The organism is Janthinobacterium algoris (genome assembly GCF_051380935.1).
Lineage (GTDB): Bacteria > Pseudomonadota > Gammaproteobacteria > Burkholderiales > Burkholderiaceae_D > Janthinobacterium.
Genome location: NZ_JBNYXZ010000003.1, coordinates 393,921 through 440,181 on the forward strand (window position 1 = coordinate 393,921; position 46,261 = coordinate 440,181).

Genomic DNA, 46,261 nt, shown 5'->3' on the forward strand with positions numbered 1-46,261 from the left:
GGTGCATTTTCCATGCGTCCATGAAAAAAGCGGCATGGTTGCCCATGCCGCCTTGCATTTTCTGGTCAGCTGTCACCCGTGGAGGGTGACAGGCGGGCCATTAGAAGTTGTGGTGTACGCCCAGACCGATGTAGTTGACCGAGGTGGTGTTGTTGTAGTTGGCGACGCTGGCCGATTTCTTGTTCGAAATATCTGCGTACAGGTAGGTACGTTTCGACAGATTGTAGTCGTAGCCCAGCGATGCCTGCTTGGTCTTGGCGACGCCGTCCGGCGTTTTCTGACCGTAGCCAGCGCGGATCTTGCCTGGGCCGACGTCATAGTTTGCGCCTATGAGCCAAGCTTTGGTATCGGTATTGATGATCTTGAAGTTGCCATCATCCTGATGTTGGTACGATGCCATAAGTTTCAGTTCCGTTACCGGATTGAACGATGCGGCAACCGACCACAGCTTGGCTTGCACGCCATTGCGCTCGTAGGCGGCCATGGCGGCGAACTGAGCGTTGTTGTACGTTGCCGATACCGAGTATGGATTCGACGCTGGTGCAGCGTTTGCCGCCACGGCGTAGTTGCCGCTTGGATTGGTACGTACTGGTAAGTTAGCAGCCGTTGGTGCATTGAAGCCGATGCCGCCGAAGTTATTGGCTTCTTTAGCAGCGACAGTGGCGTTGAACTGGAAGCCGCTGATGACTGGCGAGTTGTAGAACACGGCGTTCGAGAAGCGGTTACGCGAGTTGCCCGTTGCGCTCAGCGGATCGCTGGTGTAACCGGCGACCGTGATGTCGGTCTGGAAACCGGCTTGCGTAGGCATGCCTGACCATGGTTCGAACGCGGTGCTTGCTTCCTGAAAGGCAGTCAGGCCACGGCCCAGGCGCACGGTACCGAAGTCGCCTTGCAGGCCGACGCGGCTTTGACCCTGGAACAGCGGACGGGAGTTGCTTTCCAGCGTACCCGTATCGGATTCATAGCGAATTTCCAGTTGGAAAATAGCTTTCAAGCCATTGCCCAGATCTTCCGTGCCCTTGAAACCCAGCTTGTTGTTGTCGCGCTTGGTGACGGCAGTGGTCGAACCTGTCGCTTTACCCAGGCCAGCATCGATCGTGCCGTAGATTTGGACGGACGACTGCGCTTGTGCGGTGGCGGCAAAAGCGCCGAAGAGTGCGAGGGCAACGAGTGATTTTTTCATGTCTTATTCCCTATTAAAAGTGAGTTCCGTCCGAGATCCGAGCAGATTGAAATGCGCTAACTGTCGCGTTTCGATGAATGAACCTTAATTCGTCGGCACGCAAGACGTGCGGGATTGGTCAAATATGCGTGAAAAAATTGGTGAAAAGCGTCATAAATCGATGGTCTTGTTGTATTTTTGTAACGCGCGGTTTCTGCCGATCCTGCGCCGATGGCCAGCGTTCTCCCATCGCCACGGTGGCGGCGCCTTGCCATCTTGGCGTGTTCCGGCCAGGAGATTGTTGCGTTGAATCAAGTTCTTAAGCCGGCTTTGGCGGATTTATGACACAAGAACGTTACACTAAGGGACGGCCTGCACTGATGGGCCCTGAGACGACGCACTATTATGAGAATCATTGACTCAATATCGAGAATCGATGGCAAATCGCGAAACATTAGGATTGATCAAGGGCGCACGTGCGGGCAATGTGGCTTGCCAGCTGGCGTTGGGACGGCTGTATCTGTTCGGGCAGGGTGTGCCGCAGAGCTTGCCCACCGCCTTGCACTGGCTGGCGCGGGCGGCCCAGGAAGATAGCCAGGAAGCATGCTTGCTGATTGGTATGCATGTACCTTTCGCAGTGGCGCAACCGGCAGCCAAGACGCTGATTCCGTATTACGCGCAGGCGTTCGATGCGGGCCAGGTGCAGGCGGGCTTGGTGCTGGCGCAATTGGTGCTGGGCAACGCCGCCAGCAGTTGTGAAACCTTGCGCGCCAAGGCGCGCGTGGCGCTGGACGCCGCCGTGCGCGCCGGCTTGCCCGATGCGCAATGGTTGTTATCCATGCAAGAAGGATCGTCCGAAGCCTCCGTACCGGCTACCAGCCTTGTTGCCGAGCATGCCCTCGATGGCGATACGCCGCTGTACGCCGGTCTGGAGCAGGCCTGGAGCCAGGGCGACCATGCAGGATTCCTGTCGCAAGGTTTGCCGCTGGCGCGCCAGCTGTTACAGCGCCAGGCAGCGGCCGGTGCGCGTGCCATCGCCCTCGACGCGCAGCAGTTACTGTTGTTGTCGCGTTGCGCCCAGGCACTGGCGCCTGTCGGCGATGCCGAGGGCTGGCAGTGTTGCGAGTTGGCCGCGCATGGCGGCGACCGCACGGCGCAGCTTGAGCTGGGGCTCGGCTATGCGCGCATGGATGCGCATGGCCAGCGCCTGGCCACGCGCAACGGCGCGGCCAATTTCAAGCGGGCCGTGCGCTGGCTGACGCAGGCGGGTGAGCAGGGCCTGGCAGAAGCCTGGTTCGTGCTGTCGCGCATCTATACAAAACCGGAATTTTCCCAGCGCAATGTGATCGAAGCCCATTCCTGCCTGGAGCGTGCCGCCGACCTGGGGCATGGCCCGGCTCAGCTCGAGTGCGGCATGCATGCCTGGCGCAATCGCCGCGATGGGCTCAACAATGATGTGCGTGCTGCCTATTGGTTGCTGCAGGCGCAGGCGCAAGGCAGCAGTGAAGCGGAGGCGGCGCTGGCGAAGATCGCGCCGCACGGCGAGCCCGGCGACTGGGGCCAGTACGCCGCCTTGCAAGCCGATGGGCACTTGCGGCAATTGGGCCAGCTCCACCCTCTGCTGGCGGCGCGGCTGGAGCTGGCGCGCCGCTTTCATCTGTCGCGTGCCGAGGCACTGCTGCTCGATCTCCATGCGGCCGACCAGGGGCATTGTTTATTGATCGATATTAGCGCCACGCATGGGCGCGGCAAGCGGCGCCTGGTATTGATCCGCACGGCGCAGGAGCGCCAGCTGCTCGATCAGGTGGTGCGCCTGTTCGACCGCGTCGATTGCGGCGTGACGGGGCCGGAAGGCAATTACCGGCAACGCCTGTACCGCCTGAAGTGCTACCTGGCCGAGCTGGGTGTTGCGCAGGAACAGCAGTTCCTGGTGGCATGATGTGCGGCGGCTTGCCGCTTTGACTACAGGTCGATCGTGCCTTCGTACACGGTCACGGCCGGGCCCGTCATTAACACTGGATGGCCCGGGCCTTGCCAGGCGATCGACAGTTCCCCGCCACGCGCGCTGATGCGCACGGGCGAGTCGAGCCGGCCGCGCAGGATGCCGGCCACGGCAGCGGCGCAGGCGCCCGTGCCGCAAGCGAGCGTTTCGCCCGCGCCCCGTTCAAACACGCGTAGTTTCACGTGATGGCGATCGATGATCTGCAGGTAGCCGGCGTTGACGCGGCGGGGAAAGCGCGGATGGTGCTCGATCAGCGGACCCGATTGTTCCAGGTCTTGCGCGTCGACATCCTCGACCACTTGCACGGCATGTGGATTGCCCATCGAGACGACGGACAGCAGCACGGTTGTATCGTTGCCCGGCAGCGCCAGGTCCAGCGGCCACAAGGTGTCGTTGCCTTGCGCTACACCGTCCAGGCCGTTTGCATCGAATGGCACCAGCTTTGGCTCCAGCACGGGCGCCCCCATGTCGACCGTGATGCTGCCATCGCGCTCCAGGCGCGGCGCAATGATGCCGGCCATGGTTTCCACGCGGATGCTGTCCTTGCTTGACAAGCCTTTTTCGCTGACGAACTTGACGAAGGCGCGCGCGCCGTTGCCGCATTGTTCGACTTCGCCGCCATCGTTGTTATAGATGCGGTAGCGGAAGTCGCAGCCAGGCAGGCGCGGCTTTTCCACCACCAGGATCTGGTCGGCGCCAATGCCGAAACGGCGGTCGGCCAGACGCTGCCACTGGGCCGGCGTGAAGGCTATGTCTTGATTGATTGCATCGATGACGATGAAGTCATTGCCGGCGCCATGCATTTTGGTAAATTGGAGTTTCATGGTCTGCCGTATCACTTGTGCTGGTTATAGAACGAGGCTTCGCCTTCCGGACGCGTCTTGAAGCGTTTATGGGTCCAGAAATACTCGGCCGGCGCTTCGCGCACGCGCTCTTCGATGAATTCGTTCATGCGGCGCGTGGCGGCAGTGATGTCGTCGCCCGGATAATCGTCCCAGGCCGGGTAATAGGTCACTTTCCAGCCCTGGTAATTGGGCAGGAAGGTGGCGATGACGGGAATCACTTGCGCCTTGGCGGCCAGCGCCAGGCGCGCCGTGGCCGTCAGGGTGGCGGCGGGCACGCCGAAGAATGGCACGAATTCCGCATCCTTCTCGCCGAAATCCATGTCCGGCAGCATGAAGTACGGCAAGCCGTCGCGCAGGGCGCGCAGAATCGTCTTGATGCCGTCCTGGCGCGTAAACAGCTTGGGCGGCTTGAAGCGCGAACGGCCATTGCGCAAGGCCTGGTCGAAGGCGGCATTCTTTTGCTGCACATACATCGACGAAGCGGAAATTTCCATGGCCGTGGCGGCGCCGGCCACGTCGAGGCAGACAAAGTGCGGACACAGCAAGATGGTGGGCTTGGCCGCGATCTGCTGGCCCGGGAAGGCGGGCACCTTCTTGATCAGGCGGTTCAGGCGTGTTTCTGACGACCACCACAGGATGCTGCGCTCCCACACGCTGCGCGAATACGCCTGGAAATGCTGGCGCGCCAGGGCCACGCGTTGCTGTTCCGTCAATTCCGGCATGCACAGGCGCAGATTCGTCAGGGCGATCTTGCGCCGCGTGGGCATGGCGATGAATAGTACATTGCCGACGGCCACGCCGAAGCGGCCGAGGATGGGCAAGGGCAGCCAGTGCAGCAGCCACATGAAGGCGATCAGCAGTCTCATGCCTGCTCCTTGGCGGCATCCGACGCCGCTGGCGTGGGTGGCGGCGCGCCGCGCGGTACCTTGTAGCGATTGTAGCTCCACAGGTATTGCGCGGGACTGCGCGCGATCAATTGTTCCATGGCCGCATTGATGGTGCGCGCCTGTTCGGCCGAGGTGCTGGCTAGCGACTCGGTGAAAGGCACGAAATGCACTACATAGCCGCGTCCGCCCGGCAGGCGCTCGGCGTAGGTGATGATGACTTCGGCGCCGCCCATCTGCGCCAGCTTGGCCGGCAGGGTCATGGTGTAGGCGGGGCGGCCGAAGAAATCGGCCCACACGCCTTCGCCCTCTTGCGGAACCTGGTCGGGCAGCAGGCCGATGGGCTGGCCTTTTTTCAGGCATTTGGCAAAGATGCGCACGCCCGACATATTGGCCGGCGCCAGCATCAGGTTTTCGCGCGCACGCGCCCCTTCGATCAGCGGTTTCAGTGCGGCGCGCTTGGGCGGGCGGTACATCACGGTGAGCGGCGTGCGCAGGGCGATCTGCTGGGCGACGATTTCAAAGCAGCCCAGGTGTGGTGTCAGGAAGACGATGCCGCGGCCGTGCTGCAACGCTTTTTCCACCAGCTCCCAGTTTTCCACCGTCGCGTGGCGCGCCACGCGTTCGGCTGGCGCGCACCAGATGAAGGGCAATTCCAGCACGCTCTTGCCCGCTTCGGCCACGGCCGTGTGCAAGTGTTGCGTAAACCCCGCACCCTGCATGTTCTCGCGCATGCGGCGCCGGTAGGACGGGGAAATGGCGTAAATCACCCAGCCGAGTGCAGCGCCCAGGCCATGCAGGACGGGCAAGGGAAAGAGGGATAAGAAGCGGAAAATTGGGACTAACATGAATAAGCTGTTTCCAGGAATGGCGTGTTGCTGTGCCAAAATTTTTTAAGAAGCGTAAAATACCACGTATGCAGTAACCGCTGAGTTAATAGACAACTTGCGAAGCGGAATATAAATATCGCTAAAGCGTCGCAGGCAACATCCTCTTTACTGCGACAGAACATTCACATAGTAATCAGGAGCTTGCAATGTCAAACGACTATCTCTTCACTTCCGAATCCGTTTCGGAAGGCCATCCCGACAAGGTTGCCGATCAAATTTCCGACGCCATCCTTGACGCCATCCTGACCCAGGATCCGACCGCCCGCGTGGCTGCCGAAACCCTGTGCAACACGGGTCTGGTGGTGCTGGCTGGCGAGATTACCACTTACGCCAATGTGGATTATATTCAAGTTGCGCGCGAAACCATCAAACGCATCGGCTACGACAATACGGAATACGGCATCGACTACAAGGGTTGCGCCGTGCTGGTGGCCTACGATAAGCAGTCGCCGGACATTGCGCAAGGCGTCGATGAAGGTGCGGGGATTGACCTGGATCAAGGCGCTGGCGATCAGGGCTTGATGTTTGGCTACGCCTGCGATGAAACGGCCGAGCTGATGCCTGCCGCCATCCACTACGCGCACCGCCTGGTCGAGCGCCAGTCGCAGCTGCGCAAGGATGGCCGCTTGCCATGGCTGCGTCCGGATGCAAAATCGCAAGTAACCCTGCGCTACGTCGATGGCCGTCCCGTCGGCGTGCACACGGTCGTGCTGTCTACCCAGCATGCGCCGGAAATCTCGCACAAGCAGATCGAAGAAGCCGTCATCGAAGAAATCATCAAGCCCATTCTGCCGCGCGAATGGCTGACGGAGACCAAATTCCTCGTCAACCCGACGGGCCGTTTCGTCATCGGCGGTCCGCAAGGTGATTGCGGCTTGACCGGGCGCAAGATCATCGTCGACACCTACGGTGGCGCAGCCCCGCACGGCGGCGGCGCGTTCTCGGGTAAGGATCCATCGAAAGTCGACCGTTCGGCAGCGTATGCGGCCCGCTACGTGGCGAAAAACATTGTCGCCGCCGGTCTGGCGCGCCAATGCCAGGTGCAGGTCAGCTACGCCATCGGCGTGGCCAAGCCGATCAACATCACCGTCTACACGGAAGGCACGGGCGTGATTCCTGACGCGGAAATCGCCAAGCTGGTGCTGGCGCACTTCGACCTGCGTCCAAAAGGCATCGTGCAAATGCTCGACCTGCTGCGCCCGATCTACCAGAAGAGCGCCGCCTACGGCCACTTTGGCCGCGAAGAGCCAGAATTCACGTGGGAGCGCACCGACAAGGTCGCCCTGCTGCGCGACGCTGCCGGCCTGAAATAAGCTAGTCCGCTTGCAAGAAAAGCGCCCCGGCCATCTGGCCGCGGGCGCTTTTTTTATGGGTGCGCCCGCGACGGCGCGTACCGAACGGCGCTGCCATGGGGATACACTACAGTTTATTGCAAATAAACTAATTGGGGAATTGCATGACCTTGTTGCGCGTACGCTCGTTGGCTGTTGTCCTGCTGGCCACATGGGGCCTGTCCGCTGTCGCGGCCGCGTCAGTCACGCCGCCGGCCACGCTGACGGTGGGGCAATGGCTGGACAAGGCGGAGGCTGGCGATGGCCATGCCGTGCTGATCCTGGCGGCGGCCGGCAAATTTGTTTTTCCCGACGGCTCGCTGGCAACGCCGGTCCAGATGCGGCCCGAACTCACCGAGTTGATGGGGCAGATGTCGGCACGCCAGGCCTTGCATGTGCTCACTATTTATGCGGACAGTGGTTTTCTCGCCACGGATCCCGATGCCTGGCGCTCGAATATCAAGCCCGATCCCGTGCTCACCTGCAAATGGGCCATGCGCGCCGCGAATTACCCGACCGACGGCAGCAAGGCTGATAAAGACATGCTGCCCATCCTGCGCGACCTGGCCGATGAAATAGCGCGGCGCCTGGACGCTGACGAGCGCGCCAGTTGTATCAGTCAGGGCAAGAACTGGCCGCCGCAGAAACCATAGCGCGCCAGCGCGCGTCGCGGACCTGCCAGGCGGCCGGCCCGCTTGACTAATGGTTGCCGTCGGCACAAGGCCGATGTTATGATGCAGGGTCCGAGGAGCGTTGCGACGAAGAAATTCGCCAGGCTCGGAATTTCCTGCAACTGCGCTCACGTACCTTTTTCAACTGAAAGGAGGGCGTGATGAACGCCGTACTCAAATCGCAACACGACTACACCATCGCCGATATCACTTTGGCCGCATGGGGCGACAAAGAAATCAAGATTGCTGAAACGGAAATGCCTGGCCTGATGGCCATCCGCGAGGAATTCGCGGCAGCGCAGCCCCTGAAAGGCGCGCGCATCACCGGTTCCATCCACATGACCATCCAGACCGCCGTGCTGATCCATACCCTGGAAGCACTGGGTGCGCAAGTGCGTTGGGCATCGTGCAACATTTACTCGACGCAAGATCACGCTGCCGCCGCCATCGCTGCCGCCGGCACGCCGGTCTTCGCCGTCAAGGGCGAGTCGCTCGATGACTACTGGGAATACACGCACCGCATCTTCGAATGGCCGAACGTGGACGGCAAGGCTGTCTACTCGAACATGATCCTCGACGATGGCGGCGATGCTACCTTGCTGCTGCACCTGGGCGTGCGCGCGGAAGCCGATCAGTCGGTGCTGGCCAACCCGGGTTCGGAAGAAGAAATTTGCCTGTTCAACTCGATCAAGAAACACTTGCTGGTCGACCCGACCTGGTACTCGAAGCGTCTGCCGGAAATCCTCGGCGTGACGGAAGAAACCACCACCGGCGTGCACCGCTTGTATCAAATGCACAAGGAAGGCAAGCTGGCTTTCCCTGCGATCAACGTGAACGATTCCGTCACGAAATCGAAATTCGATAACTTGTATGGTTGCCGTGAGTCCTTGGTCGATGGCATCAAGCGCGCCACCGATGTGATGATCGCCGGTAAAGTGGCCGTCATCGCCGGTTACGGTGACGTCGGCAAGGGTTCGGCCCAAGCCATGCGCGCCCTGTCGGCGCAAGTATGGGTGACGGAAGTCGATCCGATCTGCGCACTGCAGGCGGCGATGGAAGGCTACCGCGTGGTGACCATGGATTACGCCTGCGAACACGGCGACATCTTCGTGACCTGCACGGGCAACTATCACATCCTCACGCACGATCACCTGACGCGCATGAAAGACCAGGCCATCGTCTGCAACATTGGTCACTTCGACAATGAAATCGACGTCGCTTCGTTGAAGCAATACGAGTGGGAAAACATCAAGCCGCAAGTCGACCACATCATCTTCCCGTCGGGCCGCCGCATCATCCTGCTGGCCGAAGGCCGCCTGGTCAACCTCGGTTGCGGCACGGGCCACCCGTCGTACGTGATGAGCTCGTCGTTCGCCAACCAGACGATCGCCCAGATCGAGCTGTACGCAAACACGGCCAACTACCCGGTCGGCGTGTACACCCTGCCGAAACACCTGGATGAAAAAGTCGCCCGTTTGCAACTCAAAAAGTTGAATGCGCAGCTGACGGAACTGACGCAAGAGCAAGCCGACTACATCGGCGTGCGCACGGAAGGTCCATACAAACCCGAACATTACCGTTATTAATCGGTAGTCCGGGGCTGTAACTCACCCTCTGAGGGCCGGCGCCCGCCGCCGGCCTGACCCTACTTTTGACAGGCTAGAGAAATGCGCTTGCTACTGATTTGGTTTATCAATGCGGCAGCCCTGTTTGCCGTCCCTTATTTGATGCACTCGGTGACGATGAGCAGCGGCTGGACCGCGCTGCTGGCCGCTGCCGTGCTGGGACTGGTTAATGCGCTGATCCGTCCTTTGCTGATCTTGCTGACCCTGCCCGTGACGTTCTTGTCGCTGGGCCTGTTCATTTTGATCATCAATGGCTTCATGTTCTGGCTGGTGGCGCAAGTGATCGACGGTTTCCATGTCGCCAGTTTCTGGTCTGCCGTGGGCGGTGCCATTTTGTACAGCATCATTTCCTGGGCCCTGTCGACCTTACTGTTGAGTAATGACGATGGAAAAGCATAATTTCAGTATTGAGTTTTTCCCGCCGAAAACCCCGGAAGGGGCGGAAAAGCTGCGCGCCACGCGTATCAAGTTGTCTGAATTGCATCCGAAGTATTTCTCGGTGACGTTTGGCGCCGGTGGCACCACGCAGCAGGGTACCCTGGACACCGTGCGCGAAATCCTGGCGGCCGGGGAACAAGCCGCGCCCCATCTGTCTTGCGTCGGCGGTTCGCGCGCATCGATCCGCACCGTGCTGGCCGACTTCAAGGCGGCCGGCGTGAGCCGTATCGTGGCCTTGCGGGGCGACTTGCCGAGTGGCTACGGCGCCTCGGGCGAGTTCCGCTACGCCAACGAGCTGGTGGAATTCATCCGCGCCGAGACGGGCGACCATTTTCATATCGAAGTGGCCGCCTATCCGGAAGTGCACCCGCAAGCCCGTTCGCCGCAGGATGACTTGAACGCGTTTGCGCGCAAGGTGCAAGCCGGCGCCGATGCGGCCATCACCCAGTACTTCTACAATGCCGACGCGTATTTCCAGTTTGTCGAGCAGACGCAGAAGATGGGCATCAACGTGCCCGTCGTGGCCGGCATCATGCCGATCACGAATTACACGCAGCTGATGCGCTTTTCGGACATGTGCGGCGCGGAAATTCCACGCTGGGTGCGTCTGAAACTGGCCAGCTTCGGCGACGACAGCGCCTCCATCAAGGCCTTTGGCCTGGACGTGGTGACGGGCTTGTGCGAGCGTTTGCTGGAAGGCGGCGCACCAGGCTTGCATTTCTATAGCATGAACCAGGCGGCTGCCACGACGGCTTTGTGGCAGCGCCTGGTGAAGTAATATCGTTCTGATTCGTCAGAACAGATCGCCCTCGGTCATGATGTGATCGAGGGCGATGTCGTATTCGCCGTTGGGAAAGCTGGCCGCCTGGCAAACATAGGCGATGCCGAGCGTGCGCGGACGCGGCGTTTGCGCCAGGGTACGGTCGTAGTAGCCGCCGCCATAGCCGAGGCGATACCGTTCTCCATTGAATCCCAGGCAAGGCACCAGCAGGGTGGCGGGCGCCGGGCGCAGGCGCAATTGTGCCGGCACGGCCACGCCCATGCCATCCTTCACCATGGGCTCGCCCGGCGTCCAGGCGGAAAAGGCCAGCGGCGCATGCTTTTCCAGCACCACCGGCAAGCTTAATTGCACGCCGCGAGCGGCCAGCTGCGCATACGCGCCGTGCAAGTCCGGCTCGCCATGCAGGGGCCAGTACACGCCCAGCTCCTTGACGTTTTCCTGCGCGCACCAGTCCAGCAGGCGCTGCGCGATGGCCGTATCCCACCCTGCGCGCGTGGTCTCGGGCAGGGCGCGGCGGGCCGCCAGCAGGGCCTTGCGCAAGCCGGCCTTGTCCTGTGGCGCAATGGGTGGCCGTGTAGCCGGATCGCATGTTATTCTAGGGTCGCTATTCATATCACCATCAAGTTAAGATTGAGAGTCGTACATTGATTTCCCCACTGAAATGGATTGCCGGCACGATGCTGTGTGTTGCATCGGCCTTGTCTCCCCTGGCCGCCCTGGCCCAGGTATCCGCCACCGTCTCTCCTGCCGCCCCCGACACGCGCAGCGAGGATGATGCCTTCCTGCTGCTGCGCGACGCCGCGCGCAAGGATGACGCCGAAAAAGCCGACTTTTATGCGGGACGCCTGACGAATTACCAGATTCCATCGTATGTTGACTATTATCGGCTGAAACCGCGCATCAAACAGTTGACCGAGGCGCAATTTCGCGATTACCTGAATCGCTACAAGGGCAGCGCCATCGCCGACCGTTTCCGCAACGACTGGCTGCTGGAGCTGGGCCGCAAGCGCGACTGGGTCGTGTTTGACGAGCAATATCCGCAATTCGCCCTCGATGACGACACCCAGCTCAAGTGCTACGCGCTGATGTCGCGTGCCGCCAAAGGCCAGAACGTGGCACCCGAGGCGCGCAACCTGCTGGTGTCGCCACCCGGCTATGGCGAAGCGTGCGGCAGCCTGATTGCCGCCTTGGCGCAAAATGGCCAGTTCGACACGAATGACCTGTGGGCGCAGATCCGCCTGGCGGGCCAGACGAATGCCACGGGCCCGGCGCGCCGCATCGCGCTGCTGCTGGGTGCGTCCGATGCGAAGATGGCGCAAGCCATCGATTTGCCCGCGTTGATGCTGGCCAAAGGACCGGGGCCAAGTCGCGCCGACCATGAGATGTACCTGGTGGCCGTGGGGCGCATGGCGAAAAGCACCCTGAAGCTGGGCGTGGTGGCGTTGCAAAAGGCCAGCGGACAACTGACGGCGCAGGAGCAAGCCATCGGCTGGGCCAGCCTGGCCTTGCAGGCATCGTATTCGCTGGCGCCGGAAGCGTTTGAATATTGGCAAAAAACCAATGGCGCACCGTTGACCCAGGAGCAGATGCAGTGGAAAACGCGCATTGCCTTGCGCGAAGGCAACTGGCCCATGGTGAAGTCGTCCATCCAGGCCATGCCGGCCTCCCTGCGCACGGACCCCACCTGGGTCTATTGGCTGGCGCGCGCGCAGCAGGCGGAAACGCCGGGCCGCCCGAATGCGCAAGCCGATACCCTGTATCGCACGATTTCCGAGCAATCGAATTTCTACGGCTTGCTGGCCAATGAAGAGCTGGGCAACCATTTGGTGCTGCCGCCGCCGGGCCAGCCCGTCACGCCGGCGGAAATCGCCGCCATGGCCGCCAATCCGGGCTTGCAGCGGGCCTTGAAATTCTTCAACATGCGCTTGCGCTTTGAAGGCACGCGCGAGTGGAACTGGGAATTGCGTTCGATGACGGATCGCCAGCATCTGGCGGCCGCAGAATTTGCGCGCCAGAAGAATGTGCTCGACCGCATGGTCAACACCTCCGACCGCACGCGCCTGGAAGTCGATTACACGCAGCGCTATCCGACGCCGCACGACGACGTCATGCACCCGGCCACGCAAACCCTGGGCCTGGACAAAGCCTGGGTGTATGGCTTGATCCGCCAGGAATCGCGCTTCATCATGGATGCGCAGTCGCATGTGGGCGCCTCCGGTTTGATGCAGGTGATGCCGTCGACGGCCCGTTATGTCGCCAAGAAGATCGGCCTGACCGATTTCGTGACGGAAACCTTGAGCGATGTACGCACCAACGTCATGCTGGGCACGAATTACCTGAACATGGTGCTGGGCGGCCTCGATGGTTCGCAAGTGCTGGCCAGCGCCGCCTACAACGCGGGGCCGGGGCGCTTGCGCATCTGGCGCGCCACCATGACGCGTCCGCTGGAAGGCGCCGTCTTCGCCGAGATCATTCCGTACACAGAAACGCGCGGCTATGTGAAAAACGTGATGGCCAACGCCACCTATTACGCGGCCCTGTTCGAGAAGCGCCCGCAATCGCTGAAAGCGCGCCTGGGTACCGTGGGACCGAAAAACAGCGCCATCGCGGCCGATTTGCCTTGAACCATACCTTTGATACCCGACCATGCAAACGACCATCCTTGACCCCAGCCTGACGCAAACCCTGGCCGCCGCGCGCGAGCCGGGCCTGACCCTCATCATCGGCAACAAGAATTACTCTTCGTGGTCGATGCGCCCGTGGGTGGCCATGACGGCTTTCGGCATCCCGTTCCAGGAAGTGCGCGTGCTGCTCGACCAGAGCGACACGGCCACCAACATCGCCGAGTATTCCGCCTGCGGCCGGGTCCCCGTGCTGCTGGCGGGCGAGATCACGATCTGGGACAGCCTGGCCATTTGCGAATACCTGGCCGAGCAGTTTCCCGATAAACACATGTGGCCGCAAGATGTGGCCGCGCGCGCCATGGCGCGCTGTGTCTGCGCGGAAATGCATTCCGGTTTCTCCGGCTTGCGCACGGATATGTCGATGAATATCAAGGCCAAGTTGCCGGGACGGGGCCGCACGGCCGCCGCGCAGGCCGACATTGGCCGCATCAGCGAAATCTGGGAAGAGTGTCTGTCGCGCTTTGGCCACCACCAGTTCCTGTTTGGCGAGTTTTCCATCGCCGACGCGTATTTCGCCCCCGTCGTCATGCGTTTCCGCACCTATGGCGTAAGCCTGGCGCCGGCGCTGAACGCGTATTGCGAGCGCGTGCAGGCGCACCCGGCCGTGGCCCGCTGGATCACGGAAGCGCTGGCGGAGACGGAAGTTGCGGCCAAGCACGACGCGGAATTGCCCGATTAAAGAGAAGTTCACCATGAAGATTTACACGGTCGGTGGCGCGGTGCGCGACCAACTGCTGGGCTTGCCCGTGAAAGACCACGACCACGTCGTCGTCGGCGCTACGCCGGAAGACATGCTGCGCCAGGGCTTCCGGCCCGTGGGCAAGGATTTCCCCGTGTTTTTGCACCCGAAGACGCAGGAAGAATATGCCTTGGCCCGCACGGAGCGCAAGACGGCGCCCGGCTACCGGGGCTTTGTCTTCCATACGGCGCCCGATGTCACCCTGGAAGATGACTTGGTGCGGCGCGATCTCACCATCAACGCCATCGCGCAAGCCGAGGACGGCAGCCTGACCGACCCGTTCGGCGGCATCGAGGATATCCAGAATAAAATCTTCCGCCACGTTTCCGACGCGTTCGGCGAAGACCCCGTGCGCATCTTGCGCCTGGCCCGCTTTGCCGCCCGTTTCGACGCTTTTACGGTTGCGCCCGCCACCATGGCGCTGATGCGCCAGATGGTGGCCGACGGCGAAGTCGACGCCCTGGTGGCTGAGCGCGTGTGGCAGGAAGTGGCCAAGGGGCTGATGGAAAGCCACCCTTCGCGCATGCTGACGGTGCTGCACGAATGCGGCGCGCTGGCGCGCATCATGGGAGAAATCCAGCTGAGCGAGCACTTGCTGCAGGTCATCGATCATGCCGCCGCGCAAGGTCATGACTTGCCCGTGCGCTTCGCCGCCTTGATGCTACATATAAGCAAGGATGCCATCGAGCAGCTGAGCGAGCGCCTGCGCGTGCCCAACGAGTGCCGCGCGCTGGCCGTCATGGCAGCGCGCGAGCTGGACCATATCAATGGCGCGCTGGAGTTGAGCGCTGAAGCCATCGTTGCCTTGTGCGAACGCTGCGACGGCTTGCGCAAGCCGCAGCGCTTTGCGCAACTGCTGCAGGCCGTGGCTTGCGATGGGCTGGTCAGCGGCGACTTTGCGCCGGCGGCACGGCTGCAGGGTGGCCTGGACGCGGCGCGCGCCGTCAACGCAGGGGCGCTGGCGCAAGGTTGCGCGGAGCCGAAACGCATCCCTGAAGTCATCCATGCGGCGCGGGTGGCGGCCGTGCAAGCATTCCTGGCCCAGGCTTGAATGGCGGGAATAGGCTACAATGGCGCCACAATGTTGCGCTGCACAATGCCGGCCTGACGTGCCGAAGCACCGCCCCCAGGAGTCGTCGTGACCTTACCCAAGCTGTTTCAAAACCCGTTTCGCCGTTGGCTCAGCCGTAGCGGCGGTGGGCGTCCGACCGTGCTGGTCAAGCAGTTGCATGAGCGCGACCGGCGCCGCATGATGAAGCATTTCCTGTCGCTCGAGAAAAGCGACCGGCTGCTGCGCTTCGGCAGCGCCTTGCCCGATGAACTGGTGGCGCAGTACGTACAGAAGATGGATTTCTCGCGTGACATGATTTATGGCGTCTACAACAGTCTGTTCAAGCTGGTGGGCGTGGGGCATCTGGCGTTCGCGCCGAAAGGCAAGTCGCCGGCGAAAAGTGTCGTCACGGACAAGGAGCAGGTGGCCGAGTTTGGCGTGTCCGTGTCGAAATCCATGCGCGGCATGGGCGTCGGTTCGAAACTGTTCGAGCGGGCGGCGATTCACTGCCGTAACAATGATGTCGATACCCTGTACATGCATTGTTTGTCGTCGAACAAGACGATGATGCATATCGCCAAGAAGGCGGGCATGGAAATCCAGCGCGACTATGGCGAAGCCGATGCATATTTGAAACTGTTGCCGCCGAATCCATCCAGCATGCTGCAGGAAGCCGTGCAGGAGCAGTTTGCCATGTTCGACTACACGCTCAAGGCGAACGCGCGCGCCGCGTATAAACTGTTCGAACGCTTGCCGGGGCGCAAGAGACCAGCGCCGCCCCCGCCATCCCCGCCAGCAGAGTAATTACAGCAGCGGCAGGGCCGTCGTATCCTTGATGCGCTGCAAGGCAAAGCTCGATTTGACGTCCAGCACGGCCGGGTGGCGCAGCAGGGTCGCCATCATGAAGCGCGAAAAGTGCTCCATGTCTTCCACGTGCACGCGCAACAGATAATCCATTTCGCCCGTCATCGCATAGCAAGCCACCACTTCCGGCCAATGCGCCACGGCCACGGCGAAGTCGGCGCGCGGCGAGGTATTCGTCACCAGGTTGGGCGCCAGCACGCGCGCCGTGCTGTGGGCGGTGGCGTCGCTGTGCTTTTCCAGCCGCACATTCACGTAAGCGAGCAAGCCCAGGCCGATCTTTTCCGGGTCCAGCAAGGCCACGTACTGGCGGATGACGCCCGCTTCTTCCAGCCGTTTGACGCGGCGCAAGCATGGCGACGGCGACAGGCTGACTTGCTCGGCCACGTCCTGATTCGACAATCGGCCATCGGCCTGCAGGACGGCAAGGATCTTGCGGTCCGTTTTATCCAGCGTAATTTTGCTCATGCTCCCTCCGGTGGTTCTCGTTTCACGCAATATTATTGCGCAAATCATGATTGTTCGGGAGATCTTTGGCATTTAATGCCCGTGACCCACGCCTATACTGTGCGCTACTTCTTGGAGGAGACATCATGCAATTTCAGCCTTGGGATAACCCGATGGGTACCGATGGTTTCGAGTTCGTCGAGTATGCAGCACCAGACCCAAAAGCATTGGGCAAGCTGTTCGAGAACATGGGCTTCACGGCCATCGCGCGCCACCGTCACAAGGATGTGACCCTGTACCGTCAGGGCGACATCAATTTCATCATCAATGCCGAACAAGATTCGTTCGCGCAGCGTTTTGCCCGCCATCATGGCCCGTCCGTGTGCGCCATCGCCATCCGTGTCGACGACGCGGCCTTTGTGTATCGCCGCGCGCTGGAACTGGGCGCCTGGGGTTTCGACAATAAAACGGGGCCGATGGAGCTGAATATCCCCGCCATCAAGGGCGTGGGCGATTCCCTGCTGTACTTCGTCGACCGCTGGCGCGGCAAGGGCGCCGACAAGCCGGACGCGGCCGCTCCTGGCGGCATCGGCGACATCAGCATCTATGACGTCGACTTCGTCGCCATTCCCGGCGCCGTCGCCAACCCGGTCGGCCATGGCCTGACCTATATCGACCACCTGACGCACAATGTGCACCGTGGCCGCATGAAGGAATGGGCGACGTTCTATGAAAGCCTGTTCAATTTCCGCGAGGTGCGCTATTTCGACATCGAAGGCAAGCTGACGGGCCTCAAATCCAAGGCCATGACTTCGCCGTGCGGCAAGATCCGCATTCCGATCAATGAATCGTCGGACGACAAGTCGCAGATCGCCGAATACCTGGACCAGTACCATGGCGAAGGCATCCAGCACATCGCCCTGGGCACGGACAATATCTACGCGTCGGTGCAAGGCATGCGCGATACGGGTATCAATTTCCAGGACACGATTGAAACTTACTATGAACTGGTCAACCGCCGCCTGCCGAATCACGGCGAACAGCTGGAAGAACTGCGCCGTTTGCGCATCCTGATCGATGGCCACAGCACGGAAACGGAACGCGAACTGTTGCTGCAAATCTTCACGCAGACGGTGATCGGCCCGATCTTCTTCGAGATCATCCAGCGCAAGGGCGACCAGGGCTTCGGCGAAGGCAATTTCCGCGCCCTGTTCGAATCGATCGAGCTGGACCAGATCAAGCGCGGCGTGCTGAAAGATACGAATGCGGCGTAATGTTGCTTTGTAACAAGCAGTAGTGAAAATAGCAGCAAAAAGGTAACAACGCAGGAGTGCAGCGCAGCAAAGAACTGCGCGCATTCCTGTGGTAGTCTACGACAAACAAGTCATTTTTCCGCACCGGCATGCTCACAAAGCGCGGCCGGTACGTGTGAGTTCAACCGACTTTGCACGCGTAGCACAGAGAATAATGGAGACAAGTAATGAATGCACCAATCAAGGGCTCGAGTCTTGAGCCGGGCGCGCACGCGTCTGAAATTTCCCTGAACGACAAATACACGCTAGAGCGTGGCCGCGCCTTCATGACGGGCACACAAGCGCTGATCCGCCTGCCCATGTTGCAGCGCGAGCGCGATCTCAAGGCTGGCCTGAATACGGCTGGCTACATCACCGGTTACCGCGGTTCGCCTGTGACGTCTGTCGACATGACGGCGATCAAGGCCAAGAAATACCTCGATGAACACCACGTCAAATTCCACCCGGGCCTGAACGAAGACCTGGCCGCCACGGCTGTCTGGGGCACGCAGCAAACGAATCTGTTCGAAGACGCGAAATACGACGGCGTGTTCGGCATGTGGTACGGCAAGGGTCCCGGCGTCGACCGCTGCGGCGACGTCTTCAAGCACGCGAATAACGCCGGCTCCGCCAAGCACGGCGGCGTGCTGGTGCTGGCCGGCGACGACCATGCGGCGAAATCCTCGTCCACGGCGCACCAGTCCGACCATATCCTGAACGCTTGCGGCATCCCCGTGCTGTACCCGTCGTCGGTGCAGGAGTACATCGATTACGGCTTGCACGCCTGGGCCATGAGCCGCTACACGGGCCTGTGGGTCTCGATGAAATGCGTGACCGATATCATCGAGTCGGGCGCCGCCGTCGATTTCGACCCGGACCGCGTGCAGATCACCTTGCCGACCGACTTCGAGATGCCGGCTGGTGGCTTGAACATCCGCTGGCCCGACACGGTGCTGGAACAAGAAGTGCGCATGAACAGCTACAAATGGTATGCGGCGCTGGCCTATGCGCGTGCCAACAAACTCAATAAAATCATCTGGGACAGCCCGAAGGCGCGCATCGGCATCATCACGGCCGGCAAATCCTACCTGGACACGCGCCAGGCGCTGGCCGACCTGGGCATCGACGAGCAGACGGCGTCCGACATCGGCATCCGCCTGTACAAGATCGGCATGACCTGGCCGCTGGAAGCGGACGGCGTGCACGAATTTGCCAAGGGCCTCGATGAAATCCTCGTGGTGGAAGAAAAGCGTCAAATCCTCGAATACGCGCTGAAGGAAGAACTGTATAACCTGAAGGATGGCGAGCGTCCGCGCGTGGTCGGCAAGTTCGACGACACGGGCGAATGGAGCAACCAGAAGGGCACGGGTCACGGCGACTGGCTGCTGCCTGCCACGTATGAGCTGAACCCGGCCATGATCGCGCGCGCGATTGCCAGCCGCATTTCGCGCTACTATGCGGGTCATCCGGTCGAGCAGCGCGTGAAGGAACGCATCGCCTACCTGGAAGCCAAAGAGAATGTGCTGAAAGCGATCAGCGTGAAACCCGATCCGCAAAAAGACCGCACGCCGTTCTTCTGCTCCGGCTGTCCGCACAATAGCTCGACCAAGGTGCCGGAAGGCTCGCGCGCGCTGGCCGGCATCGGCTGTCACTACATGGTGCTGTGGATGGACCGCGAGACGTCGACGTTTACCCACATGGGCGCCGAAGGCGTCACGTGGGTGGGGCAGGCGCCGTTCACGAATGAAAAGCACGTGTTTACCAACCTCGGTGACGGCACGTATTTCCACTCGGGCATCCTGGCGATCCGCGCCGCCGTCTCGGCCAAGGTGAACATCACTTACAAAATCCTGTTCAACGATGCGGTGGCCATGACGGGCGGCCAGGAATTCGACGGCCCCCTGTCGCCGGCCATCATTTCGCGCCAGATCGCCGCCGAAGGCGTGGGCCCCATCATCGTCGTCACTGACGAACCGGAAAAATACCCGGACGATTACGCCTGGGCCGAAGGCGTCACCGTGCGCCACCGTTCGGAACTGATGGACGTGCAGCGCGAATTGCGCGACATGCCCGGCGTGTCGGCCATGATTTACGACCAGACCTGCGCCTCGGAAAAACGCCGCCGCCGGAAACGCAATGAGTATCCGGACCCGGCCAAGCGCGCCGTCATCAACGAAGCCGTCTGCGAAGGCTGCGGCGACTGCTCCGTGCAATCGAACTGCCTGTCGGTGGAACCGCTGGAAACGGACCTGGGGCGCAAGCGCCAGATCAACCAGTCGTCCTGCAACAAGGATTTCTCGTGCACGACGGGTTTCTGCCCCAGCTTCGTGACAGTGGAAGGCGGCGGATTGAAAAAGCCGAAGAAAGCGGCGAGCGCCGACAAGGATGCGCCAGCCGCACCGGCCTTGCCGACGCCAGTCATTCCTTCGACGGCGGAGCCGTTCGGCATTTTAGTCACCGGCATCGGCGGCACGGGCGTGGTCACTGTCGGCCAGATCCTGGCCATGGCGGCGCACGTGGAAGGCAAGGGGTGTTCCGTGCTCGACATGAGCGGCCTGGCGCAAAAGGGCGGCCCCGTGATGTCGCATGTGCGCCTGGCGGACCGCCAGGAAGATATCCACTCGACGCGCGTCGGCACCGGTGCGGCCGATCTCGTCATCGGCTGCGATTTGATCGTCACGGCCAGCCGCGACGCCCTGTCGCGCATGGGTGAAGGACGCAGTTGGGCCATGATCAACTCGACCAGCTCGTCGACGGCCGCCTTCGTGAAAAACCCGGACTGGCAATTCCCCGGTGCTTCCGCGCGCATGGAAATTGAAAAGGCGTGCGGCAGCGACCATGTGGACTTCATCGACGCGGGCCAGATCGCCACGGCGCTGATGGGCGACTCGATCGCGACGAATATGTTCATGCTCGGTTATGCCTGGCAAAAGGGCAAAGTGCCGCTCACCGAAGCGTCCATCATGAAAGCCATCGACTTGAACAACGTCTCGGTGGCGTTCAACAAGGCCGCCTTCAACTGGGGCCGCACGGGCGCCCACGATACGGCCAGCCTGGTGCGCATGACGACGCCGGCGAAAGTGGTGGAATTCAAGCGCATCGACACGCTCGACGACATCATCGAAAAAAGAGTCGCCTTGCTGACGGCCTACCAGGACCGCGCGTATGCGCAGCAGTACCTGGACTTCGTCGGTCAGGTGCGCGCGGCCGAAAGCGCCCTGAATGGCCCGCAGCTGCGCCTGACGGAAGCCGTGGCCCGCTATTTCTACAAGCTGATGGCTTACAAGGACGAATACGAGGTGGCGCGCCTGTACACGGACGGCGTCTTCCAGGCGAAGATCGCCGCCATGTTCGAAGGCGACATCAAGCTCAAATTCCACCTGGCGCCGCCGATCATGGCAAAAACGGATGCCCAGGGCCATCTGATCAAGAAGGAATATGGCCCGTGGATGCTGAAGGCCTTCGGCGTGCTGGCCAAGTTCAAGGGCTTGCGTGGCACGGCCTTCGACGTGTTCGGCCACACGGCCGAGCGCAAGATGGAACGCGCGCTGATCGCCGAATACCGCGCGACGGTGGGCGGCTTGCTGCCGAAACTGACGACGGCCAAGCTGGCGCAAGCCTTGGCCATTGCCAGCATCCCGGAAGACATCCGCGGCTATGGTCACGTGAAGGAGCGTCATTTGAAGGCGGCGAAAGAGAAGGAAGCCAGTTTGCTGATCGCCTTCAACGCGCCGACGCCGCTGCCGCCCATCGTGGCAGCACCCGTGGCGGCCACCGTGGCGTGATGGTGAGCGAGACACTCTAGCAATGGCGCCTGCGGGCGCCATTGTGTTAAAGAAAACAACGCCTGTTGGTAAAACGCCTTATAATTTTTCGATAATTTCTTTTCGGAAAGTTTGCTATGTCTTCCCTGCGCCTCTCTTCCCTGGCCGTTCCTCTCGTATTGTTGTTGAGCGCCTGCGGCGGTGGTGGCGGCAGCAGCGACAGTGCGGCCGTCGTGCCGCCCTTGACGCCGACGGGTCCCACGGCGCTGGTCGCTTCCTCCACGGTCGCGAACCGCTGCGAGGCACCGCGCAGCGGCAGCAGCATCGACAAGCAGGGTAGCTTGCTCGATGAACTGACGTGGGTGCGCAGCTGGATCGATGAAACCTATCTGTGGTACCGCGAAGTGCCGACCACCTACCAGCCGCAAAGCTTCACCACGCCCATCGCGTATTTCGACGTGCTGAAAACAACGGCCACGACGGCGTCCGGCAAGCCGAAGGACCAGTTCCATTTCACGTACACGACGGCGGAATGGGAAGCCTCGCTCAATGGCGTGGAGTTGGGCTACGGCATGTTGCTGGCGCTGACGCGCACCACGCCGCCGCGCAAGGCGGTGATCTCGATCGTCGAGCCGGGCTCGCCGGCGGCACTGGCGGGTTTGCAGCGCGGCGACCTGCTGCAAACCATCGATGGCGTCGATTTCGTCTATGCCCCCGATACGGCCAGCGTGAAGATCATCAACGCGGGACTGTTCCCCAAGGCGCAGGGCACGCACACGCTGGGATTCAGCCGCAACGGGGCACCCATGTCCGTGAGCCTGACGGCGGTGGACGTGAACACCAACGCCGTGCAGAACGAGCGCATCATCGACACCCCCACGGGCAAGGTGGGCTATCTGACCTTCAACACCCACAATAATGTCGCCGAGCGCCAGCTGGTCGAGACCATGCGCCGCTTCCAGGCGGCCGGCATCAGCGACCTGGTGCTTGACGTGCGCTACAACGGCGGCGGCTACCTGGATGTCGCCAGCGAACTTGCTTACATGATTGCCGGCCCGCAAGTCACCACCGGCAAGACCTTCGAGCAGGTGCTCTTCAACGACAAGACGCGTCCGGAAGCGCCCGTGCCATTCCATGCGCAAAGCCAGGGCTTTGCCGGGCCGAACCCTCTGCCCAAGGGGACGGCGCTGCCCTCCCTGGGGCTCAAGCGGGTGACCTTGCTGACAACGGGCAATACCTGCTCGGCCAGTGAAGCCATCATCAATGGCTTGCGCGGCGTGGACGTGCAAGTCAACCTGATCGGCGGCACGACGTGCGGCAAGCCCTACGGCTTCTATCCCACGCCCAATTGCGGCACCACGTATTTTGCCGTGCAGTTCCAGGGCGTCAACGCCAAGGGCTTTGGCGACTTTGCCGATGGCATGGCGCCGACCTGCGACGTGGCGGACGATTACCAGCACCAGTTGGGCGACGCGGCCGAAGGCATGCTGGCGGCGGCGCTGCGCTACCGCAGCAGTGGCAGTTGCACGCCGGCCACGGGCGCGACCAGGCTATTGAGTTCGATGCAGAATCCGGCCGATACGTCCATGCGCCTGCTGCGGCCGGCCTACAAGGAAATTGCGATAAGGCAACGATAGCGCGTGCCTTTTCTCTCGAAAATATTTCTATATAGCAATTGTGATATATGGAAAGACGAATCCATTCGTTTTATAAACACTGGCATTTTGATATCTTTCACTTTCTCCCTAACCTTGAGAAGCGCAAAGATGCCTATACAATTCAAGTTGCCACCGCTCACCATCGCCGTACTGGCCATCCTGGGCGGCTCCGCATGGCAGGCGCATGCGCAAACACAAGCGCCCGCAGCGGACAAGCAGCCGGCGGCCACCCCGCCAGCCGTCGTGGTCACCGGTTCGCGCATTCCCCGCGCCAGCCTGGAAGGCCCGTCCTCGGTCACCATCCTGACCGGCGATGAAATCACCAAGCAGGGCTACAAGAACGTCTTCGATGCGCTGACCAACCAGGTGCAGAACAGCGGCTTCACGCAAGGCGAGGACTTTGGCAATACCTTCACGCCATCGGCCAATACCATCAGCTTGCGCGGCCTGGGTCCGAACCATACGCTGATCCTCTTGAACGGTCGCCGCCTGGCCGATTTCCCCGTCGCCTATGAAGGCACGGTCAACTTCACCAACCTGGCCAATATTCCGTCTAGCATCGTCGATCGCATCGAGATCCTCAACGGCGGCGCCTCGGCCATCTATGGCTCGGACGCGATCGCCGGCGTGGTCAACGTGATCCTGAAAAAACAGACGGAAGGTTTTGACATCAACGTCAAGGCGGGCGGCACCACGCGCGGCGGCGGCGGCAACCAGCGCGTGCAACTGACGGGCGGCGGCAATTTCGACAAGCTGCACACCCTGTTCAGCGTGGAGCTGAGCCAGCGCGATCCGCTGTCCAGCCTGGACCGCGACTTCATGTCCAGCAAATCGGGCACGCCGACGAATATCGTTTCGCGCCGCGTGGTGCAAGCCGGCACGTCCGGTACTTACGTGGACCTGGGCGACACGTGCAGCCAGTTTGGCGACATGTACGGCGGCAGCGTCATCAAGTACCAGGCCAAGAACGGCAGCTATTGCGCCAGCCCGAAAGTGGGACCGACCTACTGGACCACGCAGACCAAGAACCGCAGCCAGAATGTCTTCGGCAGCGCCAACTACGAGCTGTCGTCGGAAACGACCCTGTTTGCCGACTTCCTGATCGGCAAGAACTCGACGGAAAACAATACGCGCGGCCCCACGTGGACCTCGTCGTCGACGGGCAGCAGTTATTTCCGCAACCAGAATACGGGCAAGTATGAAGCGTGGACGCGCTATATTTCGCCTGAGGAAATAGGCGGCGTATCGCGCTACAACCGCAAGTGGGACGACTTGGCCACGGCCATCTCGCTGGGCGCCAAGGGCCGCATTCCAGGCACGGCATGGCAGTACGAAGCCAATTACAATGCCTCGATGTACAAGAGCGAAAGCCATACGCCGCGCGCGCTGGCCAATATCGACAGCTTCTTCCTGGGTCCGAAACTGGGCGTGGACGCGAGCGGCGTGCCGATCTACGCACCCGATCCGGCCCGTTTGTCGCGCCGCGTGACGGCGTCCGAGTTCGACAGCATCACCGGCAATTCCGACAGTGACGACAAGGCCTGGACGAATACCCTGAGCCTGGCCACGAATGGCGACCTGTTCCAGCTGCCGGCCGGCGTGGCAAAGATCGCCACCATCGCCGAAGTGGGCAAGCAAGGCTTCAGCAATGTGCCCGACGCGCGCCTCAACGACGGTTATTTCAACGTCGCCACCAAGTCCGATATCACGGCCGGCACGCGTACCCGCTATGCGCTGGGGGCGGAATTGAATCTGCCGCTGCATGAAAAGCTGATCGGCACACTAGCAGGCCGTTATGACCGCTACAGCTTTGCCGGCCGCCACGAAGGCAAGTTCACCTATAACGGCGGCCTGGAGCTGCGTCCGGCACCGGACCTGCTGTTCCGCGCCAACTACGCCACCAGCTTCCGCGCGCCGGACATGAACTACATTTACAAGGCGCGCGGCACGGGCTATTACTCAAGCACCACCGACTACTACCGCTGCAACGCGGCCGGTCAGGCCATCGACAAGTGCGAGTTCGCCAGCAAGTCGCCGGGCGCCGACTATGTGCAGAATGGCAGCAAGGATCTGCAGTCGGAAAAAGGCAAGTCCTTCGGCGTGGGCGCCGTCTGGTCGCCAAGCTCCAATTTCGACGTCTCGATCGACTACTGGAACATCCAGATTGACGACCTGGTGACCAACCTGAGTTCCGACAAGATCTTGCGCGATGAATCCGATTGCCGCCTGGGCAAGCTCGATATCGCTTCGCCGACCTGCGTCGACACCCTGGGCCGCGTGGAGCGCTTTGCGGCCAATGCCTTGAACCGCGCCGGCGAGATCAAGACCATCACCGTCAATCCCATCAATGCGGCGAAACAAAGCAGCAGCGGCATCGACGTCAGCCTGAAGTATTTGCTGCGCACGACGGACTATGGCCGCTTTGCCTTCAAGGCCAATTACGCCAAGGTGCTGAGCAACAAATCGCAGCAATTTGCCGGCGACGAGGAGATCGACGAGCTCAAGTCGCTGAACAATTCGGATTGGCGCGACAAGCTGAACCTGAGCGTGAACTGGAGCGCTGGCGACTGGTCGAACACCTTGCTGGTCAGCCGCTACAGCAAGATCCCGAACGCTGCCGGTAAGGGCTATTTGACGCCGACGGCCCTGGCCAATATCAGCACGGTCTACCGCATCAATGACCGCGCCACCCTGTCGCTGATCGTCAACAATGTGTTCGACAAGATCAAGCGCGACGACAGCGGCGGCTGGCCGTACTATCCTGTGGGCAGCTACAGCCCGCAAGGTCGCCAGGGCTGGGTTGAATTCAACTATCATTTCGGCTCATAATGCGATCTGCCAGTAGCTAGGCACATCAAGCCGGGACAGCAATCGCTGTTCCGGCTTTTTTGCTTTTCGGCGCGTTTTTCCCCGGCCCGCCATCCTATAATTGCCCGCTTGTCCCTCTTGATGGAGCTAGCCCGATGCTACGCCATGTCCTGCTGTCCGCCGCCGTATTTTCCCTGTTTTCCGTCAACGCGCATGCCGCGCGCGATATGCGGCAGTTTTCCCTGAAGACGGTGGCCGAGTACTCGGGTTTCCAGAATACGGGCCGCTACGAGGAGGTGGAAGCCTTGTGCCAGCGTTTCGAGGACCACCATCCGAAACAGGTGCGCTGCTTTGAGTATGGCCGCACGCCGGAAGGACGGCGCATGCTGGCGCTGGCCGTTTCCAACACGGGCGCGCTGACGCCGGAGGCGGCCAAGCTGCGCAAGATACCGGTACTGCTGGTGCAGGGTGGCATCCATGCGGGCGAAATCGATGGCAAGGATGCGGGCTTCCTGGCCCTGCGCGAAGTTTTGGAAGGCAAGGCAGCCGCCGGCGCGCTTGACAAACAGGTGCTGCTGTTCGTGCCTGTCTTTAATGTCGACGGCCATGAGCGCTTTGGCGCGTGGAACCGCCCGAACCAGCGGGGGCCGCAGGAAATGGGCTGGCGCAGCACGGCGCAGAATTTCAATTTGAACCGCGACTATATGAAGGCCGACTCTCCCGAGATGCAGCACATGCTGGCGCTGGTCAATGCCTGGGATCCGCTGGCTTACGTGGACTTGCACGTGACGGATGGCGCCCAGTTCGAACCCGATATCTCGATTCAGGTTGAACCCGTGCATGCGGGTGATGCGGCCTTGCGCGTGGCGGGGAAGGCGCTGCGTGATGGTGTGCTGGCCGACCTGGCAAAGCAGGGTTCCGATCCGAAGCCGTTCTACATGTCGTTTGCCGAAGAAGACAATCCGCAGTCGGGTTTTGTCGATTCGACGCCGAACCCGCGCTTTTCGCACGGCTATTTCCTGTTGCGTAACCGTTTCGGCGTGCTGGTGGAAACTCATTCGTGGAAGGACTACCCGACCCGTGTGCGCATCACGCGCAACACCATCGTTTCCCTGCTGTCGCACATGGCGCAGCACGGCGCCGCATGGCGACAAACCGCAGTGGAGGCTGACCTGCGCGCGATGCGGCTGGCCGGTAGCCAGCTTCCCCTCAGCTACAAGACCACGGAGACAAGCCGCATGATCGCGTTTCGCGGCTATGCCTATACGCGCACGCCGTCCGAAGTGTCGGGCGCGCTGATGACGCGCTATGACGAAAAGACGCCGCAAATCTGGAACGTGCCGCTACGCGACGAGATCGTGCCCGACCTGCAGGCGACCGCGCCGAAGGCCGGCTACCTGGTGCCATGCGCGCAGGCGAAGATGGTGGGCGCCAAATTGCGCCAGCACGGCATCGCTTACAAGGAAATGACCGGCTTCTTCTCCAGGCAGAATGTGGAAATCTTCCGCGCCACGCAGGTGAAGTTCGGCGCGCAGTCGTTCGAAGGACGCCAGACGGTGGCGGTACAGGGCGAATGGCAGAAGGCAGTGCGCCTGGTCGATCGCTGCGTGCTGTACGTGCCCGTTAACCAGCCGAAGGCGCGCCTGGTGATGGCGCTGTTCGAGCCGCGCGCGCCCGATTCGCTGCTGGCCTGGGGCAGCTTCAACACGGCGTTCGAGCGCAAGGAATACATGGAGGACTATGTGGCCGAGGATGTGGCGCGCGCGCAGCTGGCGGCCGACCCGGTGCTGGCGGCACAATTCCGGCAGAAGCTGGCCGATGAGCCCGCGTTTGCAAAGAATCCGCACGCGCGCCTGGAGTTTTTCGCCCGCCGCCACGCCTCGTGGGATGAGCGGCTGAACCTGTATCCGGTCATGCGCGTCGACGTGGAGCCTGTCAGTTTCATGGATTTACAAGGCCCAACATGAGCGCGCCCGATGCACGCTGCCGCCGGGCGCGCACGGAAGTTGCCGGCGCATGCAGATTCACTTGAAGAAATGCTATCCTGCGCCCGATCATGGCGCCGCCACGACGAGCAAAGGCCAGCGATGGGCAACAAGACACTGTACAACCAGCACCGGGAGGCATTTTTTCGCCTCTGCGACGCCGTGGGCGAGAATCAGGTGGAACAGGTGCGCAGCCTGCTCCAGGCCACGCCGCTGCTGTTGACCTTGCGCCGCTACAACATGGATGACGGCGAATCGCTGCTGCATCTGGCCGCGGCCGGCGGCAGCCGCGACGTCTGCGCCCTGCTCGTATCGCTGGGCATGGACATCGATCTGCCCTTGCCCGGTTATCGCAACCATACGCCGCTGGACGCGGCGGCAGGCGATGGCCATCTCGATACCTGCCGCTGGCTGCTCGAGCATGGCGCTGCCGTCGATGGCCTGCCGGACAATATCCTGTCGCCGCTGGACAGCGCCTGCGTTGGCGGCCACCAGGACGTCGTCGCATTGCTGCTGCAGCGGGGCGCCAATCCGAACCGCCTGCATACGCGCTGGAACCAGGCGCCAGTCGATATCGCCACTGGCTGGGGCTTTCCCGCTATTGCCCAATTGCTCGCTGCCGCCGGCGGCATCAGCATACTGGACGTGCCGCAGCAAGCGTCCGCCTCGCCGCCGGATCTGATCCGCACCTTCATGCACAATAGCGCCGGCTGGGTACTGCCTGCCGTGTTCAGCCCGGACAGCGGCGACCCGCGCTTTTCGCTGGGGATCAGCTGCATTGCCGGCAAGGGCGATTTCAAGCTGCTGTTTACGGTCGGCCTGTTCCAGCAATCCCCGATGACCGAACTGGCCATTTGCCTGCCGGCCCGCTGGCCGCTGACCGTGCACGGCTTCACGGAACACAGCCCATGGCGCTTTCCGGTGGCGCTGCTGGCACGCCTGGGACGGCGCACGCTCGACCAGGCCAGCCTGGCGGCGGGCGAGCTGCTGCGGCGCGACGATCCGCGCCTGACGGACCTGGCCTGGCCGGACGGTGTCGATGCGCTGCTGGCCATCGACAAGCGGTGGAATCCGGCGCCAGAGGAAGAAGACATGGCCGACGATGACAAGGTCACCATCTATATGCTGATGCCGGTGAAATTCACCAAGAAAGGCGCGCCCGACGCCAGCACCATGCCGGCTTTGATGGAGCGCAAGCTCAATGGCAGCTGGAAAGTGTCGGCCTTGCCCGTTCCCGTCATTGCTTAGCGCCGACATGCACGCGCGCGTGGCCATATCAATCCGGCCGGCTTGCGGCAATGTTATCCTGCCAATTCCTCTTCCGCGTCCGCGCTAAGCTGTTTCACGCATCGGTTTTTCATGACAAAAAAAATACTTCTTTTGAGCGTCTCGGCCGGCGCAGGCCACCTGCGCGCGGCGCAAGCCATCGAGGCGTATGCGGCGCGCGATGGCGGCGCCGGCCCTGCGGCGCAAGCCCTGCATCTAGACGTAATGGATTTCGTCACGCCCGCATTTCGCAAGCTGTACACGGATTTCTATATCAAGCTGGTCAACAAGGCGCCCGCGCTGTGGGGCTATCTGTACCATGCCACCCACGATGCGCCGCGCGACAGCTCGATGCAGCGCCTGCGCCGCGCCGTCGAACGCCTCAACACGCGTGCGCTGATGGCGCAGATTGCAGCCTTCCAGCCCGACGCCATCATCTGCACGCATTTCCTGCCGGCCGAACTGCTGTCGCGCGCACTGCGCCAGGGACAGCTGGCTTGTCACGTGTGGGTGCAGGTCACCGATTTCGACTTGCATCGCATGTGGGTGCACGAACAGATGCAGGGCTATTTCGCCGCCACCGACGAAGTGGCATTCCGCATGCGCCACGAAGGCATCCCCGCCGACCGCATCCACGTGACGGGCATCCCCATCATGCCCGCGTTTGCGCAGTTGCCCGAGCGCGTGCAGTGCGCGCACGCATTTGGCCTCGACCCGCAGCGCACGACGATACTGCTGATGGGTGGCGGGGCGGGATTGGGTAGGCTTGAAACCGTCGCCGCGCGCCTGCTGGCCTTGCCCGGTGACTTCCAGCTGATCGTGCTGGCGGGGAAAAACGCCGCCGCGCTGGAGGCGCTGCAGGCACTGGCCGGCCAGTATCCGGGCCGCCTGCTGGCGCAGGGATTTACCAGCGAAGTCGAGCGCCTGATGGCGTGCGCCGACCTGGTGATCACCAAGCCGGGCGGGCTGACCACCTCGGAATGCCTGGCCTTGGGCTTGCCCATGATCGTCAACTCGCCGATTCCAGGGCAGGAAGAGCGCAATGCCGATTATCTGCTGGAGCAGGGCGTGGCATTGAAGGCGTTTGACGCCGTGACCCTGGAGTACCGCGTGCGCCTGTTGCTCGATCATCCTGAGCAGTTACAATCGATGCGCGCAAAAGCGCTGGCCCTGGGCCGCCCGCGCGCCGCTTGTGACGTGCTGGCGCAAGTGCTGGCGTGATGGGCGCCGTGGCAAAACCCTGGCAGATCGCCCTCACCCTGGCCTGGGTGGCGCTGCTGGGATTATTTTTTGCGCAGGTGGAAATCCAGATCGAAGGGGCGGCCGGCTGGGCCGCGAACCTACCCACCTGGCGCATCGAAAGCCATTGGCTGCTCGATATCTTCTGGGGCGGACGGCCCATGACCGGCTACCATGCCTGGGTCTTTCCCTTTATCGCCCTGTTCTTCCATTTCCCCATGATCTTCCTGGCGCAATGGTCGCTGCGCCTCGAGTGCCGCGCCATCGGCTGCATCATGCTGTTCTGGATCATCGAGGATTACCTGTGGTTCGTGCTCAATCCCGCCTATGGCGTGGCGCACTTCAATCCGGCCCACATCGCCTGGCATAAGCACTGGCTGTGGTGGGCGCCGACCGATTACTGGGTATCGCTGTTGCTGGCCGGCGTACTGCTGTGGTTTTCATACAAGAGGAAGTCATGACCTTGTCGCATCTCCTGCTGTTCTCGCTGGCCATGGCTGCCAGTTCCGCCGACGCGCAGGCGCCCCTGTCACCGGAGCGCAATGCCGCGTGGGCCACACCGCTGCCGCAGGTGTCGAATCTGCACCAGGTCACGCCCGTCCTGTACCGCAGCGCAAAGCTGGACAGTACCGACGTGGCCCAACTGCAGGCACTGGGCGTGAAGACGGTGATCAGTCTGCGCTCTTTCCACTCCGATACGCGGGTTCTGGAAGGCAGCGGTATCCGCGCTGTCCGCATTCCCATCAATACCTGGGCCATCCGCGATCGCCATGTGATCGAAACCATGCGCAGTATCCGTAGCGCCGAACAGCAAGGTCCCGTGCTGCTGCACTGCCTGCATGGCGCCGACCGCACGGGCATGATGGCCGCCATATACCGCATGCTGTACCAGGGCTGGCCGCGCGAGAAGGCGATCGATGAGCTGAAACATGGCGGTTACGGCTACCACGCCGTGTGGAAAAATATCGAAAGCTACCTCAAGCGCGTCGATGTGGCAGCACTGCGCGCGCAGATCGACGGGGAAAAACCATGAAGACCTTGCTGTTCGCATTGGCCGCCTGTTCCGCTTGTTATCCGCTGACCACACGCCTGCGCTGGATTTGCGCGATGTCAGCAAAGCTGGCATGCCCGGCAAGACCTTTGCCGCCACGACCAGCATGCCGGCCAGCGTGGCCACCGTCTGCGCGGCCATCCAGGATTTCGCCGGCTATCCGCAATTCATGCCCAACGTGGACAAGATCAAGGTGACGGCAGCGGGCGGCGGCGCCTCGCTGGATCGTCGACAGCATGAGCCGTGACAGCATCCCGAAAAATGTTCGACGCGCTGCGGCTGCGGGTGGCCGCGCGTAAATAGCCGGCCTGGCGCGGCAGCAAATTCATGCTGGTGCGTCACTTCAGGCATGATGTCGTTTCATCCACATATCTGCCCTGAATCCGCATGGAACACCACAGCTTTCTCATCAACATACTGTTTTACCTGGTGGCCGCCATCATCATGGTGCCGCTGGCCAAGCGCCTGGGCATGGGCGCCGTGCTGGGCTACCTGGTGGCTGGCGTCGTCATCGGCCCCTGGGGCCTGGGCCTGATCAAGAATGTCGAGGTGATCCTCAGCTTTTCCGAATTCGGCGTGGTGCTGCTGTTGTTCCTGATCGGCCTGGAGCTCGAACCCAAACGATTGTGGCTGTTGCGCCGCCCCATTTTCGGCTGGGGCGGGGCGCAGGTGGGCGTCGTCAGCGCGGGGCTGTACGCCGTGGCCATGGCCTTTGGCGTGGACTGGCGCACGGCGCTGGTGGGCGCGCTGGGGCTATCGCTGTCATCGACGGCCATCGTGCTGGCCACCCTGGGTGAACGAAAACTGATGAGCACGCCGGCCGGTTCCGCCGGCTTTTCGATTTTGCTATTCCAGGATATCGCCGCCATTCCCATGATCGCGCTGGTGCCGCTGCTGGGCGGGTTGGTCACGCATAGCGGTGAGCCGGGTTGGCTGCGCGTGGCCAAGCTGGCCGCCGTGCTGGCGGCGCTGGTGATCGGCGGGCGCTTTCTGGTGAACCCCATCCTGCGCTTCATCGCCAAGACGGACTTGCGCGAAATCTTTACGGCCTTTGCTCTGCTGCTGGTAATCGCCATTTGCGTGCTGATGGAATCGGTGGGCTTGTCGATGGCGCTGGGAACCTTCATGGCGGGCGTGCTGCTGGCCGATTCCGAATACCGGCATGAGTTGATCAGCGACCTGGAACCGTTCAAGGGGCTGCTCTTGGGTCTGTTCTTCATCGCCGTGGGCATGTCCGTCGATTTCGGCGTGCTGCGCGCCCAGCCGCTGCTGATACTGGCGCTGGTGGCCGGTCTGTTGGCGGTCAAGATCGCCTTGCTGTATGGGCTGTCGAAGTTTGTCGACATTCCCCGCGGCCAGCAGCTGTTCTTCGCGTTGCTGCTGTCGCAAGGGGGCGAATTCGCCTTCGTCGTGTTTGCCGCCGCCGAGGCGGCGCATGTCTTTGCGCCGCAGACGGCCGCGCTGCTGGTCGTGGTGGTGACCCTGTCGATGGTGGCTACGCCCTTGCTGCTGCTGTTGCACGATAAATTCGTCGCGCCGCGCCTGCAAGGCGAAAAGAAGCGCCGCCCCGACGACCATATCGAGGCGCAGGACAACCCCATCGTTATCGCCGGCTTTGGCCGCTTCGGCCAGATCATCGGCCGCCTGCTGGCAGCCAACAAGATCGGCGTGACGGTGCTCGACCACGACCCGGACCAGATCGAGCTGCTGCGCAAGTTCGGCTTCAAGGTGTTTTATGGCGATGCCACGCGCGTGGACCTGCTGGTGGCGGCGGGCATCGAGAAGGCGAAGGCGCTGGTGATCGCCATCGACAATGTGGACGACAGCCTGGCCCTGGTCGACGCCGTGCGCCTGCGCCTGCCCGAACTGACGATATTGGCGCGCGCGCGCAATGTCACGCATTACTATGAATTGATGAAGCGCGGCGTGACCCTGATCGAGCGCGAGACCTTCGCCGCGGCGCTGCTGCTGGGCGAGCAGACCTTGCTGCAGGTGGGCTACAGCGCGGAGCGCGCGCAGCGCGCCGCCGGCATCTTTGGCCGGCATAACCTCAAAACCCTGCTGGAAGTGGCGCCGCACTTCCAGGACCAGCAAAAAGTCATGTCGCTCACGCGCCAGGCGCGCGAGGAGCTGGAAGACATGTTCGAGAGCGATGCGGCCGCGTTTGCGGCGGCGGAAGCGGAAACTCCGGGGGCAGAGCCTCGGGTCTGACGGGGACGCCGAGTCCCCGGCCTTTGCCTGGGGTTTTATTTCCCCCGGCGGCTTTCGATCGCCTCGATCTGGTCCATGATGGCGTTCATGCGCGCCACCATCGCCTGGTATTGTTTTGCGGCAGATAGCTGGCATTTACACGAAGTGGCTATCCGACCAACCTGACGGGAATGGGAGACGAACCGGGAGAGGAAGCTCCCCCGGATGCAGCTGCCTGCTTACTGTTTCTTGCCCAGCAAGTCGAGCAGGATCGACGTTTCTGCCGTGATCGCCGCCTTGATGGTCGGCTGGTACTCGGGCGCCCATTGCGGCGAGTGCGGGCCGGCCAGCGGTTTGCCGCTGGCCTTGGCGGCCGCCAGCTTGCCTGGCTCCACCGCGCCGATATGCAGCAGCACCGCCTTCACGCCGGCCTGGCCGTAGTTGGCGAAGTCTTCCGACGTCATCTTGGCCGGCATTTCCGTCACGTTGGCCGCGCCCAGCGATTTTTGCAGGGTAGACACCATGCGCTGGGTCAGTTCCGGGTCGTTGTAGACGGCGTCGGTGCCGGGGCGAATCTCCAGCAGCGGCTCTTTCGGCGCACCGGCGGCAAACGCCTCGCCCTTGACTTCGCGCGCGATGCTGGCCAGCACGCGCTTGCGCACGGCATCCTTGAAGGTACGCACTGTCAGTTGCATGGTGACCTGGTCGGGCACGATGTTGGCCTGCGTGCCGCCATGGATGCTGCCTACCGTGATGACAACGGGGTCCATCGGATTGTTTTCGCGCGAGACCAGCGTTTGCAGTGCCAGCACGATGCGCGCGGCCATCACGACGGGGTCGCGCGTGTCGTGCGGTGCGGCGCCGTGGCCACCCTGGCCATACACGGTGATGCTGATGGTGTCGGCGGCGGCGCGGAAGTAGCCGGCATGGTAGCCGACGGTGCCCGATGGCAGCGTGGCTTCATCGTGGAAGGACAGCGCGTAGTCCGGTTTCGGGAAGCGCGTAAACAGGCCGTCCTTCAACATGGCGGCCGCGCCCAGCAGCGGTTCCTCGGCCGGCTGACCCACCAGCATCAAGGTGCCGCTCCATTGCTGGCGGTTGTCGGCCATCAGCTTGGCGCTGCCATACCAGGCCGACATGTGCACATCGTGGCCGCAGGCATGCATCACGGGCACGCTTTCGCCGGCCGCGTTCTTGGCGACCGCGCTGCTGGCAAACGGCAGGCCGGTTTTTTCCAGCACGGGCAGAGCGTCGATTTCCGTGCGCAGCATGACGACGGGGCCGGGGCCGTTGCGCAGGATGGCGACAACGCCCGTGCCGCCGACGCCGGTGGTCACGTCAAAACCGAGCGCCTTGACCTTGTCGGCCAGCTTCTTTGCCGTTTGAACTTCCTGGAACGCCAGCTCCGGGTGGCGGTGCAAATCCAGGTACAGGCTTTCGACGGCCGGGTAGTTGGCCGCGAGCTGGGCCGCGATGGCGGGCGGCAGGGCTGCGCCCTGGGCGCTGCTGGCACAGACGAGGGTGGCGGCGAGGGTAATTTGTTTCAGGGGCAATGCAGAAAATTTCATAGATTTCTTTGAGAGACAGACGGGCGGATACGCACGGCGCGCCTGTAGTTGCAGAGGAGATTTTTAACTTAACAGAAACATTTCCCAAAATCAATAAATCAGCTACATATATTTCAATAATGTATAATCTGCAATATATTAAATTCCATATGGAATTAAATATATCTTCGATGCACTTACTTAGAGAAAAGACACCATGGGCTTTATCGCAAATATCAAGATCGGCAAGCGCCTGAGCATCGGCTTTGTCCTGATCCTGGCAATGACCGTTTTGATCGCTACTGTGGGCGTGTGGCGCCTGAATGAGGTGGCGACGTCGACGCGCGCCATGATGGCCGAACCTCTGACCAAGGAACGCCTGATTACCGACTGGTATGGCTTGAACTTTGCCTCGATCCGCCGCACGGCCGCCATCGTCAAGAGCAGCGACCCGGCGCTGGGACCGTATTTCAAGGAAGACTCGGCCGCCTCGGTGAAGAAGGCGGCCGAATTGCTCAAGCAGATCGAGCCGCTGGTCGCGGGCGACAAGGAAAAAGCCCTGTTCGCCAAGATCCTTGAGCAGCGCAAGGTATACAGCGCCTCGCGCGACGGCGCCGTCAAGGCCAAGGCCGATGGCGACGTGGAAGGCGCGGCGAAAATCCTCGACAGTGCGTTCACGCCGGCCGCCCAGGTTTACCAGGATTTGCTGCAGGAACTGGTGACCTTGCAGCGCGAAAGCATCGATGCGACTGCCAAGCAGATCGATGCCTCCGCCGTGCATGACACTACCGTCATCAGCCTGCTGACCCTGTTTGCGGTAGCGTTCGGCGTATTGTGCTCGTGGCTGCTGACGACGGGCATCACGCGTCCGCTGCGCCAGGCGTTGGCGCTGGCCGAAACGGTGGCCGCCGGCGACCTGACGCAGACCGTCGTCACGACGGCGAAGGATGAAATGGGGGCGCTGCTCACGGCCCTGGGCAATATGAACAACAACCTGGTCAGCATCGTCAGCCAGGTGCGCAGCGGCACGGACAGCATTGCCACGGCATCGTCGGAAATCGCCGCCGGCAACCTGGACCTGTCATCGCGCACGGAACAGCAGTCCGGTTCGCTGGAAGAAACGGCCTCGTCGATGGAGGAACTGACCAGCACCGTCAAGCAGAATGCCGACAATGCGCGCCAGGCCAACCAGTTGGCGATCACGGCGGCCGGCATCGCCAGCCGCGGCGGCTCGGTGGTGGCCGAAGTGGTGGCGACCATGGGCTCGATCAACGAGTCGTCGCGCAAGATCGTCGACATCATCAGCGTCATCGACGGTATCGCCTTCCAGACGAATATCCTGGCGCTCAATGCGGCGGTGGAAGCGGCGCGGGCCGGCGAGCAGGGGCGCGGTTTCGCGGTCGTGGCGGGCGAAGTGCGCAACCTGGCGCAGCGTTCGGCAGCAGCGGCCAAGGAAATCAAGGGCTTGATCGACGATTCCGTCAGCAAGGTGGGCATGGGCGCCAAGTTGGTCGACCAGGCTGGCGCGACGATGGATGAAGTGGTCTCCAGCGTCAAGCGCGTGACCGATATCATCGGCGAGATTTCCAGTGCCAGCCAGGAGCAGACGCACGGCATCGAGCAAGTCAACCAGGCCATCACGCAGATGGACCAGGTGACCCAGCAAAATGCGGCGCTGGTGGAAGAGGCGGCAGCGGCCGCCGGTTCGCTGCAAGAGCAGGCGCACGGCCTGGCGCAAGTGGTCAGCGTATTCAAGTTGCGTGAACAGCCAGGCTTGCTGCGCCGCCCGGCACCACAGCCAGCAGTGGCGCGCCCTGCGCCGGCGCCGCGTGTTGCAGCGCGCAGCATAGCCGTCAAGGCGAAGCCACCTGCGCCCGCGAAAGCGCTGGCCGGCGACGACTGGGAAGCGTTTTAAATTAGGACAGGCGATGGCGCCATCGCCATGATGGCGCCGTGCCTCAATGTCAGCCTTGCTGCAGCGCGATGGTACCGAACGTCGTCGGCGTCGAGCACGGCTCTTCATCGAAGGCGATGTCGCCCATGGGGTTGGCCATGCCATCGGCCTTCAAATCTTTGAAGCCGAACAGTTTCGGGTCCATCAAATGCGATGGCGCCACGTTTGACAGGGACGAGAAGATGCTTTCCACGCGGCCGGGGAATTTCTTGTCCCATTCGCGCATCAGGCCCTTGATCTGCTTGCGCTGCAGGTTTTCCTGCGAACCGCACAGGTCGCATGGAATGATGGGGAAGCCTTTGACTTCCGCATAGCGCTGCGTGTCTTCTTCCTTCACATAGGCCATCGGGCGGATGACGATGTGCTTGCCGTCGTCCGATTGCAACTTGGCTGGCATGCCTTTCAGTTTGCCGCCGAAGAACATATTCAGGAAGAACGTTTCCAGGATGTCATCGCGGTGGTGGCCCAGGGCAATCTTGTTGGCGCCCAGCTCGTCGGCCACGCGGTACAGGATGCCGCGGCGCAGGCGCGAGCACAGCGAGCAAGTCGTCTTGCCTTCCGGGATCAGGCGCTTGACGATGCTGTAGGTATCCTGGTTTTCGATGTGGAAGGCCACGCCCAGTTCCGTCAGGTAGGCGGGCAGGATTTCCGGCGGGAAGTTCGGCTGCTTCTGGTCCAGGTTGACGGCGACGATATCGAAGTGTATCGGTGCGCGTTCGCGCAAGGTCATCAGGATGTCCAGCAGCGCGTAGCTATCCTTGCCGCCGGACAGGCACACCATCACCTTGTCGCCGTCTTCAATCATATTAAAATCGCCGATGGCTTGCCCCACCAGGCGGCACAAGCGCTTGTGCAGCTTGTTGTTTTCCAGGGCGATCTTTTCCGCCTTCTTGCGCGCCAGTTTCTGCGCTTCCACGTTGGCCGGGAATTCCACGGCCGTTGTCGTCGTTTCCATCACTGCGTTGTTGTTCATGTTGCTCATGCTTCATCCTTGATCTTGAATACTTCCACGCCCACGCCTTCGCAGTCGGGATACACGTCCGGTTTCATGCTCGACACGCGCGCGGCGCGCACGCGCGGGTGCGCCAGCATGGCAGCGAGCACGTCGTCGACCAGGCTTTCCTGCAGCTGTACGTGGCCTTGCGCCATGCGTTTGGCGATGGTTTCGCGCATGAAGTCGTAATCGACCACCTCGTCCAGCTGGTCATCCTTCGGCGTCGACAGGGCCAGGGGAATGTACAGGTCGACGTTGATGAGGACGCGCTGCTCGCCCTTTTTCTCGAAGTCATAGACACCGATGTTGATGAGGACTTCGTAATTGCGCAGGAACAGGCGGCGGCAATCGGCCAGGCGAGGGTGGGACAGGGCGGACGACATAGTTTTACCTTTTAGGGGATGCTGGAATGCTGGTTGTTTGGTATGGCTACTGATTATTTGGTCAAAAACATGACGTCGCGCGGCAAGCCGATCAAATGCTGACCGCCATCGACCAGCAGGGTCGTGCCCGTCAGCGCGCGCGCGCCGGCCACGTAACAGACGCAGTCGGCCACATCCTCGGGCGTGCTGGAGCGTCCCAGCGGCGTGTTTTCATGCGCCTTGGCAAAGTTCGCTTCCGTCTGCTCGCCGGAAACCATGGTGATGCCGGGGGCGATGCCCACCACGCGCACTTTCGGCGCCAGCGCCTGGGCCAGCATGGTAGTCGCCGACAGCAGCGCCGCCTTGGACAGGGTGTACGATAAAAAATCAGGATTGAGATTGTACAGTTTTTGATCCAGCAAGTTGATGACCACGGCTTGCCCGCCGCTTGGGGTGGCCTGGTACAAGGCTTGCGCCAGCAGGATGGGGGCGGCCAGGTTGGTGTGCATGTGGGCGTCGAGCGCGGCGACGGAAAAATCGCCGGCATTGTCGTATTCAAACAACGAGGCGTTGTTGACCACGCAAGTGACCGGTCCCAGCGCCGCCTGTGCTTGCGGCAACAGCTGGCGCACGGCGTCTTCCCGCGCCAGGTCGCAGGGGAACGCTTGCGCGCGGCGGCCCAGCGCAGCGATTTCCGCCACCAGGCTGAGCGCTTCCTCGTGCGAGTTGCGGTAGTGCACGGCGATATCCCAGCCGTCGCGCGCCAGGCCCAGCGCGATGGCGCGGCCGATGCGGCGCGCCGCGCCCGTGACGAGGGCGACTCGGTGAGTGCTGTGTGGCAGTGTCGATGCTGGAGTCATGTCTTTATTTACTGTGCTTGAGTGTGAAGTGCGCCTGGCCACCATGGCCTTCATAGCCGACACTGGCGCCGTGGCCCGCCGATTCGCTACAATGCGGGAATGTCTCTTCCCGCACCCGATAGCGACGCGCTGGCCGCGTCCCATGCCTTGCAGCACCAGATTGCCGCCGAAATCGCGCGCAATGACGGCGCCATTCCCTTTGTCCGCTTCATGGAGCTGGCGCTGTATGCGCCTGACCTCGGCTATTACAGCGGCGGCGCCGCGAAGCTGGGCAAAGATGGCGATTTTACAACCGCGCCGGAGATTTCGCCCCTGTTCGGCGCCACGCTGGCCCATGTGGCAGCCGCTATTATGGCGCAAACGGCCCCGCGCATCCTCGAATTCGGCGCCGGCACGGGCAAGCTGGCCTGCGATATCCTGACGGAAGCGGCCAGCGCCGGCATCCCTGTCGAACAGTATGCGATCGTCGAATTGTCCGGCGAATTGCGCGCGCGCCAGGAGCTGGCGCTGGCCAGCTTCCCGCAAGTTGTGTGGCTCGACGGCTTTCCCGACAGTTTCGAAGGCGCCGTGTTCGGCAATGAAGTGCTGGACGCCATGCCCGTCAACCTGATCAGCAAGACGCCCGCCGGCTGGTGCGAACTCGATGTCAGCATTGCCGATGGCCAGTTCGTGTTTGTCGAGCGCCTGGCCGGCGCCGACGTGGCCGCGCAGATCGCCGCCCAGGTGCCCGAGGCCGATGCCTTGCCGGTCGGTTATGTCAGCGAAATCCACGGCGTCGCCTGCGGCTTCATGCGCTCGCTGGCGCGCATGCTGACCAATGGCAAGGGTGGCGCGGCCGTGCTGTTCGATTATGGCTTCCCGGCGCATGAGTATTACCTGGACTTGCGCGCCACGGGCACCCTGATGTGCCATTACCGCCACCACGCCCATGCGGAGCCGTTTTATCTGCCCGGCTTGCAAGACATCACGGCCCACGTCGACTTCACGGCCATGGCGGTGGCGGCGCAGGATGCGGGTCTCGATGTGCTCGCGTACATGAGCCAGGCGTCCTTCCTGCTGGGCGCTGGCATCGGCGACTTGCTGCTGCGCACCGATCCGGAGCAGGTCAAAACGTACTTGCCGCAGGCCAGCGCCGTGCAAAAGCTGGTGTCGCCGGCCGAGATGGGGGAATTGTTCAAGGTGCTGGCGGTGGGGCACCGCGTGGAGTTGCCGGAAGCCCTGTTGTCCGCTGACCGCAGTCATCGCTTGTAAGCACTGCAATATCAAGGCAGGGCAGTCTCGCCCTGCAATTTCCTGTCCGCCGGTGGTTATTATCTTGTCATATCGTTTATGATGACCGACACAGCACGGTTCCATCCTGCAAGAACCCGTCGCCGCGCACCGATTTCAAGATAGAACGATGGGAAAGATACATACACACTATGACAACCTGAAAGTGGCGCGCCTGGCGCCGCAGGAAGTCATACGTGCCGCGTACAAAGCCCTCAGCCAGAAATACCACCCGGACAAGAATCCCGGCGACGAAAAGGCCGCCCGCATCATGGCGATCCTCAACAGTGCCTATGGCACCTTGTCCGATCCACAACGTCGCAGGGAACACGACGAGTGGATCGCTGCCGAGGAGTGGGAAATCGAATGGCTGGAAAGCACCCACCAGGAAGAGGGCAAGAGCCGCGATGGCCGCGCGAAAGGCCATGCCCAATCGCATGAACACGCCTGGGCGCAGGACGTGCCGCCACCAAAGGGCCAGCCGCGGCGCGGCCTGCAGCCCGTCTGGCGCAACTGGCGCTGGTGGCTGAGCCTGTTTGTCTGCCTGTTGCTGGGCTGGCTGGGCGCCTTGCTGATGCTCGATACCTCCCAGCCCGTGCCGGCTGCACTGGCATCGGCCTGGAGCGGGCTGGCCCGCGATGGCGCCAAACTCCATGCAGAAGCGGCCACGTCAGCGGCCACTGCCGCGCCGCCGCCATCGAAAGACGAGACCGTGGCAGTCGACAGTTGGGCGGTGGGCAAGCCATATGCACCGGAACCCCATGAAGCGAAGACGCCCGAGATCCGTGTGCTGGCCGTTTCCCAGCTGAGTCTGAAAGCCATCCAGCCTGCCTGCGATGGCGCAGGCAAGGCAGAATCCGCATCGCTGGTGGCGCCGAACGGCGAACCCTGGCCAGTGCATTCCGGCTATGTCGATGGATTTCCGATCAGTAACAAGGGTGAGGAGCTGGCCGTCAGCATCGACAACAGCAATAATGCCGCGCCCGTGTTCGTCAAACTGTATGACACGGAGCGGCGCTCGAACGTGCGCTACCTGTATATCCTCGCTAACGACAAGCTGCTGGTGGAACAGCTCAGCGCAGGCAAGTATGAAGTGCGCTACCAGGCAGTCGGGCCGGGCCAGGACAATTGTGGCGGAACCACGCGCGGCGGTGCATCGGTGCCAGCGCCGGCCGCTGGCGAAGGCGGTACGCAGAATCCTGTTGTAAGCAGCATCTAATCTGATTATGCTTGCTATGCCTCAACGTAGCGTCCACATCGAACTTATCCATTAGGAGTATTCATGACCGACCTCAAAGCCGATGCAGATGATAACTGGCTGCTCGACGAGGATGAGCCGGTGGCCAGTCCTGCCGGGCTGGCCGCGCCCGACCAGCGCCTGTGGCGTGTCTTGATCGTCGATGATGATGTGGATGTGCATGCGGTCACGCGGCTGGCGCTGCGCAATGTCAGTTTCAAGGGACGCGAACTAGAACTGTTTTCCGCCTACAGCGGCCGCGAAGCGTATGACATCCTGCGCGACACGCCCGATATCGCGCTGGTGCTGCTCGACGTGGTGATGGAAACGGATGACGCAGGCCTGATCCTGGCCAAGCGCATCCGCGCCGACCTGAACAACTCCATCGTGCGCGTCGTGCTGCGCACGGGCCAGCCGGGCCAGGCGCCCGAGCAGCGCGTCATCATCGAATACGACATCAACGATTACAAGGCCAAGACGGAACTGACGACGCAAAAGCTGTTTACCACCGTCATCTCGGCCCTGCGTGCCTACGAGAGCCTGATGATGCTCGAGCGCAGTCGCATCGGCCTGGGCAAGATACTCGCCGGCGCCACCAATCTGTACCAGATCCATTCGCTGCGCGAATTCGCTTCCGGCGTGCTGAACCAGGTCAGCGCCATCCTCGACGTGGGTGCCGACGGCGTGCTGTGTCTGATGCAGGGTGGCGCCGGGCGGCCCGAGGTGGTCGCCGCCACGGGCAGCTATGCCATGTTGGCCGAGTCGGAAGCCCTGCCGGCCGACCATGCGCTCACCCCTACGATCGCCAAGGCGTTTGCTGAAAAGCGCAGCCAGTTCGAGCATCCGGCCAATGTGCTGTTCATCCACACGGAAGGCGACCGCGAGCTGGCCATCTCCGTCACGCCGCCGTGGCCGCTGGCGCAGATCCAGCGCGATTTGCTGGAAGTGTTTTGCCAACGCATCGCCGCCGCCTTTGACAACCTGTACATGTTCGGCCAGTTGCGCAAGGCGCAGGAAGCGACCGTGGTGGCGCTGGCCGACCTGGCCGAATTCCGCGACAGCAACACGGGCGGCCATGTGCGGCGCGTGCAGCAATTGTCTGACGCCATCGCCCGGCGCATGCAGCAGCGCGGCGTGTACCCGGACGAGCTCACGCCGCAACTGCTCGACATGATCGGCCTGGCCAGCATCTTGCACGACGTGGGCAAGGTGGCCACGCCGGACGCCGTGCTGCTGAAACCGGGCAAGCATACCGACGAGGAGCGGACGCAGATGCAGCTGCATGCCAGCGTCGGGCGCACCATCCTCGAGCGGGCTGCCAACATGGTCGACGGCGATAGCTACCTCACGTATGGTGCGCAAATCGCCGGCGGCCACCACGAGCATTTCGATGGCGCCGGCTATCCGAATGGCATCAAGGGGCGCGCCATTCCCGTGGCTGCGCGCATCGTTGCCGTGGTCGACGTCTTCGATGCTTTGCTGCACGAGCGGCCCTACAAGGAGCCGTGGCCGTATCCGCAGGTGCGCGAATACATCGAACAGCGCAGCGGCAGCCAGTTCGATCCGGAAGTGGTGACGGCGCTGCTGGACCTGATCGACTACGCGCCGCAACTGTGGCATCCGGAGCGCGCCACCGCTTGAGTCGCAACTTCCTTGCCAACTTCCTTGGCGTTTTTTGGCACGACACCATTCCCTTGCGGGCGGCGCCGTCATATACTCGGCTGCCTCATGCTGGCCGGCGCCACGCACCAGTGTGGCGCGCCGCAGAGTTTTCGGACATTACGACATGAAAGAACTCAAGGGCCTTAGCGCACTGATCATCGAGCCGCATCCGGGCATGCGCGCCAGCCTGCACAATATGCTCAACCTGTGCGGCCTGGCGAAGATCGATGACGCGGCCAGCTCGGGCCAGGCGATCCGCATGCTGGGAAGCAAATCGTATGATTTGATCTTGTGCGAATACGATCTCGACGGCGGGCAGGATGGCCAGCAGATGCTGGAAGACTTGCGCCACCACAAATTAATGCACGCGTCGACCATGTTTTTCATGGTCACGGGGGAAGGCAGCTTCGCCAAGGTGGTCAGCGCTGTCGAACTGTTACCCACCGACTACATCCTCAAGCCATTTACCGCTGACAACATGTTGGAGCGTATCGGTCGCGCGCTGGACAAGCGCAATGCCTTCGTGCCCGTGTATGAGTTGATCGACGTGGGCAATGAGCGCGCGGCGATTGCCGCCTGCGCCGAGGGCGCCAGCCTGTATCCCCGCTACGCCACCGATTTCCTGCGCCTGCGCGCGGAATTGCATTTGCTGCTGGGCGAGGCGGCCGACGCTGAGCCGATCTACGCAGCCCTGTACGACGCCAAGGCCATCGGCTGGGCGCGCCTGGGGCAGGCCAAGACGCAGTTCCTGTTGGGCGAGTACGAAGCGGCGCAGGGCACGTTGGAAGGGCTGCTGGAAAACAACAAGCGTTTTCTCGACGCGTATGACTGGCTGGCGCGCACGCATTTGGCGCAAGGCAAGCCGGCACTGGCGCAGGCAGCCCTGAGCGAGGCGGTGGCCCTGTCGCCGCATGCCGTGCGCCGCTTGCGCCGCCTGGGCGAGGCGGCCCTGGCGGCCGACGATGTCGAGATGGCGGAAAAAGCCCTGAAGCTGGTGGTCAGCAAGGCCAAGTATTCGGAATTCCGCGACCCGGAAGACCATGTGCGCCTGGTGCAGACCCTGGTGCGCAAGGGCGACCCGCTGCAGGTGGGCGCTGTGATCCGCGATCTCGACAAGTCGATGGGCGGGCAAAAGAATACGGAACTGTGCAGCGCCCTGTGCAGCGCCATGCTGCATGCGCATACAGGCAACGAGGAGCGGCTGCAGCAGTCGCTCGACGCCGCCCTGACCGCCAACCGCCACAGCGTGGGCGGCTCGAACATGCTCAAGACGGAACTGGCGCGCCATTGCCTGGCGCATGGGCGTGAAGACGGCGCGGCCGAGGTGATGCGCGAAGTCATGCGCAATGCGCCCGACAGCGCCGCCATGACGCGCGCCATGGCCGTGTTCGAGCAGGCGGGGCGCGAGGAGCTGGCCAAGGCGCTGGCGCGGCAAAGCCGCCAGGAAGTGGCCGACATGGTGGCGGCCGGCGCCGCCAAGGCGGGAGAAGGCGATTTCCGCGGTGCCGTCGATCTGATGGGTGAAGCCGTCACGCGCCTGCCCGACAATCCGCAAGTGGTGTTCAATGCGGCCGTGGCGGTACTGAAATGCCTGGAACATGAAGGGTGGGATGAACGCATGGGGCAGCAGGCGTTGACGTTTATTGCCGGTGTACGCCGCCTGGATCCGCGCAACCCCAAATTGCCCGTGTTGTCCGGCCTGCATCAGCAGTTGTTGCGTAAATATAAGCCCCTTGGCAACGCCTGGATGCATCCGCCTGACGCCCGGTAAACAGGAAAAATGCGGGGTGAATGACGGAGAAATGCGGCTTGCCAGCAGGGGCGATAAAAAAAAAGCGAAAAAAGTCGACTTTTTCGCGCCAACCCTTGCACATTCTCAAATCGGGAGCTTATAATCACGCCCCGAAGCAGCCAACTTCTTCTTTATACGCAAATGCAGCAGTCAGGCATCAGTAAATAAGGTTGACAGTTGTGAGTAGATGCTTCATACTCTGCGGTTCCCGCGGAGGGGTGGCCGAGTGGTTAAAGGCGACAGACTGTAAATCTGTTCTCTATGAGTACGCTGGTTCGAATCCAGCCCCCTCCACCAAGTTTTTGCAAGGAAAACTGGGTAGTAGCAAGTAATAGCAAGTAAGTGAAGATAAAGTGAACGATACCTCGCGGGTGTAGCTCAATGGTAGAGCAGAAGCCTTCCAAGCTTACGACGAGGGTTCGATTCCCTTCACCCGCTCCAGTTTCCGTTCAGATGCTTGATGCATCGCATGCAACAAATTACAGCCCTTGTAGCTCAGTGGTAGAGCACTCCCTTGGTAAGGGAGAGGCCACGTGTTCGATCCACGTCAAGGGCACCAGAATTCGCAGCAGGCAGCACAGAAGCAATTCAAACCAGACCGTCGGGCGTGTGCCTGAGCAATCTAATCAAATCATTAGGAGTTCAAAATGGCAAAAGGTAAATTCGAACGGACCAAGCCGCACGTCAACGTCGGCACCATCGGCCACGTCGACCACGGTAAAACCACGCTGACCGCTGCAATCGCAACGGTTCTGTCGAAGAAATTCGGCGGCGAAGCTAAAGCATACGACCAGATCGATGCGGCACCAGAAGAAAAAGCGCGCGGTATCACGATTAACACCGCTCACGTCGAGTACGAAACGGCAGCGCGTCACTACGCGCACGTTGACTGCCCAGGCCACGCCGATTACATCAAAAAC

At 61.9% G+C, this 46,261-nt stretch carries 37 protein-coding genes, 3 tRNA genes and 1 riboswitch; of the genes, 30 read left to right on the top strand and 10 right to left on the bottom strand.

What is annotated here, in order from left to right; translation table 11 throughout:
• Positions 1-100 precede the first annotated feature (100 nt).
• Positions 101-1,183 carry a porin gene (locus ACQ4W7_RS06790; protein ID WP_436529326.1) on the bottom strand — a complete coding sequence of 361 codons (1,083 nt, stop codon included), beginning with the start codon at positions 1,181-1,183 and terminating at the stop codon, positions 101-103.
• Between the two features lie 415 nt (positions 1,184-1,598).
• On the opposite strand from ACQ4W7_RS06790, the gene ACQ4W7_RS06795 reads away from it, so the two are divergent.
• Entirely contained in the window at positions 1,599-3,101 is a 1,503-nt protein-coding gene (locus ACQ4W7_RS06795; protein WP_436529328.1) for a tetratricopeptide repeat protein, read from the top strand.
• Positions 3,102-3,124: 23 nt separating this feature from the next.
• Here ACQ4W7_RS06795 and dapF read toward each other — a convergent pair whose 3' ends face one another.
• Genes dapF through ACQ4W7_RS06810 form a run of 3 tightly spaced genes read right to left on the bottom strand, consistent with a single transcriptional unit; the run spans position 3,125 to position 5,741 of the window.
• A complete protein-coding gene (gene dapF, locus ACQ4W7_RS06800; RefSeq protein ID WP_436529330.1) occupies positions 3,125-3,988 on the bottom strand; it encodes a diaminopimelate epimerase in 864 nt (287 codons plus the stop codon).
• Between the two features lie 11 nt (positions 3,989-3,999).
• Positions 4,000-4,875 carry an LpxL/LpxP family acyltransferase gene (locus tag ACQ4W7_RS06805; protein WP_426073424.1) on the bottom strand — a complete coding sequence of 292 codons (876 nt, stop codon included), beginning with the start codon at positions 4,873-4,875 and terminating at the stop codon, positions 4,000-4,002.
• Positions 4,872-5,741 carry a lysophospholipid acyltransferase family protein gene (locus ACQ4W7_RS06810; RefSeq protein ID WP_436529332.1) on the bottom strand — a complete coding sequence of 290 codons (870 nt, stop codon included), beginning with the start codon at positions 5,739-5,741 and terminating at the stop codon, positions 4,872-4,874. The genes ACQ4W7_RS06805 and ACQ4W7_RS06810 overlap by 4 nt, the downstream gene beginning before the upstream one ends.
• A gap of 188 nt (positions 5,742-5,929) precedes the next feature.
• Between ACQ4W7_RS06810 and metK the strand changes: the two genes are divergently transcribed.
• The 5 genes from metK (at position 5,930) to metF (ending at position 10,626) form a co-directional block, all read left to right on the top strand.
• Positions 5,930-7,096 (top strand): methionine adenosyltransferase, encoded by a 1,167-nt coding sequence (metK, locus tag ACQ4W7_RS06815; protein WP_071079821.1) that lies wholly within the window; start codon positions 5,930-5,932, stop codon positions 7,094-7,096.
• Between the two features lie 143 nt (positions 7,097-7,239).
• Positions 7,240-7,767 carry a hypothetical protein gene (locus ACQ4W7_RS06820; RefSeq protein WP_436529334.1) on the top strand — a complete coding sequence of 176 codons (528 nt, stop codon included), beginning with the start codon at positions 7,240-7,242 and terminating at the stop codon, positions 7,765-7,767.
• 86 nt (positions 7,768-7,853) lie between these two features.
• Positions 7,854-7,922, top strand: a riboswitch (S-adenosyl-L-homocysteine riboswitch).
• A 24-nt stretch (positions 7,923-7,946) separates the two neighbouring features.
• The gene (gene ahcY / locus ACQ4W7_RS06825) at positions 7,947-9,371 is read left to right on the top strand and encodes an adenosylhomocysteinase (RefSeq protein WP_436529336.1); all 1,425 of its coding nucleotides are present in this window, start codon (positions 7,947-7,949) and stop codon (positions 9,369-9,371) included.
• A gap of 81 nt (positions 9,372-9,452) precedes the next feature.
• Positions 9,453-9,809, top strand: coding sequence for a phage holin family protein (locus ACQ4W7_RS06830; protein WP_131687970.1), 357 nt, complete (start codon positions 9,453-9,455; stop codon positions 9,807-9,809).
• On the top strand, positions 9,796-10,626 hold the full coding sequence (metF, locus tag ACQ4W7_RS06835) for a methylenetetrahydrofolate reductase [NAD(P)H] (RefSeq protein ID WP_436529338.1): 831 nt from the start codon (positions 9,796-9,798) through the stop codon (positions 10,624-10,626). Before ACQ4W7_RS06830 ends, metF begins: the two co-directional genes overlap by 14 nt.
• A 15-nt stretch (positions 10,627-10,641) precedes the next feature.
• Here the strand turns inward: metF and ACQ4W7_RS06840 are convergent, their stop codons facing one another.
• Positions 10,642-11,241, bottom strand: a complete 600-nt coding sequence (locus ACQ4W7_RS06840) for a 5-formyltetrahydrofolate cyclo-ligase (RefSeq protein ID WP_426073419.1) — start codon at positions 11,239-11,241, stop codon at positions 10,642-10,644.
• 65 nt (positions 11,242-11,306) lie between these two features.
• Here ACQ4W7_RS06840 and ACQ4W7_RS06845 point away from each other — a divergent pair, with 65 nt between their 5' ends.
• The 4 genes from ACQ4W7_RS06845 (at position 11,307) to ACQ4W7_RS06860 (ending at position 15,907) form a co-directional block, all read left to right on the top strand.
• On the top strand, positions 11,307-13,253 hold the full coding sequence (locus ACQ4W7_RS06845) for a lytic transglycosylase domain-containing protein (RefSeq protein WP_436529341.1): 1,947 nt from the start codon (positions 11,307-11,309) through the stop codon (positions 13,251-13,253).
• A 22-nt stretch (positions 13,254-13,275) separates the two neighbouring features.
• Positions 13,276-13,992, top strand: a complete 717-nt coding sequence (locus tag ACQ4W7_RS06850) for a glutathione S-transferase family protein (protein WP_426073417.1) — start codon at positions 13,276-13,278, stop codon at positions 13,990-13,992.
• 13 nt (positions 13,993-14,005) lie between these two features.
• Positions 14,006-15,103 carry a multifunctional CCA addition/repair protein gene (locus ACQ4W7_RS06855; protein ID WP_436529343.1) on the top strand — a complete coding sequence of 366 codons (1,098 nt, stop codon included), beginning with the start codon at positions 14,006-14,008 and terminating at the stop codon, positions 15,101-15,103.
• Positions 15,104-15,190: 87 nt separating this feature from the next.
• A complete protein-coding gene (locus tag ACQ4W7_RS06860) occupies positions 15,191-15,907 on the top strand; it encodes a GNAT family N-acetyltransferase (protein ID WP_436529345.1) in 717 nt (238 codons plus the stop codon).
• On the opposite strand, the gene ACQ4W7_RS06865 is transcribed toward ACQ4W7_RS06860, so the two are convergent.
• Entirely contained in the window at positions 15,908-16,432 is a 525-nt protein-coding gene (locus ACQ4W7_RS06865) for an Lrp/AsnC family transcriptional regulator (protein WP_070220829.1), read from the bottom strand. It abuts the gene before it with no gap.
• A 125-nt stretch (positions 16,433-16,557) separates the two neighbouring features.
• Here ACQ4W7_RS06865 and hppD point away from each other — a divergent pair, with 125 nt between their 5' ends.
• The 11 genes from hppD to kefC all read left to right on the top strand — a co-directional run bounded on the left by hppD (position 16,558) and on the right by kefC (position 33,685).
• Positions 16,558-17,685, top strand: coding sequence for a 4-hydroxyphenylpyruvate dioxygenase (gene hppD, locus ACQ4W7_RS06870; protein WP_436529347.1), 1,128 nt, complete (start codon positions 16,558-16,560; stop codon positions 17,683-17,685).
• Positions 17,686-17,891: 206 nt separating this feature from the next.
• Positions 17,892-21,488 (top strand): indolepyruvate ferredoxin oxidoreductase family protein, encoded by a 3,597-nt coding sequence (locus tag ACQ4W7_RS06875; RefSeq protein WP_436529349.1) that lies wholly within the window; start codon positions 17,892-17,894, stop codon positions 21,486-21,488.
• Between the two features lie 116 nt (positions 21,489-21,604).
• Entirely contained in the window at positions 21,605-23,104 is a 1,500-nt protein-coding gene (locus ACQ4W7_RS06880; RefSeq protein WP_436529351.1) for a S41 family peptidase, read from the top strand.
• Positions 23,105-23,233: 129 nt separating this feature from the next.
• The gene (locus ACQ4W7_RS06885) at positions 23,234-25,954 is read left to right on the top strand and encodes a TonB-dependent receptor plug domain-containing protein (protein WP_436529353.1); all 2,721 of its coding nucleotides are present in this window, start codon (positions 23,234-23,236) and stop codon (positions 25,952-25,954) included.
• Positions 25,955-26,088: 134 nt separating this feature from the next.
• Positions 26,089-27,900: a M14 family metallopeptidase gene (locus ACQ4W7_RS06890; RefSeq protein ID WP_436529355.1), complete on the top strand. Its 1,812-nt coding sequence runs from the start codon at positions 26,089-26,091 to the stop codon at positions 27,898-27,900.
• Between the two features lie 120 nt (positions 27,901-28,020).
• Complete coding sequence (locus ACQ4W7_RS06895) at positions 28,021-29,166, top strand: ankyrin repeat domain-containing protein (RefSeq protein WP_436529357.1); 1,146 nt, start codon at positions 28,021-28,023, stop codon at positions 29,164-29,166.
• Positions 29,167-29,277: 111 nt separating this feature from the next.
• Positions 29,278-30,405 (top strand): MGDG synthase family glycosyltransferase, encoded by a 1,128-nt coding sequence (locus ACQ4W7_RS06900; protein WP_436529359.1) that lies wholly within the window; start codon positions 29,278-29,280, stop codon positions 30,403-30,405.
• An 8-nt stretch (positions 30,406-30,413) separates the two neighbouring features.
• Positions 30,414-30,884 (top strand): hypothetical protein, encoded by a 471-nt coding sequence (locus tag ACQ4W7_RS06905; RefSeq protein ID WP_230540300.1) that lies wholly within the window; start codon positions 30,414-30,416, stop codon positions 30,882-30,884.
• Positions 30,881-31,456 carry a dual specificity protein phosphatase family protein gene (locus ACQ4W7_RS06910; protein ID WP_436529361.1) on the top strand — a complete coding sequence of 192 codons (576 nt, stop codon included), beginning with the start codon at positions 30,881-30,883 and terminating at the stop codon, positions 31,454-31,456. Before ACQ4W7_RS06905 ends, ACQ4W7_RS06910 begins: the two co-directional genes overlap by 4 nt.
• A gap of 91 nt (positions 31,457-31,547) precedes the next feature.
• The gene (locus tag ACQ4W7_RS06915) at positions 31,548-31,721 is read left to right on the top strand and encodes an SRPBCC family protein (RefSeq protein ID WP_426073407.1); all 174 of its coding nucleotides are present in this window, start codon (positions 31,548-31,550) and stop codon (positions 31,719-31,721) included.
• 140 nt (positions 31,722-31,861) lie between these two features.
• Positions 31,862-33,685, top strand: a complete 1,824-nt coding sequence (gene kefC, locus ACQ4W7_RS06920) for a glutathione-regulated potassium-efflux system protein KefC (RefSeq protein ID WP_436529364.1) — start codon at positions 31,862-31,864, stop codon at positions 33,683-33,685.
• A 218-nt stretch (positions 33,686-33,903) separates the two neighbouring features.
• Here kefC and ACQ4W7_RS06925 read toward each other — a convergent pair whose 3' ends face one another.
• Positions 33,904-35,232: an amidohydrolase gene (locus tag ACQ4W7_RS06925; protein ID WP_436529366.1), complete on the bottom strand. Its 1,329-nt coding sequence runs from the start codon at positions 35,230-35,232 to the stop codon at positions 33,904-33,906.
• Positions 35,233-35,428: 196 nt separating this feature from the next.
• Here ACQ4W7_RS06925 and ACQ4W7_RS06930 point away from each other — a divergent pair, with 196 nt between their 5' ends.
• A complete protein-coding gene (locus ACQ4W7_RS06930) occupies positions 35,429-37,126 on the top strand; it encodes a methyl-accepting chemotaxis protein (RefSeq protein WP_436529368.1) in 1,698 nt (565 codons plus the stop codon).
• Positions 37,127-37,175: 49 nt separating this feature from the next.
• Here the strand turns inward: ACQ4W7_RS06930 and ttcA are convergent, their stop codons facing one another.
• The 3 genes from ttcA to ACQ4W7_RS06945 are packed head-to-tail and all read right to left on the bottom strand — an operon-like array spanning position 37,176 to position 39,381.
• The gene (gene ttcA / locus ACQ4W7_RS06935; RefSeq protein ID WP_426073622.1) at positions 37,176-38,138 is read right to left on the bottom strand and encodes a tRNA 2-thiocytidine(32) synthetase TtcA; all 963 of its coding nucleotides are present in this window, start codon (positions 38,136-38,138) and stop codon (positions 37,176-37,178) included.
• Positions 38,139-38,143: 5 nt separating this feature from the next.
• On the bottom strand, positions 38,144-38,542 hold the full coding sequence (locus ACQ4W7_RS06940) for a dihydroneopterin aldolase (protein WP_426073403.1): 399 nt from the start codon (positions 38,540-38,542) through the stop codon (positions 38,144-38,146).
• A 53-nt stretch (positions 38,543-38,595) separates the two neighbouring features.
• Positions 38,596-39,381 (bottom strand): SDR family oxidoreductase, encoded by a 786-nt coding sequence (locus ACQ4W7_RS06945; protein ID WP_426073402.1) that lies wholly within the window; start codon positions 39,379-39,381, stop codon positions 38,596-38,598.
• 99 nt (positions 39,382-39,480) lie between these two features.
• On the opposite strand from ACQ4W7_RS06945, the gene ACQ4W7_RS06950 reads away from it, so the two are divergent.
• The 8 genes from ACQ4W7_RS06950 to ACQ4W7_RS06985 all read left to right on the top strand — a co-directional run.
• Complete coding sequence (locus tag ACQ4W7_RS06950; RefSeq protein ID WP_436529370.1) at positions 39,481-40,632, top strand: class I SAM-dependent methyltransferase; 1,152 nt, start codon at positions 39,481-39,483, stop codon at positions 40,630-40,632.
• 148 nt (positions 40,633-40,780) lie between these two features.
• Positions 40,781-41,869 (top strand): J domain-containing protein, encoded by a 1,089-nt coding sequence (locus ACQ4W7_RS06955; RefSeq protein ID WP_426073400.1) that lies wholly within the window; start codon positions 40,781-40,783, stop codon positions 41,867-41,869.
• 63 nt (positions 41,870-41,932) lie between these two features.
• Positions 41,933-43,528: a DUF3369 domain-containing protein gene (locus tag ACQ4W7_RS06960; protein ID WP_436529372.1), complete on the top strand. Its 1,596-nt coding sequence runs from the start codon at positions 41,933-41,935 to the stop codon at positions 43,526-43,528.
• 145 nt (positions 43,529-43,673) lie between these two features.
• Positions 43,674-45,320, top strand: a complete 1,647-nt coding sequence (locus ACQ4W7_RS06965) for a response regulator (protein ID WP_436529374.1) — start codon at positions 43,674-43,676, stop codon at positions 45,318-45,320.
• A 233-nt stretch (positions 45,321-45,553) separates the two neighbouring features.
• A tRNA-Tyr gene (locus tag ACQ4W7_RS06970) sits at positions 45,554-45,638 on the top strand.
• Positions 45,639-45,708: 70 nt separating this feature from the next.
• Positions 45,709-45,782: transfer RNA gene (locus ACQ4W7_RS06975), tRNA-Gly, on the top strand.
• A 43-nt stretch (positions 45,783-45,825) separates the two neighbouring features.
• Positions 45,826-45,900 (top strand) — tRNA-Thr (locus ACQ4W7_RS06980).
• An 88-nt stretch (positions 45,901-45,988) separates the two neighbouring features.
• On the top strand, positions 45,989-46,261 hold a 273-nt coding region (locus tag ACQ4W7_RS06985), incomplete at its 3' end, for a GTP-binding protein (protein ID WP_436529376.1).

Bases quoted from the DNA above. Each gene is read 5' to 3' on its own strand.
- ACQ4W7_RS06790 (WP_436529326.1), bottom strand. From the start codon at position 1,183: ATGAAAAAATCACTCGTTGCCCTCGCACTCTTCGGCGCTTTTGCCGCC.
- ACQ4W7_RS06795 (WP_436529328.1), top strand. From the start codon at position 1,599: ATGGCAAATCGCGAAACATTAGGATTGATCAAGGGCGCACGTGCGGGC.
- dapF (WP_436529330.1), bottom strand. From the start codon at position 3,988: ATGAAACTCCAATTTACCAAAATGCATGGCGCCGGCAATGACTTCATC.
- ACQ4W7_RS06805 (WP_426073424.1), bottom strand. From the start codon at position 4,875: ATGAGACTGCTGATCGCCTTCATGTGGCTGCTGCACTGGCTGCCCTTG.
- ACQ4W7_RS06810 (WP_436529332.1), bottom strand. From the start codon at position 5,741: ATGTTAGTCCCAATTTTCCGCTTCTTATCCCTCTTTCCCTTGCCCGTC.
- metK (WP_071079821.1), top strand. From the start codon at position 5,930: ATGTCAAACGACTATCTCTTCACTTCCGAATCCGTTTCGGAAGGCCAT.
- ACQ4W7_RS06820 (WP_436529334.1), top strand. From the start codon at position 7,240: ATGACCTTGTTGCGCGTACGCTCGTTGGCTGTTGTCCTGCTGGCCACA.
- ahcY (WP_436529336.1), top strand. From the start codon at position 7,947: ATGAACGCCGTACTCAAATCGCAACACGACTACACCATCGCCGATATC.
- ACQ4W7_RS06830 (WP_131687970.1), top strand. From the start codon at position 9,453: ATGCGCTTGCTACTGATTTGGTTTATCAATGCGGCAGCCCTGTTTGCC.
- metF (WP_436529338.1), top strand. From the start codon at position 9,796: ATGGAAAAGCATAATTTCAGTATTGAGTTTTTCCCGCCGAAAACCCCG.
- ACQ4W7_RS06840 (WP_426073419.1), bottom strand. From the start codon at position 11,241: ATGAATAGCGACCCTAGAATAACATGCGATCCGGCTACACGGCCACCC.
- ACQ4W7_RS06845 (WP_436529341.1), top strand. From the start codon at position 11,307: ATGCTGTGTGTTGCATCGGCCTTGTCTCCCCTGGCCGCCCTGGCCCAG.
- ACQ4W7_RS06850 (WP_426073417.1), top strand. From the start codon at position 13,276: ATGCAAACGACCATCCTTGACCCCAGCCTGACGCAAACCCTGGCCGCC.
- ACQ4W7_RS06855 (WP_436529343.1), top strand. From the start codon at position 14,006: ATGAAGATTTACACGGTCGGTGGCGCGGTGCGCGACCAACTGCTGGGC.
- ACQ4W7_RS06865 (WP_070220829.1), bottom strand. From the start codon at position 16,432: ATGAGCAAAATTACGCTGGATAAAACGGACCGCAAGATCCTTGCCGTC.
- hppD (WP_436529347.1), top strand. From the start codon at position 16,558: ATGCAATTTCAGCCTTGGGATAACCCGATGGGTACCGATGGTTTCGAG.
- ACQ4W7_RS06875 (WP_436529349.1), top strand. From the start codon at position 17,892: ATGAATGCACCAATCAAGGGCTCGAGTCTTGAGCCGGGCGCGCACGCG.
- ACQ4W7_RS06880 (WP_436529351.1), top strand. From the start codon at position 21,605: ATGTCTTCCCTGCGCCTCTCTTCCCTGGCCGTTCCTCTCGTATTGTTG.
- ACQ4W7_RS06885 (WP_436529353.1), top strand. From the start codon at position 23,234: ATGCCTATACAATTCAAGTTGCCACCGCTCACCATCGCCGTACTGGCC.
- ACQ4W7_RS06890 (WP_436529355.1), top strand. From the start codon at position 26,089: ATGCTACGCCATGTCCTGCTGTCCGCCGCCGTATTTTCCCTGTTTTCC.
- ACQ4W7_RS06895 (WP_436529357.1), top strand. From the start codon at position 28,021: ATGGGCAACAAGACACTGTACAACCAGCACCGGGAGGCATTTTTTCGC.
- ACQ4W7_RS06900 (WP_436529359.1), top strand. From the start codon at position 29,278: ATGACAAAAAAAATACTTCTTTTGAGCGTCTCGGCCGGCGCAGGCCAC.
- ACQ4W7_RS06910 (WP_436529361.1), top strand. From the start codon at position 30,881: ATGACCTTGTCGCATCTCCTGCTGTTCTCGCTGGCCATGGCTGCCAGT.
- ACQ4W7_RS06915 (WP_426073407.1), top strand. From the start codon at position 31,548: ATGCCCGGCAAGACCTTTGCCGCCACGACCAGCATGCCGGCCAGCGTG.
- kefC (WP_436529364.1), top strand. From the start codon at position 31,862: ATGGAACACCACAGCTTTCTCATCAACATACTGTTTTACCTGGTGGCC.
- ACQ4W7_RS06925 (WP_436529366.1), bottom strand. From the start codon at position 35,232: ATGAAATTTTCTGCATTGCCCCTGAAACAAATTACCCTCGCCGCCACC.
- ACQ4W7_RS06930 (WP_436529368.1), top strand. From the start codon at position 35,429: ATGGGCTTTATCGCAAATATCAAGATCGGCAAGCGCCTGAGCATCGGC.
- ttcA (WP_426073622.1), bottom strand. From the start codon at position 38,138: ATGAACAACAACGCAGTGATGGAAACGACGACAACGGCCGTGGAATTC.
- ACQ4W7_RS06940 (WP_426073403.1), bottom strand. From the start codon at position 38,542: ATGTCGTCCGCCCTGTCCCACCCTCGCCTGGCCGATTGCCGCCGCCTG.
- ACQ4W7_RS06945 (WP_426073402.1), bottom strand. From the start codon at position 39,381: ATGACTCCAGCATCGACACTGCCACACAGCACTCACCGAGTCGCCCTC.
- ACQ4W7_RS06950 (WP_436529370.1), top strand. From the start codon at position 39,481: ATGTCTCTTCCCGCACCCGATAGCGACGCGCTGGCCGCGTCCCATGCC.
- ACQ4W7_RS06955 (WP_426073400.1), top strand. From the start codon at position 40,781: ATGGGAAAGATACATACACACTATGACAACCTGAAAGTGGCGCGCCTG.
- ACQ4W7_RS06960 (WP_436529372.1), top strand. From the start codon at position 41,933: ATGACCGACCTCAAAGCCGATGCAGATGATAACTGGCTGCTCGACGAG.
- ACQ4W7_RS06965 (WP_436529374.1), top strand. From the start codon at position 43,674: ATGAAAGAACTCAAGGGCCTTAGCGCACTGATCATCGAGCCGCATCCG.